Here is a 57,671-nt window from a genome sequence, read left to right as displayed (position 1 = left end):
CAGGGGCTGGTAGACAGAGGCGGGAAAACGCTTGAGACGTATCTCATTTAATTGCTGCAATGCCGTAGCGAGGTCATTATTCCTCGCCGCCGCTTCGGCAATAATCAGTTTCATTTCCTGCACACTGGTACCGTAGTTGGTATTTGTAAAAAAAGGGAAACTGATAAAAGCTGCAAACAACGTGTTGCCCCTGGCCTTATAGCCGTCGGTGGTCCTGAACCATTTAAACCGCTGGTCCTGGCGATCATAAGTGTTGAGGAACTCGAGTGTCGGCATAGGGATGGCCACTGCGCTTCTACCGTAAATGACATCTGCCTTAACGGTAATTGCCGTATTTTTTGGCTCGTTTGCAGGGAGGGCGTTATAATCCAGCATCGTAGCACCGGTACGCTGCAAAGCAAGCTCAGCATTTAGCTTTGCATTTGCATAGTCCCGCTTGTACAGGTATACCCGCGCCAGTACGCTATAGGCAGCAGCAACGTCAGGGCGGAACCGGTTCTGTGTATTTTGCGCCGGCAGTGACGGCAAAGCGGCATTGATATCTGTGATGATACGCTCATAGACTTGTTCAACTGTACCCCGTGAGGGCACCGTTTGGGTAACCTGATGGGAGGCCACAAATGGTACTCCCGGATCCTGAGCAGCAGTCGCCGCGTCATAAGGCTGTCCATATTCGTTTATGAGGTAAAGGTATTCAAAAGCCCGTCCCAAAAGCGCTTCCGCTTTAAGGCTGCTTTTCTGCTGCTCAGTCCCGCCAGTCGCCTGATCAACTCCCTCGAGCACGGTATTGTATTTATTGATATTACTGTAGTGGGCTCCCCAGAAGACTGGCGACAAGTTCAGGTCGGACGAGAACTGCTCTCCCCATGTATAGATCAGTTCAGTTACGGTTGACGCAGGCGTTGGTATGGCGGGAATATCTGCATTGTCTCCCAGAATATCCAGCTGCGTAGGTATATTAATGGCTATAGCAGGATCATTGAGCCACTGATCATAATCTGCAACCGTTTGCAGCAGCGTGTAGCCTTTCGGGGTAACATCCAGGTATTTATCACAGGAGGCAAAGGTGATGCCTATTAAGACCAGGATCACAGCCAGGGTGGTATATCGGTGGTATCGCATGTTCATCAGATTAAAAGTTTGTAAAAAGACCAAAGGTATAAGTTGGGGTAAGGTAACTTTTTGCGTAGCTGCCAGTTGCCATACTATAGTTATATTTATTCAGCCCAACTGTCCAGAGGTTAGAGCCTTGAGCCTTCAGCTCCAGGTGGGAAAGTCCTACCCGTTTTAATAAGTTCGTATTTCGTACACTATAAGAAACTGTCAGGTCAGCGAGGGTAAAATAATCGCCATTTACCACATGGCTGTCGGCATAGTTATATGCCCAGCCCGGGCCGGTACCGGAAAATCCTGAAAGTAACATGACCTCTGTATTCTGCTCGTCTCCCGCCTGCTTCCAGTAGGTAGAAGATCCTTCAAGCGGGCGTATCGCCGTCGGATTTTCTCTTGGCTTGAACACTTTAAATCCACCGTAGTAACTCAGCATGCAATAAACATAGAAATTACCGATATCGACACGATTGCTTAGCCCGGCGTTGACCGTAGGAACCGAGCTGCCGACATAGCGGACCGTGCCAGCAGATTCGAGCGTAACATATCCTAAACCAGTTGTAGTATTGGTTACTGCGTAGATGTTCCCATTTCCATCTTTCACTTGCGGGTACCCGGCCGGGTCCAGACCGGCTGAACGGTATGCAAACAATGCACCCACCGGATAGCCTTTTCTGTATCCGAACTTATTGACCACATCAGGATAATAGGCCTGTGTTTGATAAACGTCGAGCACCTTACTGGTGTTATGAGAAAGGACCAACCCCGTATTCCAGTTGAAGCGTGGCTTTGCGATCCAGTCGCCGCGCAGATTTATCTCCAGTCCCTGGTTGCGTATCGATCCGCTGTTGATCAGCGTAGGACTGGTACCTATCGTCGGATCGATGAAGGCACTGGCTAAAAGATCTGTACTCTTCTTTCTGTAATAATCGAAACTTCCGCTGATTCCGCTGAATATCTGGTAATCCAGACCCAGATTTGTGCTGTGTGTCTGTTCCCATCGTAAACTGCTGTTGGCATAAGAGGCTACCTGCAGAGCAACGGAATTAGGCTGAGTGTAGGTGTTGGTCGCCGCTTTAGCAATAACCTGCGGCAGCGACATCTTGGCGATGTTACCGTTAAAGCCATCGGCAACCCGTAATTTAAGCTGTTTGAGCCAGGTCAGGCTTTCCATAAAACCCTCCTTATGGAGGTTCCAGGCGGCACCGACCGACCAGAGAGGCTTGTATTTATACCGGGGGTCTGTCCCAAATAAGTTAGACTGGTCGATCCGGATACTGCCGGAGAGGGAATAGGTATCTTTGAAGGAATAAACAATATTGGAATATGCCGACAGGTAGCGGTTGTCGACATACTTCTGGTTAAACAGGCTGTTATAATCGAGCGTGCGGTGTCGTGTGACGTTTTTTTGTACGGTATTGTTCGTGATATTGGACCAGTTGACCGACTGCTGGATCAGCGACTCGTCATTATAACCGAAATAGGCAGCAGAACCGCCCTGATCGGTGATCTTACGGAGTTCTCCGCCCACAATTCCATTCAGCGAATGATCTGAACCAAGGCGTTTATTGTAGTTCAACTGAGCCCGGGCGGTATAGCCGGTGGTACTGGCGGTTTGCTGCTGAAGAAAGCCTCCCTTTGGAATGGTATAGGTAATGCCAGTACCTGTCTGCGTTGCATAGGAATTGATAAACTGGCGTGCTTCCGAAGAAAGCCCGGTAGCAAAATGCCGTATTCCGGTTCGGGATGTCTCATAAATTCCGCCAAAGGCCATATTGAATCCTTTGCCTAGCTTATAGTTAAAGTTGGCGGTAGTGCGGTTGTTGGCGGTATGGCGCTGATCAGTAACCTCATTGCGGTCGACCAGCGGATAATACAGGTGATCTTCCAATCCCAGGTTCATAACAGTGCGGCTGTAATACGGGTTCATACCGGAATTCAAAAAGATTGCCGCCGGATTGCCGTTTTCGTCCTGAAAACGTTCGTAGGGATTAATACTGTTGATATTTGGCGTTACACCTGCGCGGCTGCGATCCTCCTGGTATTCGGTATTTAGCTCCAGGGAAAAGCGCTTTGAAAAGTTCAGCATGGTACGGCCGGCCAGCATAAACCTGTTGTTTCCGCTGCGTTGCTGCTGCAATGCGTTGTCGATGTAGTTGGCTGTAATGTAATAGGTAGCCCGCTCCGAACCGCCAGACATGTTTACATTGTAGGTCTGCGTGGCAGCAGTGCGCAGAAACAAGCGACTGTAATCTTCTGCGTTGTTATAGCTCTTCATCTCTGCAAATTTGGCCTCAGCATCTGCGGCCGTTATTACCCCTGCCGCCTGCTGCGCAAGCACGTAATAAGTGGGATCGAAGGCCTGGCTGCCTGCGAAAGTAGGCAGGTTATTCCAGGTCGTGGCACTAACACCTGAACCATACCGGAAGCGCTGATAATCTACACTGATGGAAGAAGCATCTTCAGCCCAGCGGTACCGGCTGTAATCCTCTTTAGGCGTTATTCCGGCCGTAGCCCGGAAAGTAATCTGCGGCTTCCCGGGATCGGCCTGTTTCCTTTCGATGACAATGACCCCGTTCGAGGCGCGTACGCCATAGATGGTAGCTGCTGCAGCATCTTTAAGCACGGTGACCGATTTGATCTCGTTTGGATCAATTATATTCAGAGACAACTCAGTAGGATACCCATCTACCACAATCAACGGATTTGGGTTTCCTGTCATGGTCGAAATACCACGTATATTGAAGAGGGCCCGGCTTGAGGAAGTATTGTTTATCGTGCTGGTGAAACTTACATCATTATTGATCATCAGTCCAGGAAGCCTGTTGACCAGCCCATCCAGAAAATTGGAACTAACGCGCGATTCATAATCCCGGGTGGTGATCACTGCAGCTGCTCCGGTGCTTTGTTCGGGTGCGATACTTTGATAGCCGGTATTGACGCTCACCCCTACCTCCTGCAGTTTCCCTGTGACCATATCAAGTCTTATTTCCAGCGGCATCACAGCATCCTTAACCAGAACTTCCTTTGATGCGTACCCGATATAGCTGATAACCAGGACAACATTATCGTCGACACCCGAAAAGGAAAATTCACCCTTATCGTCAGACTTGGTCGTTTTGCCGGTCCCTTTGATCAAAATCGTGGCGCCCGGTAGCGGAGTACCATTTTCATCCAGTATTTTGCCTCTAACTTCGATAAACCGAAATTCGGGGGAACTGCTAAAAAGCGCAGTCCGCTCATTTCTGGTGATCAAGATAGTCCTGTCCCTGATTTCATATTTCAAGGGCAGGTCGGCGAGGATATTCGCCATGGCCTGGTCGATGGTGGCGTTGGAAACTTGAACGCTACTTTTAATTCCGGGCGTTACCACTTTTCCATCATAAAAGAAATTATAACCGCTCTGCTTTCTGATCTCTTTAAACAAAGACTTTAGCGGAACATTTTTCTGGTCCAAAGTTATTTTCTGGCCCAGCGTAGCGGCGCTGACCTGAAGAAGGGATGCTATCAGTAATACGGTGGTTAATCGCATAATTAGCCATAGCTTTTGGTATAACGCAGGCGCTACACCTAATTTTTTTGTAGAATTTTGATACATTTACGTTGGTTTGGTTCTTAACAGTATGCCTCTTGCCTTCGAAAACCAGTGGCATCCTGCGGTAAAACAGTTGATATTTATTGTCTCCAAACACAAACCAGAGGTGCTTCACTTCTGGTTTGCTTTTATTCTTGTCTTTTAAAATTTTCTCATTCCTGGGTTTTATTGTATTGGACCTTTTGTTAAATAGATAATAGGATTGATATTTATGTATTATTTTGAGACATAGAGCTTCCTTCCCTCCAGCCTGAACCGGGCGAGACCTGATCGCTCGATCACTTCAAGAATCGTAGATAATTTGGTGTTTCTGGAAATCCAGCCGCCCGAAATGATATTATCGGAAACGCCTTGATCATAGATGACCTCGATGTCATACCAGCGCGCAATTTTCCGCATTGCTGATTTAAAATCGAGCCCGTCGAGATTGAAATCCCCATTCTTCCAATCCGTGATCATCTCCAGGTTAGCCTGTGCAACCTCGATGTGATCGCCGCGTGCAATGGATTGAAGGCCAGGTTTTAGCAAACGATGACTGCTCCCTGAACTAACTTTCACAGCGCCTTCCACAAGCGTTGTAGTAATTGCCGGCTCATCATTGTAAGCGTTAACGTTAAAATGCGTACCCAAAACTTCTACCCGCTGGGCCTTACTATCCACGATAAAAGGATGCTGCTTGTCTTTCGCAATTTCAAAATACGCCTCTCCTGAAAGCGTAACCTTACGTACGCCGCCAGATAGCAGGTCGGCCCGGTAGGTCAGACTCGATGCCGAATTTAACCATACCCTGGATTGGTCGGGCAAGACCACCATATAGGTTTGGCCTTTGGCGGTAGACAGTGTATTGATCTTATCGGAACCAGACTTGCCAGACTTGACTGTATATATGAGTTGCCCGTCACCGCTCTTAGAGATGACGATCCCCGCTTCCTGGGCGATTTCGCCATCACCCGCACCGCCTAAATCTATTCGTTTCCCACTGGCTAAAGTAAGTGTTGCTCCAACTTTTCCCGGTGCGATGTCATGCGCTGACATACTAGCTTTTTCCAACTTAGCATTTCCACTGAAATTGTAGAAATAGACACCAAATACCACGAGCGCTATAGCGGCAGCCAGACCAGCAAGGCGGGGCCAAAGTAATGGGGTCCGCGCAGGCTTTGCTGATGCCCTGCGCTGTATTTCCGGAAACAGCCTGTGCTCTACCTTATCGGAAATCTGCTGGTAAAGCTGATCACTTTCGGTGGATTGTGTTTCCAGATGCTGAGCAATCACCTTACGTGCCACCAGCTCGTTAGCATCTGATCCGAGTTTGTTCAAAAGCTCGTCCAGTTCTTCCTCAGTACAGGTGTTCTCCAGATATTTTCTATACAGTTTTGCTATTGATTCAAATTGCTCCAAAACGTTTTTATAGCTAATACGGTTGCGGTACAAAAAATACCTATTGATCAGAAAAAAAATTTTTTGAAGTACTCAGGTGCCCTGCAGGAGCAGCATAGCAGCAATGAGAATAACTGTCGTATCCGCGTTGAGCGTTTGCTTAAGAAATTTATTTGCCAGCAGGAGCTGGTTGTTCACTGTAGAGGTTGATATACCTAAAATCTCGCTTACCTCTTTATACGACTTTCCCTCTATCTTACATAAGATAAAAATCTCCCGCCGCTGAGGAGGCAATAGAGCGATGGCCTGCGACAGTCTCGTGTTGTCCTCCTTCAAAAGCATGCCTTCTTCAACATGCGTATAAAATTCCCGATAGTTTGCTTTTAGCTGCTCCCGAAATTTACTGTCTCTCGAAGCTTTCCGAAAAAAATCGTACACCATGTTTTCCGATACGCGAAACAAGTAAGACCTGAAAGACTGATCGGGATCGATCTTTGCGCGGTTATCCCAAATCTTCAGGAAAAATTCCTGCATCATTTCTTCCACAAGTTCCTCAGATTTGAGCAGCTTATACAGCTGCCCTGCGATCCGCAATTTATACGCGTGATAAAGGGTCTCGAAAGCCTGAGCGCTTCCCGCCTTTAACTGGAGGACTAGTTGTTTTTCATCACTATTTGAATTGCCGCGCATTGAGATCACTTCCTGTTTACAACTGCCTGATCAAAATACAAGCCCCGCCGCCCGGCGCCAGCCTGACCTTAATCGAATCTTTAGCGCTAACTTCTGTCTTCGAGCTCTTATAACTTTCATTATCGGTACGATAATCAGCATCATCGCCATCCTGAATAATCAGTGCTTTGTAGCGGCCTTTTTTCAGGAAAGAAAGCGGAATATCCAGTTCTCTTGAATTTTCATTTGTTGCTGCTCCGACAAGCCAGGTTTTGTCGCTGGCCTGCCTTGCCATAACGATGTATTGACCTATGTCGCCTTTGATGGTTTTACTTTCCATCCAGGGCATGTTTTGTGATGAAATAAATTCCAGAATCTCAGGATGCTTTTGGTAACTCTCAGGTATATCGGGTATAACTGTCACCCCCGAAAAGGTAATTAATGTACGTGCTGCCTCGCCTACCACTGTGGAGTTGGTAGCATAAGCTGGCGCATGAACCCTGCCAGCCTGTTTCAAATCAGCTATGCCATTGTTCATATCGAGCGGACCTGCAAGCATGTTCACGAATACCGAGGTGACAAATGTTTTTGGCTCCAGGGCGGTGCTGCCATCAAGCTGTGCCTGACAGTATTCGCGTGTGACTGCATTTGGAAACGTACGCATTTGTCCGTACGGGTGTACAGGACCGTCATGAAAATCGCATAGCAGACGATTTTTTGCACATAGCTCCGTGATCATTCGGGTACGTTCATTCTTTTCTGCGGGAGTGCCCGACATAAAACCGTATTTAATGCCCGCAGCACCCCAGTCGCCATACTGCTTCAAAGTTTGCTCTATGGGAAACATACGGCCGCCAACGTCATTAAGGTAGAGCCAGATGCCCACATTTTTCATTTTCCCGTATTTGATGATCTCGTGGACCTGGGCGACCTTCCCACCTTTTAGCGGGTCTGAATCTTTGCCAAACTCGGGGCCATACCAGTCGGCATCAAGTGCCAGGTAACGGATGTTATTTTCAGAAGCAAAGTCCACCATTTTTTTCCAGGAAGGAAGAGACATCTCATATTTGAAACCGTCGACCTGCGCGCCTGCTATCCGCCAGTCCCAAACAGCAACGCCTGGCTTCACCCATGAGAAATCTGCGTCGCCCGGCGGCGGAGGATTTAACAATTCTATGAGGTGCGAATCAACCAATTCACCAGGAGTATTTCCGTACATAACCACTTTCCATGCATTATTTGGCTTAGACGCTACGGTAAACAGGGTCTGGCCTTTTTTTGACGCCAACATCAGCGGGTCGCCCCATGATAAATTTGCTTCGTGCACAGCCAGATAATTGTGATCGTCTACCTGAACTGTCATTACAGGTAAGCGTTTATCGTTACAGGCCGATAACTTCTCCGGGCCAATATTGGCGTGCTCACCATTATAATACCAGGCCGTATAGTCGCCACTAAAGTTAAACTCCGTCAAATCGCTTATCGCCATCTCCCTTGGGAAGTCGTACCGGAAAGCTATTCCATCATTATATGCCCTGACGATGATCTTGTAGGTTTTTACATCCAGCGTAAGCTCATTGTATTCATCAGGCACGACTGCTCTTTTTCCCCAGATGGGCTTCCAGACTGATTTGCTGGAAGCACGGGAGAAATTTGCCGGCACTGCTCCATCAATACCACTTAGTCCCATCTTCGAAGCTGAGATAATGGTTTTCGAGTTGGCCGTAATTGTAAAGATGATCTCCCTGTTTTGATTATAGCTGAACTCGAATTTTAATTTCTTGTTGGGCGACTTTATTGCTAATGGAAATATATTTCGAGTGGAATTTGTTGCAGGTATTGCATATCCGCTTATAGCCTGAAGAAACTGTGCTAGAAGTAAGCAAGTGATGGTTGGTACTTTAGTTCTCATACGCAATGATAAGACTTTAATTTCATCGATCGGAAGGATCATTCCTATAATGTCATACATTGCAGTAAATTAAGTGCGATGAAAAGAAAAATCTGCTTTAGCGTCCTCGGCATTCTATTGGCTGCTTGTTCCAGCAATCCTGATGAAAAAGCGAAAATCCTGATTAAAAGTTATTTAGACACCACGCTGATCAATTCCGAAAGCTATGAACCGCTTAAGTATGGGTCAATAGATACTGTTTTCAGCAAGCAGGGTGGAGTTAAATATTTTAACCTGTCACATAGCTTCAAGGCTAAGAACGATTCCGGCGTTAGTGCCACATACATCAGTTCGTTCAAAATTGATAGTACGTTTAGCGAGGTACTCAGCTATGTCTCCTTCCAACAACGTGTATTTAACTAATAACCATCCACCCGGAAATCAGAATCAAATGACCCACACGATAACGCTCAAAGAAGGCGACTTCATTACATTTCAATTATATGGGGCCTCTACAAATACCGAAAAAATAAAAACTCGTAAAAGAAATTACCTTTCATTAATCGCCCTGGGGATATTTTTTATAATTATTGGCTATTATGAGCGTGATACCTTTCTATTCTACTACGCTACATGTTGTGTAATCGTGGTCGCACTTTTTTATTATAAATATTTGAAATGGAGATTAAAAAAACATTATACCAAGTTCGTAAAGGACACATACAAAGGTGCGTTTAATGAATCGGTTCAACTCGAAATCGAAGATGAACTACTGAGATTTGAAGACAAAACTGGAGAGAGTTGTATTAAAATATCTGAAATTATCGGTGTAACTGAAATTGCAAGTCACTTTTTTATCAAGATAAGTACAGGACCAAGTTTAATACTTACTAAAGGCTCGCCTTCGCTGAATCAGGAAATAGCATCTTGATAGCGCAAAAAAATATTCCCCATGTGAACCACCTTAGCTGGAAGTGGTAGCTCGTCTGCAACCTTAGCTTAACACTAACATAACGCAAGACTGAACTTATGCTAACATTGGGGGTCTATTTTCGCCTCAAAAAACAATTGTATGCATAAAAGATTACTTCTCGCTTTGATGATTTCGGCGGCACTGGGCTGTAAAAAAAATGACAATAAAGGTCCTCTACCCGAGCCTGACTTTTTTGTGAACGAAGATGCGAAGACATTTGCGGAGATCGGTACTATTGATATCGGTGAGACAGGTGCTGCTGAAATATCAGCTTATGATCCGGACACAAAAAAACTATTTGTCGTAAAAAATGAAGGTGAGGGTACTGCTGCTGCAGTTAACCGCATCGAGGTGATTGATTTTAAAGACCCATCAAAAATGACCATTATCGGCAACATCAGCGTGCAGCCGTTTGGTGGTGTGGTAAACAGTCTCTCTGTACATTCCGGCAAACTGGCCGCGGCGATACAAGCAACCGACAAAACATCAAATGGCAAGGTTGTCGTATTTAAAACTGGCGACCATAGCGTGATCAGTCAGATCAATGTTGGTGCTTTGCCAGATATGGTGACTTTTTCGCCCGACGGAAAATACATTATGACAGCCAATGAGGGTGAGCCCAATGCAAGCTATACCACTGATCCGGAAGGGACGGTTTCCATAATCTCGGTAGCTGAAAACTATGCGGTTACCACGCTAAACTTTTCGTCGATGGCCGGGCAGCAAAATGCACTGATGCAGAAGGGTTTTCGCGTTTTTGGCCCGAGCGCAACCTTTGTGAAAGACATCGAACCGGAATACGTGACCATTTCAGCCGATTCGAAAACCGCATGGGTAACTTTACAGGAAAACAACGGTATCGCTAAAATTGACATACCTTCAAAAACCATCGGCAATATTTTTCCGCTAGGCTTCAAAGACTACAATACCGACGGCAACGAAATAGACCCCACCGACGATGACAAAGCTTATGCCGCAGCTAAATGGCCGGTAAAAGGTGTTTATATGCCGGATGCGGTTGCGGTAATGGAAAGCAACGGTACTCCCTATCTCTTTACCGCCAATGAAGGCGATGCCCGTGAGTACGATACCTTTGCAGAAGTGAAGCGCGTAAAAGATAAGACTGTTATTCTGGATGCCACCAAATTTCCGAATGCAGCTGAGCTGAAAAAGGACGGTAAACTGGGCAGACTGAACATTACCACTACCCTCGGAGATACCGATGGCGACGGTGACCTGGATGAATTGTATTCTTTGGGTGCACGTTCATTTAGCGTATGGAACGGAAGCAATGGCACACTGGTTTTTGACAGCAAGAATGAGCTGGATAAAGAAGCCGTTGAGGCAGGAATTTATGACGATGGCCGCAGTGATGACAAAAGTGTAGAGCCGGAAGGTATCACTACAGGAACCGTTGGCCGTACAAAAGTCGCCTTTGTAGGCTTGGAGAGGGTAGACGCCGTAGCAGTTTATGACGTAACCAACCCGGTAAGCCCGGTATTTCTTCAAATGTTGAAATGCGGCGATGCTCCCGAGGGCGTGCTATTCATTCCGGCTAAAGACAGTCCGACCAAAAAAAGCCTGCTGGTGGTGAGCAGCGAAAATGATGGTGTAGTGAAAGTTTATACGCCAAACACGATATAAATAACTAAATTCAGCCATTTAATAAGGTTAGCTTATGGAACAGAACCAAAATTTTGTAGAAGCACAGATGCTGATCAGAAAACCAGCCGCCGAAGTGTTCAACGCATTTTGCGATCCGGACCAAACAAAGCATTTCTGGTTTACCAAAGGCAGCGGTAGACTGGAAAAAGGCGCAACCGTAACCTGGACCTGGGAGATGTATGATGTTTCGGCTGAGGTGGTTGTACGCGACATTGTTGCGGATAAGCTTATCCAGATCGAATGGGGCGACCCGGCAACTACCGTGGAGTTTAATTTCCAGAAGATGGGCGAGGACAAGACGTATGTAGTCATCAGGAACTATGGTTTTCCGCAGCAGGGCGATGACCTTTTGAGGGAGATTAAAGACTCGACCGGTGGGTTTACAACCGTGTTGGATGGGCTAAAAGCTTACCTGGAGCATGGAATCAATTTGAATCTGATAGCCGACAAGTACCCGGGTTAGTGACGTGATAGTACTGTCAGATAAAATCATAGCGTTTAACCGGAATTTGCAATATACAGGCAGCCTGCCTGATGGCTTTCAGGTGCTGAATCCTTATATGGATAATCCGGAAACGATTTCTGTGATGCAGCAGTTTTACGAGAAGTACTATAACGACACGGAAAAGCGCAGGTTTATCATAGGCATAAATCCAAGTCGGCATGGCGCAGGAGTAACGGGCGTACCCTTTACAGACACGAAGCGCCTTGAGGCGGTATGCGGCATAAAAATGCATTCTGCATACACGCATGAAATATCTTCTGTGTTTATGTATGAAATGATTGCGGCTTATGGCGGACCGGCGGCTTTTTACAGGGACTTCTATATCAATTCGCCCTTCCCGCTAGCCATCATCAGGCAAACACCCGGAGGCAAATGGCTGAACGCGAACTATTACGACGACCTGAGGCTATTTGAAATGGTCAGAGATTTTATGATCTCTGCATTGAGAGAACACATCAGTCTGGGCCTCGACACATCCCGTGTCTTTGTACTTGGAAAAAAGAATGCCGCGTTTTTAGACAGGTTAAACAGAACGGAGAAGCTTTTCGGGGAGCTCGTTGTGCTCGAGCATCCCCGTTTTATACAGCAATACAAATTGAAAGACCAGCAGTTGTATATCGATAAATACCTGCTTGAGTTTACAAAGGGAATGGCCGCCTTTTAATTCAGCACCTCCTTAAGGAAAAACAGCGTGTGCTGCCAGGCGCGTTTCGCCATTACCGGATTATAATCGGCCGACTCAGGATTGGTGAAAGTATGCTTGCTATCCGCGTAAGTGATGATCTGCCAGTCGTTTTTTCCTTCACGCATCTCCTTCATCAGCGCGGTTAAATCTTCAGGTTTTACACCAGCATCGTCGGCCGGGTGCTCCACGAGTATTCGTGTGTTCAATGGCACATTGGGGCGGTCGGCCGCCTTCGCCAGTCCGCCATGTATACAGACTACGCCTTGCAGCGGCAAACCAGCTCTTGCGGCCTCTAAAGCACCTGTACCGCCAAAGCAGTAACCTATTACCGCCAGCTTTTCAGGCATCGCTCCCTGCTTTTTCAGCTCATCAAGCGCTACGCTGATCCTGCGCTGGTAAGCTTTATAGTCCTGTTTGTACTGTCCTGCCAGTTTACCCGCAGCCGGATTGTCGGCCGGAACATTCCCCTCACCATAAATATCTGCTATGAGGGCAATATAGCCTTGCTTTTCCAGATCGAGCGCCGCCGTTTTAGCTTCCTGGTCGATGCCCTTCCAGGCCGGCAGGATAAGTACACCCGGCAGCTTCTTGCCAGCATTGGGGGTTACAAGACCCTTGAGTTTCTGTGAACCATCGCTATAATTTACAGTTTTAAGGTTCTGCGCAACTGCCGCCAGACCTGCACTCAGCATGATTGTCGTAAGGATGAGGTGTTTCATAAGGTATCTTTTTGGTGGTGTCAATTTAGCAATTATTTTATTCCGCCGAAAGCGGCGACGTAGCTGTTCTTATGTAGAGTCTCCACATGACGGAAGCCTACACTGCGCATAAGCTCAAGCTGATAGTTCAGTGAGCGCGGGGTGTCTTCATAATCAACATAGGCAATCACCTTATCGCGATACTCCGCGCCGCCTAAGGATTCAAGGTAGTTGGCAAATCTCTTTTCAAACAGATCTGCCAATGCTGGCGTATCGTGGGTAATAATATCGGAGATCCACAGGCTTCCACCTGGCTTTAGTGCGCGGTGTACCTTCTTGAAAACATTTTCCCAATCGGCATCATCGCGCAGGTGATGAAAGGTTGCCGAGGCAAGCACAATGTCGTAGTGATCATTGGGCATATCCAGATTCCGCATATCGTCCTGTATGCAGGTGACTTTTCCGGTGGTCTGCGCCGCCACCCTTTCGCGGGCCCGGTGGAGCATAGGCATACTCAGGTCGTTAAGCGTACAGTTCAAACCGGGGACTTTGCTGAGCATTTTCAGGGTGTAATTGCCGGCGCCACAACCGATATCCAGTAGTTCCCTGGCTTCGGGGTTTGTGCATAATGCTGCCTCTGTACATAAGTCCATAGTTAAGGCGGCATCGAGCATCGTGGCCTGACCGCCCTCTAGATCTGAAAACCGCTCCACATCAGCGTCGAACCTTGCCCTGATCTCGTCGGTGGTAGACTTCTTTGAATAATCTTTCTGCATTTTCTTTTTTTTGCTAAAACTAGCGTCATTATTGATATTTGGAAAATATCATTTTTATCAACTATCGATACTTTTAAGGTATGGAACTTAGACACCTCCGCTATTTTAAAACGCTGGCCGACCTGCTTCATTTTGGAAATGCAGCCAAAAAGCTCTTTATCTCGCAACCGCCCTTAAGCAGACAGATCAGAGAGCTTGAAGAAGAACTGGGCGCCACGCTGTTCACCAGAAGCAATAAACGCGTAGCGTTAACTGACGCGGGAGCGTATCTGAAAACGGAGGTCGACAATCTTTTCAGCAGGTTGGAGGAGGTAAAAAATTCGGTGCGACAAATCCATTTGAACGAGAGCGGCACACTTAAAATCGGCTACATCAGTTCGGTGTATCAAACACAACTCGCTGAGGCGCTAAAAGAGATGGGTGCAGCCTTTCCTTACGTTAAAACCAGTTTGTACGAAATACCCACCCTATCGCAGATCAAGGCACTTGAAGAAGGCGAACTTGACGTTGGTATACTGCGTGCTCCCGTTCACTCCAAAGCGCTTAAGGTGCAAACGATGTTTTTTGATCCCTTTGTTATTGTTTTACCCGGCGGGAAGACCGCAACCGCGTCTTCGGAAGAACTTATATCGCTTCTTCGGGCAAGTCCGTTTATTTTCTTTAACAAGGATTTCGCGCCGCATTACAGCGATAAATTAACCGAAATATGCGAGCGCATGGGCTTTAAACCGGAGATTATGCACGAAGCTAATAATGTGCATTCTATCCTTCAGTTGGTAGAAGCAGGACTGGGAGTATCGATACTACCATCATCGCTAAGAGATCAGTATGCACATTTGGATGTTTCCTTTGTTGGTCTGCCGGATATCCCTGTGAACACGGAGGTGGTGCTGGCTTTTAAGGCCACAAACCAAAGTGCGGCATTAAAGTGGTTTGTTGGTTACTACGCAACGGCAGTGGCAGAGAGTTTTAGTGTTTAACAGGTATTTGTCGTCTCCTGAAAAAATTAAGGTAAACGGATAGTACTGCTGCAGCGGCAAAGCACAGGGCGGTTAGCCAGTCGACCAAAACAGCCGGGATGTCGCGGCCGCTTACTTTATCGGCAAAGTACTTGATGAACGAGGCGGGAAGATCAGTCTCGCCCATACGTTCTTTCAAGGTCCACTGCCAGTCGGTAAGCGGACAATAACCTATGCCATACCAGATTCCGAGCAGCAACCAGCATGCGGCGGTTGCACATACGACGATGAAGTGTGCCTTTCTGGTTGCCGGCCAGATCCAGCCCAAAAGGTTGAAACCGATAACAAGCAGGTGGCTCAGGGTAAGCAGCGTGTCGAGTATCATGATATAAAAGTAGGCTTTTTTTGGTATCTTAGAGTCTCTGATTCGTCCAATGAAATATATCTCTACCTTACTGATCCCGGCAGTCCTGCTCTGCACCATAAGCGTTGCGGCCCGCCAGACACAAAAACCGGTTATCCACGGAAAAAACTGGATGGCTATAACCGGAAAGCCGTTGGCTGCCACTGCCGGGGCAATGATATTTCAACAGGGCGGGAATGCTGTTGATGCGTCCTGCGCCATGCTTGCTGCCACCTGTACCATGTGGGATACGCTGAGCTGGGGCGGTGAAAGCCAGATTCTTATTTATAACCCGAAGACGGGTAAGGTTATTGCCATTAACGCGATGGGTGTGGCGCCAACTGGCGCTACGGCAGACTTTTTTAAGCGCAAGGGCTTTGATTTTCCGCCAGAGTACGGTCCGCTGGCAGCCACGACTCCTGGAACGCCGGGGGGATTGATCTTCATGCTGGCCAATTATGGTACCATGAGTTTGAAGCAGGTACTTAAACCAGCTATGGAAATGGCGGCGGGCTATCCGATAGAGGCTCAGGCGGCCAATATCATGGAAAGATATAAATCTCAGATCAAACAATGGCCTTACAGCAAGAAGGTTTTGCTTCCTCATGCGGGAGCGAAGCGTGAGGCACCTGAAGCTGGAGAAATTTTTGTGCAACAGGACTTGCTGAACACACTGAGCAAGCTTGTGGAGGCTGAGGACGAAGCCTTAAAGAAAGGTAAGAACAGGAAAGATGCGCTGATGGCGGCGTACGACCGGTTCTATAAGGGCGATATTGCCCGTGAATTTGTTCGCGGCTGCCAGGAACAGGGTGGTTTGATCACGATGGAGGATCTTGCCAGATGGAAACCTCTGGAAGAGGAACCCTTGAAAACAAATTACAAAGGCATTGAGGTGTATAAGCTGCAATCCTGGACGCAGGGGCCGGTGATGCTGCAGGCTTTAAACATATTGGAGAATTTTGACCTGAAAAAAATGGGTTATAATAGCCCTGAGTACATTCATACGTTATACCAGGCGATGAACCTGGCGTTTGCCGACCGGGATTTCTATTATGGTGATCCGTATAAGTCGCCCGCCGAACCTATTATCGGACTGCTAAGCAAGGAATATGCCCGGCAACGCGCAGGCCTGATACGAAGCGAAAGGAATGACCCTAAGATTGGTCCGGGCGATCCCTACCCTTTTGAAGGAAAGAAGAATCCTTATCTCAATTTGCTTCGGTCGCGCGGCTATGAAATGGATACTACAAAAAGGAATTTTGCGCCTAAACATGATATGGGAAACAATACGGATCGGGAAACCTATGAGGATAGGCTGTGGCGGGGCACGACCTCCGTTGAAGCGGCCGACAAAGACGGTTGGGTAGTATCTATAACACCCAGCGGCGGCTGGCTGCCGGCCTGCATTTCGGGCAATACGGGTATCGGTATGAGTCAGCGTATGCAGAGCTTTGTGCTGGATGCTTCGCTTAACCCTTTTAATGTTGTTGAGCCGGGCAAACGTCCGCGTGTAACTCTATCGCCCATGCTGGCCATGAAAGACGGCAAGCCTTTTTTGTCGGCCGCCGTGCAGGGGGGCGATACGCAGGATCAGAACCTTTTGCAGTGCTTTTTAAATATCGCTGAGTTTGGCATGAACGTGCAACAGGCTGCTGAGGCGCCCAATATCAACACCAACCAGTTGTGGCTATCGCTGGGCGGCACCCGGACGTCTGACAGGGCACCAAAGCCTGGTCAGTTGCTGCTGCATGACGCTACGCCGGAGAAGATCAGGGAGGAACTGAAAAAGATGGGATACGTATTGAGCTTTGACGACCGGACAAGCGGGCCGATAAACGCGATTTATTTTGACTGGAAGCATGGCAGTTTGTGGGGCGGTTCCAGCAATCATGGGGAAGACTATGGGATAGGCTGGTAATTGCCCGGGTTTTAATTATATTCGCAAGCAGTTGATAATATCATGAAACAATATTTAGATTTGATGCAGCATGTGCTGGAGAACGGCACACAGAAGCATGATAGAACAGGAACGGGAACGATCAGTGTTTTCGGCTACCAGATGCGGTTTAACCTGCAAGAGGGTTTCCCGATGGTGACTACTAAAAAGCTTCACCTGAAATCGATCATTCATGAGTTGATCTGGTTTTTAAGTGGTGATACCAATATTAAATACCTGAAAGATAACGGTGTAAGGATTTGGGATGAATGGGCGGATGCGGACGGCAATCTGGGCCCGGTTTATGGTTCACAATGGCGTTCCTGGCCTAAACCCGATGGCGGACATATAGATCAGATCTCCCAGATCATACAAACGATTAAAAATAATCCGGACTCGCGTCGCATTATTGTGTCGGCCTGGAACGTGGCTGAGGTAGAAAACATGGCGCTTCCGCCTTGTCACGCCTTTTTCCAGTTCTACGTAGCAGAGGGCCGGTTGAGCTGCCAGTTGTATCAGCGCAGTGCGGATATTTTCCTGGGTGTACCATTTAACATTGCTTCCTATGCCCTGCTGACCATGATGGTTGCACAGGTATGCGGCCTGCAGTATGGTGATTTTATCCACACGCTTGGCGACGCGCACTTATACAATAATCATATTGAACAGGCCAAACTGCAGCTAAGCCGCACGCCGCACAAACTACCTGTGATGGAGATTAATCCGGAGGTGAAGGATATTTTCGCCTTTAAGTATGAGGACTTCACGTTGAAAAACTATGAAGCTCATCCGCATATTAAGGGGGTAGTTGCTGTATGATCGTTTCTGCCGTTGTTGCCATTTCCGAAAACCGGGCTATAGGTAAAGATAATCAGTTGCTGTGGCACCTGCCTAAGGACCTGAAACACTTTAAAAAGATTACCAGCGGACATACGGTTATTATGGGCCGTAAGACCTATGATTCGGTAGGTAAGCCCCTGCCCAACCGCCGTAATATTGTGATTACGCGTAGAACGGATCTGGAAATAGAAGGTGCTGAGGTGGTAAGCAGTCTGGACGCCGCCCTTGAACTTTGCAGACATGAAACTGAGGTATTTATTATCGGGGGGGCGGAGATCTATAAGCTCGCGCTTCAGCGTACCGACCGGATTTATCTGACCACTGTGCATGAGACTTATGATGCTGATGCCTTCTTCCCCGAGCTAAACGAGACGCTCTGGAAAGAAACAGAATCACAGCGTCATGAGGCAGATGACAGGCACAGTGTGGCCTTCACATTTTCCACTTTGGAAAGGCGCTAACGCGCCATAATAAAAATTCTAATAGCTAGCCTATTATTTAAAAAAATAATTAGATTTGCCGACTTGTAAAAAAAGACAAGCAGCATACAGATAACTAACAACAAAAAATGCAGGGTAAAGGTTTTATTAAATTAATGGCAATACTTCTAGGTATTGTCTGTGTGTATTCTCTCTCGTTCAGCTTTGTAACTTCTAAAGTTGAAAAAGATGCCAAAGCTTATGCTAAAGGGGATGTGAACAAGGAAAGAGCGTATCTGGATTCCATGGCTACTGTTCCTGTTTATCCGATTCTTGGATTCGATTATCAATTCTGCAAGGAAAAAGAAATTAATCTTGGTCTTGACCTTAAAGGCGGCATGAACGTAACCATGGAAATCTCCGTGGCTAACCTGATCAAGTCGCTTGCCAACAATACTGACGACGCAAATTTTAACCAGGCTATTGAAAATGCGCAACGTCAGACCGGCGCCAGCGGAAAAGATTTTATTGCTGCTTTTGTTAACGAGTTTGAGAAAATCAGCCCGAACGGCAAACTGGCCGATTATTTTGCGAATGAAAGCAATGCTGCTACCGTAAAGGCTAACGCTACCAACGCTGAAATTAAAAACTTCCTGACTAAGGAAGCAGATAATGCTATCGACCGTTCATTTATTATCCTGAGAAGCCGTATTGACGGATTCGGTGTTGTGAGTCCGAACATGCAGAAGCAGGAAGGTACCAACCGTATCCTTATCGAACTTCCGGGAGTTGACGAAAGTGCGAAGCAACGAGTGCGCAAGCTTTTATCAGGATCTGCTGAGCTGCAGTTCTGGCATGTATATAATAACGAAGAGGTGTTCCCCATCATGGAGAACATTAACAATACTCTGGCTGCAAGCTTAAAGAACGCAAAAGATACTTCAGGTACAGCAACTGCGGATACAGCTTCTAAAGGTGGAAGTAAACTGGCTGGTTTGGCTAAAGGGGCAAAACAAAGTGATTCTACCGCCCTGCAGGCACAGGAGATGGCCAAAACTAACCCCCTGTTTTCTGTATTGAACATTCCAACTTACCAAGCGGAAAATGGTCAGCAGCAACTGGCCCCGGGCGCTGTAGTTGGCCGGGTTCTTCAGAAGGATACAGCGAAGGTTAATGAGTTTTTTGCAAGACCGGAGATTGCGGCAATAATTCCTCAGACTTATAAATTCCTTTGGAGTGTAAAGCCAATAAACGACACCAAGATATTTGAACTTTATGCTATAAAGGTTACTTCATCTGATGGCAGGCCTGATTTGGGCGGTGATGCTGTAAGTAATGCACGGGATGACTACGACCCACAGAGTGGTAAGCCTGTTGTAACCATGTACATGACTGGTGTAGGTGCCTCAACATGGAAAAAAATGACTGGAGAGGCTGCCGCTAACGGCAAAAAGTCAATTGCTATTGTTCTTGATGACCAGGTATACTCAGCCCCTTCTGTAAACGAAGAAATTCCGAACGGGGTATCGTCAATTTCCGGAAGCTTTACAGTGGAAGAAACAAAAGATTTAGCCAACGTACTGAAAGCTGGTAAACTACCTGTTCCTGCGCATATTGTAGGTGAATATGTTGTTGGTCCTACTTTGGGCCAGGAGTCAATTGACGCCGGTTTAATCTCGTCTATCCTTGGTCTGGTGCTGGTACTTGGCTTTATGGCTATCTATTACAGCAAGGCCGGATGGGTTGCCAACATCGCTTTGGTGACTAACCTGTTCTTCCTGATTGGTGCAATGACTTCATTGGGTGCGGTATGGACGCTTCCTGGAATCGCCGGTCTGGTACTTACCATTGGTATGGCCGTGGATGCCAACGTACTTATTTACGAACGTATCAAAGAAGAACTTGCCGCCGGAAAGGCAGTGAGACAAGCTATAGCTGACGGTTACAAAAACGCTTATTCTGCGATCATCGATTCAAACATCGTAACCCTGATCACAGGTATCATCCTGTTCTACCTGGGTACCGGTCCGATCAAAGGTTTCGCTACTACCCTCGTTTTAGGTATCGTAACCTCGCTGTTCACGTCGATCTTTATCACCCGCCTTGTATTCGAAGCGCTTCTGAAGAAAGAAGGGAAGATCTCTTTCTCTATTCCTTTAACTGCAAACCTCTTCAAAGATTCAAACTTCAACTTTGTAAGCGGAAGACGTAAGTTCTATATCTTCTCCTCTGTGATTATCCTTGCGGGTATTGTATCCATTTTCACCAAAGGGTTCAGCCTTGGTGTAGATTTTCAAGGCGGACGTGCTTACGTTGTAGAGTTTAAAAAAGATGTTAATACGATAGATGTAAGGGATGCTTTAGACGAGCAATTCGGACAAGCGCCGGAAGTGAAAACTTACGGTATCGGCAATCAGGTTCGTATTACAACGAGCTACCTGATCGATGAAACTGGCGAAAATGTAGAAAGCCAGGTGGAGCAGAAATTGAATACCGGACTGAAGAGCCTTAACAACCCTTACCTGATTAAGGATGCGCAGAAAATCGGTCCCACTATGGCGAGCGACATCAAGACCTCAGCGGTATATGCAGTTTTGTTAGCCATACTGGCGGTATTTATATACATCGTTATCAGGTTTAAAAACCTGCAGTTTGGTATCGCAGCTGTTATCGCATTGTCGCACGACGTATTGGTATTACTTGCGATCTTCTCGATCTTCAACGGAATACTTCCTTTCTCACTGGATATCGACCAACAGTTTATTGCTGCCATCCTTACAGTAATGGGCTATTCGATGAACGATACAGTTGTAGTATTTGACCGTGTGCGGGAATATCTGGGCCAAAGCCGTCATAAGAACGAAAGCATGCCGACTATCGTGAATAACGCATTGAACAGCACCTTGAACCGTACGGTGGTTACTGGTCTTTGCGTAATGCTTGCCTTGCTGGTATTGTTCTTCTTCGGAGGTGATATCTTGAGAGGATTCTCTTTCGCGATGCTGATCGGTGTTATCTTCGGTACTTATTCATCCCTGTTCGTGGCTACGCCATTTGTGGTTGAGTTTACCCGTAAAAAGGAAGACAACACGACCGTATAATCCGGGAATACAAAAAACTATAAATAAAGGCATCCTTTTTGGATGCCTTTTTGTTGTTATATCATACTTATCAAAATTGATCACTATGGAGCAACATTTCCCGAAAGGATCCAAAACAAGAATTGTTATCGTGGGCGGCGGATTCGGCGGTATTGAATTAGCTAAAAAGCTTCGGAACAAAGATGTCGATGTTCTGATGGTCGACCGCCACAATTATCATACATTTCAGCCATTGCTGTACCAGGTTGCCACTGGTGGACTAGAAGCAGAGTCGATCGCTTTCCCGCTAAGAAAAGTATTCAAGGGGCAAAAGAATTTTACGTTCCGAGTTACGGACGCTACGCATGTGATCCCGGAGGAAAATATTCTGGCAACCACCGTAGGCACAATTGAATACGATTACCTGGTTATCGCGACAGGTTCTACGAGTAACTTCTTCGGGCAGACGGAAATTGAGCGGAATGCCATGCCCATGAAGTCAATTCCGGAGGCTTTAAATTTACGCAGTTTGATGCTGCAGAATCTGGAAGCTGCGCAGATCACGGCCGATCCAGTATTAAAGTCGGAGATGCTGAACTTCATTGTGGTGGGCGGCGGCCCTACGGGTGTAGAAACAGCAGGCGCGATCGCTGAACTGAAGAAGCATGTACTGAAGAACGACTATCCGGATCTGGACCTTGACCAGGTCAACATCTATTTGATTGAAGGATCGCCCGAGTTGTTGGGCGCCATGTCTCCCCAGGCGCAGAAGAAATCGAGGGACTTCCTTGTTGAATTGGGGGTTACGGTGCTGACCGATGCCCGGGTACTATCGTACAACGGTAAAGTGCTTAGCTTGGAAGGTGGACAAAGAATCTCCTCCTCTACCGTAATCTGGTCGGCCGGCGTAAAAGGTGCCGTTCTTGACGGCCTGAACCCGGCCAGTATAGTACGCGGAAACCGCTTAAGGGTCAATGAAGTAAACCTGGTTGAGGGCCATGCCAATATTTTTGCTATCGGTGATGTGGCTGCGATGATCACAGATAAATTTCCGAACGGTCACCCTGGCGTGGCGCCCGCAGCGATGCAGCAAGGGAAATTGCTGGCAAAGAATTTGATGCGGATTATTGAAGGCAAGCCTACCGAACCTTTCGACTATTTCGATAAGGGAACCATGGCTACTGTGGGCCGAAACCGGGCGGTGGTTGATCTGCACAAGATCAGATTTCAGGGGGTATTTGCCTGGTTTACCTGGATGTTTGTACATTTGATGACGCTGGTTGGATTCAGGAACAAGCTGGTCGTATTCGTGAACTGGGTTTGGAGTTATTTCAGTTACGACAGGGGCACACGACTGATTATCCGCCCGTTTTTCAGAGATACCAACAATGAAGCAAAAATCGATAAAACTGGTTGAGTGCCCCAGGGATGCCATGCAGGGCATCCATGATTTTATTCCTACCGAACTAAAAGCGCAGTACATCAACTTACTTCTCGAGGTAGGATTTGACACGATTGATTTTGGAAGTTTCGTCTCTGCTAAAGCCATTCCTCAACTTAAAGATACCCGCGAGGTGTTAAGCAAGCTGGATCTGACGGGCACGAAGTCAAAGCTGCTTGCTATAGTCGCGAACCTTCGCGGCGCAGAGGAAGCAGCAGCGTTCGACGAGATAAGCTATTTGGGATTCCCCTTCTCCATTTCCGAGACATTCCAGCGGAGGAATACGAATTCGGGCATACTGGAATCGGTTGACACACTAAAGGCTTTGCTTGAGATATGCGATAAGCAACAAAAGACGGCCGTAATCTATCTTTCTATGGGTTTCGGTAACCCCTATGGCGACCCCTGGAATACGGAAATTGTTGAGGAATGGACAGACAGACTGGTGGGAAATGGCGTAACGATACTGGCACTTTCGGACACCATCGGGGTGTCATCCCCGGAAAAAATACGAGAAATCGTGCCCACTCTCCTGGCCAGCTTCAGCAATATCGAGATTGGTCTGCATCTCCATAGTACGCCAGCTACCAGACTTGAAAAAATGGAAGCTGCATATGACGCGGGATGTGCGAGATTTGATAGTGCACTGCGCGGATATGGCGGTTGCCCTATGGCTGCAGATGACCTTACGGGGAACATGGCAACAGAAGATCTTATCGATTTCTTCACAGCCAAGAACATACATCTTAACCTGGATATGGAAAAATGGACGGAAGCGGTGCGGTTCTCGTCGCGTATATTCCATTAAAAAAGCGTTGAGGATTGCTCCGCAACGCTTCTGCCTTTTGGAAGGCCTATTGTTGTTATAACTTATCGCTTGCGTTACGGCAATTCAGATCTTCGAAGGCCTGAGTTAGACGCTTTACGAAGTTCTCTTCACCTTTGCGCAACCATACGCGTGGATCATAGTACTTTTTATTTGGTTTGTCCTCGCCATCCGGGTTACCGATCTGTGCCTGAAGATAAGCTTCATTTGCTTTGTAATAATCGTGGATGCCTTCCCAGAACGCCCATTGCATATCGGTATCGATATTCATCTTGATAGCGCCGTAGGAGATTGCTTCCCGGATCTCTTCCTGAGAGGAACCTGATCCGCCATGGAACACGAAGTTAATCGGCTTCTCGGCGGTAAGATTGAATTTCTCTTTAATGAAGTCCTGAGAATTCTTGAGAATAACTGGCTGTAGCTTAACATTACCTGGCTTATAAACACCGTGTACGTTACCGAAAGCCGCAGCTACGGTAAATTTATCGCTAACCTTGCTGAGTTCTTCATACGCATAAGCTACCTCAGAAGGCTGTGTATATAGTTTAGAGCTGTCGACATCACTGTTATCTACACCGTCTTCTTCACCACCTGTTACGCCCAGTTCGATTTCGATAGTCATGCCCATTTTAGACATACGCTCCAGGTATTTCGCTGAGATCTCCATATTCTCTTCGATAGACTCCTCTGAAAGATCGAGCATGTGAGACGAGAATAGAGGTTTGCCATGAGTGGCGAAAAATTCCTCACCGTGATCAAGCAGGCCGTCAATCCAAGGCAAAAGCTTTTTTGCGGCATGATCGGTATGTAATATTACTGCAACACCATAGTGTTCTGCCAACAAATGCACATGTTTAGCAGCTGATACAGCGCCAAGAATGCAAGCATTCAAGTTATCGTTGTTTAGTGTTTTACCTGCATAAAACTGGGCTCCGCCGTTAGATAACTGAATAATAACCGGTGAATTCACGGCTTTTGCAGTTTCCATCACAGCGTTAATAGTGTTTGTTCCAGTAACGTTCACTGCTGGTAGTGCAAATTGATGTTTCTTTGCCTGTTCAAATAATTCCTGAACGGCATCTCCGTAAATTACTCCCTTGTAACCTTTTAAACTCATCTTTAATATTTTAATGTACGCCGAAGTTAGGAAAATTATGCCTTAAGCCCAAGGTTGCGGCGCAATATTTTGAGCTGTGGAACGGAAATCTAATGCGAAAACAAGGTTGAACTCTTCTGATTTTTTTTCGTTTCTTTGTGGTCGCATTTTTCAAGAAATAACATGGCTTGGTTTAAGAGAGATAAAAAAGGCATAAGTACACTTACTGAAGAGAAAAAAGAAGCTCCCGACGGATTGTGGAACAAATGCCCTAATTGTAAAAAAGCGTTGCATACTGGAGAACTGCTGGAAAGCAAATATGTGTGTCTGTATTGCGATTACCATTTAAGAATTGGTTCTAAAGAGTACTTTCAGGTACTGTTCGACCAGAACGAGTTCACCGAACTTTTCGGGAATCTGAAATCGGGCGACCCGCTTAATTTCACGGACAGTAAACCTTATACCGCCAGATTGACAGAGACTATAGCTAAGACGGGTTTGAAAGACGCCATCAGGGCTGCTCACGGAAAGATTGAAGGTGAAGACTTGGTGATTGCCTGTATGGACTTTAATTTTATTGGCGGTTCTATGGGTTCTGTTGTTGGAGAAAAGATCGCCCGCTGTATTGATTATTCTATTGCGAATAAGATACCCTTTCTGATGATCTCTAAATCGGGAGGTGCCAGAATGATGGAGGCTGCATTTTCGCTCATGCAGATGGCAAAAACTTCGGCAAAGCTTGCCTTGCTAAGTCAGGCGAAGATTCCTTATATTTCCCTGCTTACGGATCCAACCACAGGCGGTGTTACGGCTTCGTACGCGATGCTTGGAGATATTAACATCGCTGAACCGGGTGCTTTGATCGGATTTGCAGGTCCGAGGGTTATTAAGGAAACCATTAAGAAGGATTTACCTAAAGGTTTCCAAACAGCGGAGTTTGTATTGGAACATGGCTTCCTGGATTTTATTGTCGACAGACGTGCTATGAAATCTAAACTTGCATCATTTATTAAGATGATGAAGCACTAACAATACAAAAAACACTTTTTATACGATAACAACAAAGCCCATTCAATGAATGGGCTTTGTTGTTGTATGGCAAAAAGACTGATGTTTGTGAGTGCGTTGCGTTCCTTTGCTAAGCTTAGAGAAATGCAGCACGAACGAACATCAGTCTTTAAAAGAAGTTTATTTTTCCGTCGACATAGAGTAAGGGAAATCAGATTCCTTGGTTCCTCTTGATTTGTTCGGTGAAGCGATCATATTAAAATCAAGCTTAGCACCCTTAATCAAATCAGAGTGACTCAGCCAGCTTTGCGTTCTTATTTTACCGTTGTATTTCAAAATGTCTACATAGCGGTTAGTATCGCTGTTTTCAGGTGCGTTGATGACGATTTGTTTACCGTTCTCCAGGTTCAAGGTTACTTTTTTGAACAAAGGAGCACCTAAAACATACTGATCTACCGCAGGTGTAACAGGATAGAACCCAAGGGCAGAGAAAACATACCAGGCCGAAGTCTGTCCGTTGTCTTCATCACCACAGTATCCGTCTGGCGTTGGCTTGTACATTCTGTTCATTGTTTCACGCACCCAGTATTGTGTTTTCCATGGCGCACCGCCGTAGTTATACAGGTAAATCATATGCTGTATAGGCTGGTTACCGTGTGCATACTGTCCCATGTTAGCAATCTGCATCTCGCGGATTTCGTGTATCACTCCACCATAATAGCTATCGTCAAAGATTGGCGGCAAGGTAAATACAGAGTCGAGTTTCTCTACAAACTTTTCTTTTCCACCCATCAGTTTAGCCAAACCGTCTACATCCTGAAATACCGACCATGAATAATGCCAGCTGTTACCCTCCGTGAAGGCATCTCCCCATTTGAATGGGTTGAAAGGCGACTGGAATTTACCGTCTTTGTTTTTACCACGCATCAAACCGCTAGCAGGATCAAACAGGTTTTTATAGTTCATTGCACGCTGCTTATAGATATCGATCTCTGAAGCTGGCTTTCCAAGCGCCCTGCCCAATTGATAAATCGCGAAGTCATCGTAAGCATATTCCAGCGTTCTTGCTGCGTTCTCGTTAATTTTCACGTCATAAGGCACATAACCCAGCTCATTGTAATACTTAACACCTACACGGCCAACTGCTGTCATCGGACCTTCGTTATTCGCGCCATGTTTTACAGCGTCCCATAGGGTGTTGATGTCGTAACCCCTTACACCTTTTATATAGGCATCCGCCACTACAGAAGCGGAGTTGTTTCCAACCATGATGTTTGCAAAACCAGGGCTAGACCATTCGGGGAGGAACCCGCCCTCCTTGAAGTCATTAACAAGTCCTTCCTGCATTTCCTTATTAATAGAAGGATACATCAGGTTAAGGAATGGATAAAGTGCCCTGAAGGTATCCCAGAACCCAGTACCGGCAAACATATAACCAGGAAGGATCTTGCCGTTATAAGGGCTCCAGTGAATGATCTGGTTGTTCGCATCGATTTCATAAAGCTTGTTCGGGAAGAAAAGGGTGCGATACAGGCAGGAATAGAATGTTCTGACCTGATCAATTGTTCCTCCCTCGACACTGATACGGCTCAGGGTTTTATTCCAGATAGCTTTTGCTTTATCTCTGGTATCATTGAAGCTATCAGCGGCAAGTTCTCTTTTTAAAGATATTTCTGCCTGCTCAATGCTGATAAATGACGAGGCAACTTTCATGTTAACCTGCTCGCCTTTGTTGGTTTTGAAGCCAATGATCGCTCCTGCATGGTTGTCTGTAATCTCCAGCACACCGTTTGCCAGTTCCGAACCTTTCCATCCGTCTGCAGAAGCGAATGGTTTATCGAAATACATCACAAAGTAGTTCTTAAAGTTTTCGGGCGATTTATGCGAGTGTCTGGTACTGTAACCCACGATCTTCCGCTCTGAAGGAATGATTTTAATGTAAGATCCACGATCGAAGGCGTCTACTACGATATAAGACTCGTCCGACTTAGGAAAGGTGAAACGGAATTGTGCAGCACGTTCCGTAGGGGTAATTTCTGTAGTAACATCTGCATCAGCAAGATAAACACTGTAATAGTATGGCTTTACAACTTCTGCTTTGTGTGAAAACCAGCTCGCACGCTCATCCTGGGTAAACCGCTTCTTACCGGTGACCGGCATCACAGAAAACTGACCGTAATCGTTCATCCAGGGTGACGGCTGATGCGTTTGCTTAAACCCTCTGATCTTATCGGCATCGTAGGTATAAGCCCAGCCATCCCCCATCTTGCCGGTTTGTGGCGTCCAGAAGTTCATACCCCATGGAACTGCTATCGTAGGATAGGTATTTCCGTTTGACAGGCTTGGTTTACTAAATGTCCCCATGAGCGGGTTGATCCACTCGACCGGATCGGTTACTTTTTCAACTGTCTGGGCAAACGCACCAAACGAAGCCACCACAAGTGAGGCGGTTAAAAGTTTCTTAATCATTATGTGTGGTTTATAAATTAAACGTCTCAGCAACAAAGGAAGTCGCCAAAACTGGTTACATGCCACCAAGATAAAGAATTTCCAAATATAAAAAACAAAAAAGTCACGGTCTGCGGCCGTGACTTAAATAAGATAGAGGTTAGAATCAGAATTCTGAACCGGGGGTTACGCCGGGTTCATGGCTTGAACCCAGAGGCTTATTACTGCGACCGGTCTTTTTGGTAAATCCTGAGCGGTCAAACTCTGTAGCAGAAGATGTTTCACCGCTGGTTTCATTTTCCGCGTTATAATTTTCCTCCCTCAGAACGGTCTTCTTTTTGTCGCTTTCATCGCTGTCGTGATGCTTATCGGTATGTATCATAACTTTAACAATTTTAGGTTATATATAATGTTGCTTATTATACAACATCCCGATAATCAAATTGTTTTGGCTTAGACCGCGACGTTCTGGCTGACGATCTGCTTGACTTTATCTACCAGAATATCCAGTTCTTCTTTGGTGTTGAACTTACTGAAAGAGAATCTGACCGAAGGCCTGTTCGGATCGGCGGATATACCTGCAAGAACGTGCGATCCTATGTTTGACCCAGATGAGCAGGCGCTGCCGCCAGATGCTGAAATTCCATTAATATCCAGATTGAAAAGCAGCATATCTCCCATGTCCATTGCCGGGAAGGATACGTTCAGCACGGTATAAAGACTTCTCTCGGGTGCTATCTCGCCGTTAAAACAGAGATCTGGAATCTCCTGAGTAAGCCGGCCGATCAGATACGATTTTAATTCCTGGATATAATGCTGATGCTCCTTCATTTCCGCATAAGCAATTTCCATTGCCTTCGCCAAGCCTACAATGCCATATACATTCTCGGTACCCCCGCGCATGTTACGTTCCTGTGCCCCGCCAAAAATCATCGGGCTGATCTTTACCTGGTGGTTTACATATAAAAATCCAACGCCTTTTGGGCCGTGTAGTTTATGCGCTGCGCAAACAACGAAATGTGCCTTGATCTTCCTCAGGTCATGTACGTAGTGCCCCATGGTCTGTACGGTATCACAATGAAAGATTGCGTTGTGTTCCTCGCATATTTCGCCCACGCGTTCAATATCCGTTAGTGTACCCAGCTCATTGTTGGCATGCATGAGAGATACGAACGAACGTTCATTGTCTTGCAGCAACTGCCTTAAATGATGCAGGTTTACGTTGCCCTTACTATCAACATCCACAAAGCTGAGTTTATCAATTACGCCTTGTTTCAGCAGCGTATTCAACGTGTGCTCTACGGCGTGATGTTCAATTTTAGACGTAATGGCATGCTTTATACCATAAGCGGCGATGCCACACCTTATGGCCGTGTTATCTGCCTCCGTTCCGCCTGAAGTGAAAAATATCTCGGCAGGCGTCACATTAAGCAGGCCGGCAACGGTCTTCCTTGCCTTTTCAATGATGGTGCGAACTTCCCGCCCCTGTGCGTGGATAGATGACGGATTGCCGTAATACTGAGTCATAACCTGAACCATCTCATCAATGACCACAGGATCTAATGGCGTTGTAGCGGCGTTATCCAAATAAATTCTTTGCATGGATCTAATTTAATATTGCTTTGATATCCGAAATGACATTCATGGCCAGTGCGTCCGCACGCTCGGCCGATGATGCTTCACTGTATATACGAATGATCGGTTCGGTGTTTGACTTTCTAAGATGCACCCATTCTTTGCCGAATTCTATTTTGAGTCCGTCTATTGTACTGTTGGGCTGATCGCTATACTTGTCCTGAATTTTAAGTAAAAGCGCATCGATATCCATCCCTGGCGTTAATGTGATCTTGTTCTTTGAGATGCTGTATTGAGGATAACCGCCCCTGAGCTGGGTCATTGAAACACCAGATTTGGCCAGGTGTGTTAAAAATAAGGCTATTCCAACCAAAGCATCACGGCCGTAATGCAATTCAGGATAAATAATACCCCCATTTCCTTCCCCTCCTATAATCGCCTCGCTCTCTTTCATTTTGTTGACCACATTAACCTCTCCAACAGCCGCAGCGTAGTAATTACCTCCCGCTGCTTCGGTAACGTCCCGTAAGGCCCTCGTTGACGACAGGTTGGAGACTGCATTACCCGGGCTATTTTTCAGGATATAGTCGGCCACGGCCACGAGGGTGTACTCCTCGCCAAACATGCTTCCGTCTTCATTCACGAAGCACAACCTGTCGACATCAGGGTCGACGACGATACCAAGATCGGCACCCTTCTCTTTAACCATACCAGCTATGGCTGTAAGGTTTTCGGGTAATGGTTCCGGATTATGAGGAAAGTGGCCATTTGGCTCGCAATAAAGTTCATGAATATTGGTTACGCCTAAAGCCTTAAGTAAAGCTGGCACAAAGATTCCGCCCGTCGAATTCACGCAGTCGATCGCCACAGTAAAATCAGCGGCTTTAATGGCTGCAACGTCTACAAGCGGAAGACTTAAAATTGCATCGATATGCTTTTGCAGGTAGGTGTCATCTGTAGATACCTGACCGAGTTCTTCTACTTCAGCAAAATCAAAGGTGCCGCTCTCGGCAATATCCAGCACCTCCTTACCCTCAGCGTCGCTGATGAACTCGCCCTTACCGTTTAACAGCTTCAGTGCATTCCACTGCGCTGGGTTGTGGCTTGCAGTCAGGATAATTCCGCCCCCGGCCTGTTCAAGCGGAACAGCTATTTCCACTGTAGGAGTAGTAGACAGTCCGAGGTCGATGACATTTATGCCAAGGCCTTGAAGGGTGCCGGTAACTATACGATTAACCATCGCGCCTGAGGTCCGCGCATCGCGACCCAAAACGATTTTCTTGTTCCCTGTGGTACGAATAACCCAGGCTCCGTAGGCGGCGGTAAATTTTACGATATCCATAGGCGTAAGCCCTTCACCAGGCGCACCACCTATCGTTCCCCTGATACCAGAGATAGATTTTATAAGTGTCAATGTTCAGTTTTTTTTCAAAAGTAACAAATTTCCTTTTAACCAAAGATTACAAGGCTTATGCTCGTTAAAATATTATCTTTGTGGCTCAAAAAAGAAAAAAAACAAGCTTCATGCAGCGAAAATGGTTTCAATACTGGTTCAACTCCCCGTTTTATCATATCCTGTACAGTCAGCGCAATGATGCTGAAGCTGAATTACTTATAGATAATCTTTCGGCATACCTAAAGCCGGCTGCCAACGCTAAGATTCTTGATATTGCTTGTGGAAGAGGGCGACACGCGGTATATCTGCATAAGAAGGGCTACGATGTGACTGGTATTGACTTGTCGGAACAAAGCATTAAATATGCCCAGCAGTTTGAACAGAAAAACCTGCATTTTTATGTACATGACATGCGAAAGTTGTGCTACATCAACTATTTTGATATTGCGGTAAACCTGTTCACCAGCTTTGGATATTTCGAAACGGAAAAGGATCACGTCAACGCGCTGAAGTCATTCCGTAAAAGCCTGAAGGCTGACGGGACACTTGTACTGGATTATTTTAATACCGAAAAGATCATCAAGAACCTTACACATCAGGAAATTAAGGTGGTTGAAGGTATTGAGTTCCATCTGCACAAATTCGTATCTGAAGGCAAGATTATCAAACACATCAACTTTGAACATAAAAGCAAGACGTATGCCTTCGAAGAAAGGGTGCAAGCTTTCACTTTAAGCGATTTCGAGCGTATGTTTTCAAAAAGCGGGCTGCAGATCAAAGAGAAATTCGGCAGCTATGAACTGGAACCGTACGACGAAATGCGTTCTGATCGTGTGATATTTATCTGTAAACGGGCATGATCGAAGCGCTGCTGCAATTTGATCATGATTTGTTCCTTGACATTCACCGGGGGATGTCAAATCCTTTTTTCGATTGGCTGCTGCCTCTGATGCGGAATAAATATTTCTGGGCGCCGCTCTACTTGTTCATCATTGTGTATTGTGTGCGCGAGTACAAAAAAAAGGGATGGCTTATTGTTGGGATGTTGTTGTTCACCTTTGCACTGGGCGATTTGTCAGCATCGCGTGTGATAAAGCCTACTGTTGGTCGCCTAAGGCCCTGCAATGAACCGGCACTGTCTGGTCAAATCATCGCCAGGGTACCTTGCGGGGCGGGTTATAGTTTTCCCTCTGCGCATGCCACCAATCACTTTGCGCTTTCCGTTTTCTGTATACTGGTTTTCTACAGGCGATGGAAACCGATTCTACCTATTGCCTTGTTCTGGGCGGCGATCATTACCTTTTCGCAGATTTATGTAGGCGTGCATTACCCGGTCGACACCTTGATAGGCGCCATGCTTGGGACAACGATTGGTATACTGACTTCAAAACTTTATAAAACGCTAGAGCAACGACTGTAATGGAATTCTGGAAGCTATTGGTTTTATTCCTCAGCGCCTTTTTCGGTGGTGCTTCAATTTTCCTGGTAAAAAGCGACAAATCACAGTTGCTGAAGCTCATTCTGTCTTTCAGCGGTGCTTATCTTTTTGCAATAACGGTGTTGCATCTGATCCCGGAAGCCTATCACGACCATCATCATGATATTGGCATCTTCATATTGATTGGATTTTTGCTGCAGGTATTTCTCGAACAGTTTTCGGAGGGTGTGGAACATGGCCATATACACAAACACAACGAAGCACAGGTGTTCCCTTATGGCATCATGATCAGCTTATGCTTGCATGCTTTCCTTGAAGGAATGCCGCTGGCCAAGGACCATCATAATGCGCTGATTTTTGGGATTTCCCTGCACCATATTCCGGCTGCTTTTGCGCTGGCCAGCATTTTGCTCCAGAATAAGTTTACGGCACCAAGAATATTGATATTTATTTCAGTATTTGCCATTATGGCGCCATTAGGTTTTTATGTGAGCTACGGAATGAGCACTGGCTCCATCGGAAACGTCGAGGAATATTTCAGCAGGATCATGGGAATTGTGATCGGCATATTTCTGCATATTTCCACAACAATTCTTTTCGAATCGAGTGTAGACCACAAAGTGAACAAGCGGAAAATGGTAGCGGTATTGTGCGGAATCTCTATTGCACTCATCGGATATTTCCTATCCGGGTCTGGTACCGGACACACGCATTGACAACTTATTTGCGCATTTTGTCCAGCAGTAAGTTCAATTGCCTGGCCTCCTCCTCTGTCAGGTTATCTGATATAATAGCCGACACATTAACTTCCTTATCCATTTTTTTCAGGAGCTTAAGTCCCTTCTCACTAATTAATATATCAACCGCGCGCTTGTCCAGTGCACTAACCTGCTTCACAACCAGACCTTTCTGAACCAGCCGGTCAACAATTCTGGAGGCATCGCTCATTTTATCAAGCATTCTCGTTCTAAGCAGATTAATTGTAGAAGCATTAGGATACTGACCGCGTAGTATCCTCAAAATATTAAATTGCTGGGTGGTAATCTCATAAGGCGCGGTTACTTGCTTCAGCTGATCTATACACCAGCTATAAGTATAAAGCACGTTAACGATTGCCTTTTGATGTTCATTTTCAAATCGTGATGTAAACGTATCTTTCAGCAGTTGCATCGGTATTGTATTTAGCGTTTCTCAGGTGTTTGCTTTTTTATTTTCTCTCTGCCAAATCCCCAGGGACAATGCTTACATTTATTCTTGCAACAGAATCCTCGTTTCAGGTGATAGGCTTTGGTAAAAACCATAAGACCTTGTTCATTGAAGTAGTAATCTGGCTCCCCTGTCATTAATTAAGCAATTTAACTACCAAAGATTTTTGATAATAATCCTTTAAAAGCATTCCATTGCCATGGTTTGTCCATATTTGCTTAGGCTGTACATACGCTACGGTATTGATGATTCCGTTCCAGTCTACATGGTCGGATATGTACAGATCCATGTCGTTTGTGCGTTGCAAATGCTTCCATCCGCTAGCAAATACCCGTTTTACACCAACAGCGCGGATGTAACTGTTGAAGGCCATGGGCGGCACAAGATATATCAGATTCGTTTTCTCCGCCTTCATGACCTTGCGGTCATATATTTCATACCTGCCCAGGTTTACACCCATTTGGCGGTAAATATTTATGTATGGCATGATGCTGTGATGCACCAATATCCTTTTTTCTGTACAATACCGATTGATTAAACTGATCAGACGCTGACTTTTTCCTAAGGCGTAAGCACCCAACATAATGTTATGCACGGTACTGCTTAGTTTCAGAATTTCCAGTTCGGCCTCCGGATGCACAACTTCCGGGTTCGCGAAGGTAGTTTCGGTAATTAACACATCCGCTTTGACATACTCAATAGGTTCGCAGGTTTCGTCAGACTGAAGCTTATAATCACCTGTGTAAAGATAACGCACCCCCTTGTATTCCATCAGGATCATTGCCGAACCGAGCATATGCCCTGCCGGAATAAATGTTACGTTTACATCATTTAACACAAACTGTTGGTGATATTCTTTGATGTGGAACGTACCAGCGGAGAAATTTTTATACCGGTGTTTCATGAACAGAGATGTAGCCTCAGTGCAATAAACCACAGCATTTCCGCCTACCGCATGGTCGCCATGCGCGTGTGAAACGATTGCCTGCTTAACCGCCTGCTTAGGATCTATATAAAAATCCCCATATCTGCAATACAGTCCCGTGTTATCGAGACAAATAAAATCTTCGAGAATCATACTAATCCAGGTATCTTTGGTGCAGGCGTACCACCTGGGCAATCAGCGATTCGTTTTCATCATTTACAATGACGTGGTCGGCCAGCTCGGCTTTCTTGTCATCGGGCAGTTGTTTACTCATTCTTGCCATAATCTCTTCCGTGTTCGTGTTATCCCGCTTCATCACCCGTTCAAGCTTCAGTTGCACGGGAGATACCACAACGATATTCTCATCACACATTGACGCCGAACCGCTTTCAAACAGCAATGCGGCTTCTTTAAGTACGTAGGGAAAGCCGACCGGCAAATCTGCGCACCATTGATCGAAAGCTCTGAAAACGGCTGGATGCACGAGCGCATTTAGCTTGGCTAATCTATCTGCATCATGAAATACAATCCCGGCTATATGAGCCCGGTTCAATGATCCGTCATTGAAGTAGCTCTCCGATCCGAATTCCTGCTTTAAACCACACATCAGTTCCTGATCTTTGATCATTACGCTCCTGGCCGCTTCGTCAGCATAAAAAACTGGAATTCCAAGAGTTTGAAAAACCCTGCAAACCGTCGTCTTTCCACTCCCGATCCCCCCGGTTATACCAATTTTCTTCATTTACTTCTCTATAATGAAATCGACCTTTTCCGGCTCCAGCTTTACCAGCCTGCAGTATTCCGGAAAGCGCCGCATTTTGATTCTTAACTGACTATGTCCAAGCATCCTCCAGTCATCGATATCTACCGCAGCATCCATAAATTCTTCGTCGATCTGCTGATAATCAGACAAAGACACTAAAAATGTGACCTTAACTTTCTTGGGAAACAGCCGAACGTTTAAATATTGTTTGTTGTTGATCACCCGGATAGGTAATTCCAAAGTCTTCTCCGTAAATTCATCGACGGGAATACGTACTTCCGCACTTGTCGGAAATATACTTACGTTTTTCATGCGGTTCCGCATAACCGGTACACGGGCCACAAAAGTTCGCTGTATCTGGTCGGCCGAAAGCGTGTCTGTATACCACTCTGATATTTGCTTAAGATCCTGCTCAGGGCCCGACAGGGTAATGTATTCCGGCGTGAGTTCCGTTTCACCGGAAACACCGTACTGCTTAGCGAAACCAAGCTTGGACAACAGCTTTAACGGCACTCGTTTTACTTTGCGCTCCGAGAAATCAAAATAAAGCGTATCCGGCTTCACCGAAATGACTTTCTGAGCCGTTTCCAACTGATTGTTGACGCTAAGCAGTTGCTCCGAAAATAAAATGTAGTTACGGCTGTTCAGCTTTTCCAAATTGATCGATATGGACTGTGGCTTTATACGCAGCCGGGCAAACAACAGTTGCCAGCCGGTTCCCTCTACCTGCAGATCTACAGTGTCCGACTGTAAGGCATGAAAAGCCCGCTTTGAGGGAAAGTTCTTGTAAACTAAAACTGTCTTGGCCGTATATATATATTTATTGTTCAGAGCAAGGAATAACCACGCACCGATAGCGATCAGCAAACAAGTGATAAATGCCAAAAAACGCTTACGCTCTATTTTCGTGAGTTTAATTACGGGCATGCTGTAAAATAAACAAAAATATCATAATACCCCTATTCATGCAAAAAGCCGCTCCATAGGAAGCGGCTCTAATTTCTGTATATGCAAACTAGCTCGCAGCGGTTTCGATCTTTGGAGTATCCTTTTTATCAGATTTTGGCACAACGGTTTTCGTAGCGTCCAGAGATACTGCAGTCTTATCAAACCGTATCTTTGCTCCGCTCTCCACTTCAATCAGGAAGGTAGTTTCGTTCATATCGATAATGCGACCGTGTATTCCTGCGGTTGTGACAATCTTATCACCCTTCTTTAGTTCCTGAATCAGCTTTTTGTGCTCTTTCGCTTTTTTAAGCTGTGGCCTGATCATGAAGAAATACATGACCACAAAAATCAGCACTAAAGGCAGTAAACTCATAAAACCACCGCCACCAGCTGCCGCCTGTAAAATTATCGTAGATATCATATTCAATTTTTATTGGTTTGCTATTCTGTTATTTCTCCCACTATATGCAACTGCACTGAACTGTTTAAAGCATTGGACATCACGGTTACCACGCGGTCAGTCATACCCACCGGTTTACCCGCGCTGTTAAACACCACGTTCAATTTTCCTTCGTCACCCGGCTTAACCGGTTCTTTGGGAACCTCAGGCACTGTACATCCGCATGTAGTAACAGCGTCCGTTATAATCAGCGGAACTTGCCCCATATTCTTAAACGTGAAGCTGTAAGACACTGACTCACCCTTCTTTATCTTACCGAAATTATAAGTCTCCGTAGTAAATTTCATCACAGGACCGTCCTGCTTCAATGAGGAAGTATCGACCGGTGAGGAAGCACTTTCGTTTGTTTGTTCCGTTTTAGACTGGCATGATGTGAGCGCGGCTGCAACAAACAGCGCAAATAAAATTTTCTTCATAGTTGTTAATCTTCTATTAAACCGCGACCAGTTTTCTTGAGCACATTGTTACGCTTTAGGTCGCCCATAATTTTGTCCAATATACCGTTTATAAACGAATTGCTTTTCGGAGTACTGTAATCTTTTGACAAATCGAGGTATTCGTTAATGGTTACCTTAACGGGTATGGACGGGAAATTGAGCAGTTCGCAAATAGCCATCTTCATCAGAATGGTGTCCATCAGCGCAATACGTTCCGATTCCCAGTTCTTGGTACGATCCGCAATCATTGCCTGGTACTCTTTGTCATTTCTGAGCGTAAACACAAACAGGTCTTCCACAAACTTGCCGTCTTCATCCCAGTCCTGGCTAATGGGCGTGAGTTTATTTGCAAAAGGGTCTTCGGAAGTAAAGTTTTTAATGGTCTTAGCTACCATACCCTGCATGACCTCTTTGTCTACCGACCAATTGATAAATTTATCTTCAAACGCCTGAATAACGGCATGACTTTTCAGTACAATCTTTCTGAAAATATATTTGATGATGGTTTTGGATTCCTCGAGCTCATTGTTTGGATCTGCGAGATAAGCCTGGTATTCCGGGGTGACTTTAAGTGCATTAAAAATAGCCTTTACCAATTCCGGATCGGACATCCAATTGATTTTGTACTTTTTAACAAGGGCAACGTATTCAGGGTTTTCCTTAAGCACGTTGATGAACTTGTTTTCAAGCAGCTTGAGGTTTGGATTGAGATCCTCCTCCGTAGGCAGATGTTTATTTGCGCGCTCAGTTGCGTCTATGCCGGTGTATTCGGTGATTTCAACGAGGAGCGACAGCATCCACATATACATTTCGTATACATTATCTATACTCTGCATCAACGCCTTTCTTGATGACGTCAGATCTTTTTTATCTGCCATGTGCCAAGCAAAAACATTTTGCAAAGCTTTAATTCTTAAGTGCCTTCTGTTTAACATGAATGTAAGAACGAGTGGTAATTACCTGATTTTAAAATGATGATTTTATTTTCTTTATATCTCTTATTCTTTGCTCTGCGATTTGGTTTGCAGCCCAAACCGTGGGGATATTATCACGTTTAGACATCCTGATCACATCTCTGGTTGCGTTATAAATATTTTCTGTCAGCTGCGTAGTACGTTTTCTGCCAAAGCCTGTAAGCTCGGAGTAGCAACTGATCAGTCCGCCTGCATTGATCAGATAATCCGGCGCAAACAAAATACCCTTTTCCAGTAACCGCTTCCCGTGCACCTGTTCATCTGCAAGCTGGTTATTGGCCGAGCCGGCTATAATGGCAAATTTCATCTTCTCTATGGTATTGTTGTTTACGGTTGCACCAAGGGCACACGGCGCGTAAATGTCGGCATTCAAACCAAAGATTTTATCTGCCGCTACAGGTTTAGCTTTGTATTTCCTTGCAACATGCTGCAAACGTTCTTCGTTGATGTCACTGATGTACACTTCCACATTCTCCGAACGCAGCAACTCAACCAAATGTTCACCCACGTTGCCAATACCCTGAACCACAACGGAACGCCCGGCCAGCATATCTGTACCAAAGACCTCTTTAACACAGGCTTTTATCCCCAGATAAACACCCTTGGCAGTCGTCGGTGAGGGATCTCCGGCTCCGCCAAGCGATTCAGGCACACCGGTAACATGCGTTGTTTCCATACGGATATACTCCATATCCTTCGTATTGGTCCCTACGTCCTCTGCTGTAATGAATTCACCATTTAGATTCTTAATAAAGCGCCCGTAGCTCCGCATCATCGCCTCAGACTTGGACTTTCTCGAATCGCCGATGATCACGGCATTACCCCCACCCAAATTCAAGCCAGTAATTGCCGATTTATAGGTCATTGCCCTCGACAGTCTTAGCACATCCTCCAATGCCTCAGATTCGGTAGCATAATTCCACATGCGCGTACCCCCTATCGCGGGCCCTAGCGTTGTGTCATGAATAGCAATAATCGCTCTTAGTCCGGTATCAGGATCATTGCAAAAAACAACTTTTCTATGGCCCGAAGTGCCAATTTGATCTAAAACGGAATTTACAGGAGAACTATTACCAGACATACGACTCTTATCAGATATGCCGCAAAACTAGCATAAAAAAAGATATTTACATTGTTTTAACCAAAGTCTTTAGAAAATAATACTGCTTTGGCTAACTTTACAAACCATGAAGCATCTCCGCCATTTAAACAAGTACTTTTACAAATATAAATGGTGGATCATACCAGGTATTTTCTTTGTCATTGTATCTAATATCTTTGGGGTTGTACCTGCCCAGGTCATAGGTCATGCTTTTAACCTGATTACGGAAAATATACAGATATACAGACTTTTTAACGGCTTCGAACGCAGGGAAATCATCTACGACATCTTTAGTTATAGTCTTCTTTATTTTGGTTCCATCGTCCTTATCCTGTATCTATTGAGAGGCCTTTTTCTCTTTTTTATGCGACAAACCCTGATTCTCATGTCGAGGCATATTGAGTTCGACATGAAGAACGAAATCTATGCCCACTACCAAAAACTGAATCTTGGTTTTTACCGGCGCAATAATACAGGCGACCTGATGAGCCGTGCCACCGAAGATGTAAACAGGGTGCGGATGTATGTCGGCCCGGCCATCATGTATGCGATTAATACCGCTGTGCTTTTTTCGCTAGTCATTTACGCGATGTTCGACGTAAATGCTGAACTGGCCCTGTTTTCGTTGTTACCATTACCTGTACTTGTTATTGTTATCTATTTTGTAAACACACTTATCAACCGCAAAAGCGAACATATACAGCAGCAGTTGTCGAGGTTGTCAAGTTATGTCCAGGAACAGTTTTCTGGCATTCGGGTTATAAAATCTTATGTAAGGGAAGAACACACGCGCAAGGTATTCGCCGGTGAGAGTTATACATACAAAGATCTGGCTATGAATCTGGTAAAGGTTCAAGCGTTGTTTTATCCGGCAATGATCCTGCTTGTTGGTTTGAGTACTATCTTAACCATTTATATCGGGGGGAAACAGGTTATTGGCGGTTATATAACACCAGGCAATATCGCCGAATTTATTGTGTACGTGAACCAGCTGACCTTTCCGGTTTCTATGCTCGGTTGGGTAACCACTTTGATCCAGCGGGCATCGGCATCGCAAAAACGGATTAATGAGTTCCTGCATACCGAGCCGGATATCGTGTCTGGAGATCACCCCGAAGTGACTGTTTTGGGTGACATCAGTTTTAAAAACGTTACGTTTACTTACCCCGACACCGGTATTAAGGCGATAAGCGACATCAGCTTCGACATCAAAAAAGGACAATTCGTTGCTATTATGGGCCGAACGGGATCGGGAAAATCTACGCTGGCCAATCTTCTCATGAGGATGTATGATGCAGACAGTGGCAGCATAACGGTAGATGGTCTCCCTTTGAAAAAGCTAAGTCTTCAGCATTACCGGAATCAGATTGGCTATGTACCACAAGAGGTGTTTTTGTTTTCGGACACGATAAGGAACAATATTGCATTCGGTCTTGAAGAAGTGAACCAGTCGCAGGTAGAAACCGCCGCAAAACAGGCGGCTGTATATAACAATATCATCGGCTTCGAGAAACGGTTTGACACTATGCTGGGTGAACGCGGCATAACTTTGTCGGGCGGCCAAAAACAACGGGTTTCCATTGCCCGGGCGCTTATTAAGTCTCCTTCGATACTTATATTAGACGACTGCCTTTCGGCTGTAGATACAAAGACGGAAGAAGAAATTTTGAATAATCTGGGGGCACTCATGCATCAGAAAACCATTATTTTGATTGCACATCGTATATCGACCCTCAAAAATGCCGATAAGATTCTGGTTTTAGACGATGGCCGTCTTATAGAGCAAGGTACACACGAGGAGCTCGTTCATCAAAATGGTGCTTACGCAGAGATGTACCAAAATCAGCTGCTGGAAGAGGAAAATCAAACTGCATAATTTGATTTTGAACTTTAAAAATTATTACTTTATATTTACCCGAACCAAAACCAAGAGCTAAAGCAACATGGGAGAATTTGAAAACAAAGAGAGAGAAGAGGTTTTTTCTAAGAAGGTAAGGGCAGGCAAAAGAACTTACTTTTTTGACGTAAAAGCAACCAGATCAGGAGATTACTATCTGACACTGACTGAAAGTAAAAAAAGACTGGAAGATGGCGTTTTTGTGAAGCACAAGATCTTTTTATATAAAGAGGACTTCGAAAAGTTTGCTGAAGGCCTTAATGAAACGGTAGAGTATATTAAAAATCACCAGGAAGTCGTAGAGAAAAGATATGAGTACGCCGACAACCACGAGAGCATTCCTGCCCGTGCACAAGGCGATGACTTTTCATTCTAAGTTAGCTTCTAGCCAAAATATAAAAGAGAAAGCCCGATACGATGTATCGGGCTTTCTCTTTTATACATTAGCGTCTAATATATCGCAATCCTGTGGGTATGTAGCTTGTATGGACTCGCATCGGATTTGCCTGCCTCCTGAAAACTGATCACCCTCGACTTCTGCAAAGGCATATGGCAATCAATACAGTTCGTCTTAACCATCGCATTGGAAAGCGTTTTCGCACTATGCTCGACCGAGGGATGACAGGACATGCATTTCCTTGAATAAGCCGTCAACCCCGCCTTCTTTGATTCATGTGGACTATGACACGTGTTGCAGTCGAGTTTATCGCTAGCGGTAAAACATTTACTCTGCGCCAGCATCTGAACTTGGTTGCCGTGGACATCGGGAGACGCCTGCCCTTGCTGATTGGCAGCAATCGCATAATAGGATTCTAAGGTATCGCCCGGTTTAAAATTAAAAGTTGTCTTCAATGACTGCATGTCGACACCAGAATGGCAAATTCCGCAGGCGTCAAGCCGTTGCTTTCGGGTCAATGAACTATAAAGGGTGATATAGTGCGGCTTCTTTTCTTCGCGATCATTCCTGTGGAACTCGACGTGCCTTCCAGCAGGACCGTGGCATCTTTCGCAATTAATGCCGTAAACGATGGATCCCGGTTGAAATCGTTCTACTGTTGCAATCCCTTGATGCGTCGCAGGGGCCTGCTCCACGAAACTACTATGACATTCGAGGCAACGCTGATCGATAGGACGGCTAAAGTGCACCCGGTCCTTAGGAAAGCCAGGGCTGTTCGCCCAGGCATTTATAGCCCGGAAATAAGACAACGGTAACTGTGTAAGCAGTTTCCCCTGCCAGGATCCGTAGGTATAGGCATTTTTCCCTGATCCGATGACGACATCGAATCGTCTGGCCATGGCCTCCTCCCCGTCAAAATATGCTACCTGATACATTCCGCCGGACCGCTTTTCCACCTGTATTTTCAGATCCTTGTGAAACCTGTATATCGAATCCGGCAGCGGTCCCTCTACCAGGTCTGTGTCTCTTACAGGCCTTGAAGTCCGGGCATGAAAGTCATGCTGATAATCATTGTATATCTTTTGATGACACTGCTTACAACTCTCAGAGCCGGCAAGCGTATTTTCTGTTGCCTTCAGCTCCTTGGGAGCATCTACACACTGGGAAAAAAATATAACAAACGCTGCAATCACCGCAAAGATCATGAGCAAGCGCCCTTTACCCTTCATAAATATCCTATTAGAACTATGAAGATATTAAAAATCAGATAAAGTGCGCTAGGAGGTTTTAAAAAAAGCTGCCGTCTCCCCTTCGCCGGATCTCTCTTCCGCCCCTACCCTGAGCTCCGCTCCACTTCTGCAACCGCATACTTAACCTCAGCATAAAGAAGCGGCTCACCGGGTTAGATCGGATATCGGTGTAGCCGAAGTCAGTGTTGCTTCGACTGACTACGTTATTCTGATTCAAAATATCGTAAGCCTGGAACGTAATTCTGCCTCGACGATTGAATACTTCCTTCTCGAGATATGCATTAACAACGAAAGGATCGTTGTTAATGTTTGATGAAAGTCCACTAATAAAGCGCTTGCTTCCATTGTAACCCAACAACCAGGTTTCGCTAAAATAAACCCTTCCGTCAAGGTTTAGACCGAGCGTCTTTGTCTTATTATCAATGAAACTTTCAAGCGTGTTCCTTGAACTGGTGTAAGTATATGAGATATGTGGATTAATTTCGAACCACTCAGTCGGATTAATTCTTGGGCCAAACCGTTGATCTATGGTGAATTGCCTGTTTATATTTTCACGACTGTTGGAAATCCCCACTCCGCGGTTATAATTAACAGAACCGTTCAACTGAAGGTTATACTTCCTGTTCGACAGCTGCTTGCTTATGTTATAGTTTCCTCCCATTCGATAGACGCCATTCATATTGGTAAAGCGTGTTTCAGTCACCTGAACAGGTTTTTCAGGGATCGTAGTATCGATAGTGTCTACCCGGTTCTGGATCACAGCATTGTCTGTAAATGAAAGATTCGCGTTTACTGAATAGTTCAATTTTGAGTTGGCAATGTAGTTATTGTATCCTGCACGAATACCGTGTACAAAAGTTGCTTTGAGGTTCGGATTACCAATGACCGGATTTTGCGGATTGGAAACGTCACGCACAGGCTGAATTTGGTCGAAAGTAGGCTCTGTGGCATTTCCCGAGTAGTCGATATTAATTCTGTGTTGTCTCGACCATAGATATTCCATGCGGGCAATAGGCACAATATTAAAACTGGTCCGGTTGGTAGAGGTCCCCAAGCTTGCCTTTGTGCCCGACAATTGGGCAGGCACACCAGTTAAGCCCAGTGAAAACCGGACTTTGGAAGTACTCTGCATTCCATACCGAAAATTTACAGACAGACGTCCCTGTGTAAAAGAATACTTATAGATGTTACTCAGATCATCCCTGACCTCAGGCACGCCAGCGCTATTCAGCTCGCTAGTGATTGCATCGTTATCATAACCGTTTCGGTTAACCTGTGCATTAAATTCTAGTTGTGTATTTCCACTAAGTGGTTCAGCATAAGTCATGCTGCCTCGATAATTGTTTCTTAGGTTTTTTCTGGCCACTATCCGGTCTATCAGAAGCTGCTGCTCATCCACAGGCAAATAATATAAGGAATCTAATCTGTCCTGGGTCTGCTTTATCTCATTATTATTTCGGCTAACCTCGGCCTGAATAGAAAAATTTCTCCTTGGCTTGGAAAATAAATGCTGGTAAAACACCGTCAGACCTAATGAAGGCGTGGTATTATTACGTCCATTACTTCCAGTTTCCAGTCTGCTCTGGTCTGCTCCATTTAACGTGCCGGTAACTGACCGCCTGAACTCACTTAACGCAGAAGTCGACGAATAAGATAGCCGCGGATTGATGCGCAAAAAATCATTCGAATCAAGATTGATTTCCGTCTCAAGCCTCAGTTCATGCGTTTTGTCATCATCGTCTCCATCGGAATTACTTATGGTAAATAAGCTCGTATTTCCTGCGCCAGGGAGCGATCCTGCCCTGTTTACCAAAGACTCCGAAGCATTAATCGAATTCGCGGAAGTCCTTGTGAAATCGTAATTCAAGTTGTACTCGATCTTTGAGCCGACTTTGTCGCGTATACTGAAAGATGTGCTGCCCATCTTGGTATTACCGCCTATACCGCCAGATGCACTTGGGTTATTACCTCTTCGTCCTCTGAAGCCTCCCCCACCGAAACCACCCATATCACCGGCGTTCACATTCACGCCATTCACGGTATTCGTGTAGTTGGCATTCAAACCAATCTGCTGATTTTGGTTAATCCTCGTACCGAAGATTCCAGCCTCATACCTATCATTGTTTCCGGCAGCCATATTAACATTGGCCATATTTCCCACCGACTTATCCGTACGTGTTGTAATATTCAATATCTTCTGCGCATCGCCATCTTTAATACCTGTGCGCGCAGCCTGATCTCCGTAGTCGTCCACAATCTGTATCTTATCTACAATTTCTGCCGGCAGATTTTTTATGGCATTAGCGACGTCGCCACCCAAAAACTCCTTACCATTTACTTTTGCTCGGGTAACACTCTCACCTTGGTGAACCAACGTCCCGTCATTGCCCACTTCCATACCTTCCATCTTCTTGAGCAACTCATCCACACTGGCATTTTTGCGCACCACGTAATCGCTTGCTTTATATTCTACAGTATCCGTCTTATAGGTTATAGACGGCGTACCACTAATGACAACCTCCTTCAGTGTGTTCTTTTCCTCGCTAAGAACGATGGGATCCATCACAATACGTGGCGCAAGGTCATTCTGCTTAAAGCGCATGGGTGGGGTAGCGCGAAAACCTATGCTCTGTACAACAAGCGTGTAGGTGGCCGACTTAACATTTTTAAAAATGAAAATACCGTCGCTGTTGGTGCTTGTTTTCAAAGTGTCTTTCTCCGAAGTCAGGCTCACCGTGGCACCGATAACGCCAAGATCTGTACTGTCTTTTACAATACCGCTGATCTCCCGGAAAGGCAAGGGCGGAGGTGGGTCCGAAGGCTTTCCAGCAGGGACCTGAGCAAATAGACTGGATGAACTAAGCCCTATAAGAAGCAGTGCCATCACCGTTCTCACAGCCTGAAAAAAATGATTCATTTGTGTGTATGATTAAATATTATTTGGTGTGCGCGTATACAGAGTTATTTCTGAAGCAAAGTATATTTTCCCCAAAAATCTGTTGGACTTGTAAACTCTTGAAAATCAAAGCCGCCCCCTCTCGCACCACCAAAACCACCCCCACCTCTCGGGCTTCCCATCACTACCACATTACCGCGTCCACCGCCGCCGCCGGGACCATCAAATCCCGCCAGTTGTAAACCGTTTACTTTAATATTATAGACGAACTCCTTTGTGTTTCCGGCAGACATTCCGAGCTCTTCCAAAGGAATTGCGGCTTCATAGAAAAACACATTCTCCTTATCAATAGAAGCAAAAGCCTTTATTCCCTCTGCGTTATAAATAGACACCAACGTGTCTGTCGTTTTTTTAAATCCATTTAATTTAATCTCTTTCGCCTGAGCCAATTGCGTACGCTGCATGGCGGCCATCATAGAATCCCGTTCTTTCTGCGACGGGATTGCGCCGCCACCCATGCCCATAGCCGCGCCCATTCTTCTCATGCCGGCTCCTCCCGGTCCTCTCATATTACTACGGTTAATCAGGGGATATGTCAGGCTGATGCTTTCCTTCTCTTTTTTCTTACCGTCGGGATTCACTGAAAAAGTAATGCCACCCGCAAGAATTTTGTTATTATTCATGGCGTCGGTCGACTTGACAATAAGATACAGATTTTTGTCATCATTACTGATGATATAGGAAAGCGTAGTGCGCTTATTAACGGTAAAATCCGCGTCCTTCCATTCGAAATTTTTACCGTCTATTTTCATAGCCGGAGGAGCTACGATACCCACTTCCTGTAATTCCGTAACTTTCTGAGCTGTGGCCATAGGCGCGCTGAATGCTATTAATACAATGGCCGCTAGTGTGCCGAAAAATCCGTTTTTCATACTGAGAAATATCTATTCTGTGTTTTTTCGGAAGTATGACTAGGCTCGTAAAGCTTGGTTTAATTGCGTGTTGTCACGATTTTGTTAAAATCGCTGAAGAAGATAATAACCAGTCATTTAAGATTCACCTTGCGCTTTAGCCTTCACCTGAAAGATGTAAATAAGATATGCCAAGGCAGGCAAAATGAATACACTCCCAGCAAGCAGGGCATAAGCCAGAGACGATATTGTCTTCGCCTGGCCCTGATGTGCCAGCAATGATAAATTCGGACCATTTTTAATCAGCACAATATCAGGAAAGTGCGTATAAGTAGCTGCAAAAAGGATCATCGTGACTTGAAAGCCGGCGAGCAACCTAAGCAATACGGGCCGGTTGCGGCCAAGAAAATAAAACATTACCACAAGCGAAATACTTGCTGATACAATTGCCGCCACACCCGGGAAATCACCGAAAATCCAGGTGAGCAGTGGAATACCTTCGTAATAAGCAGCAGCAAACACAAACAAGCCACTGAACATGACCATAAAGATCGTTTGCTTTGCTTTCCTGACAAAGTAGTTCCGGTCTTCGTCCCGAACAGTCTGCCCGATGATGAAAATCGCTGCCAGGAAACCGCAGATGCAAACTGTAAACATCCCCACGGAAACAGAAAACCAGTTGAGCCAACTGAAGACATACGCTGATAAAAAATCGTCCGCCTGCGCATCGATCTGCCCCGATACTGCGCTCCCCGCAATAATACCAAGGAAGAAGGGTGTAACTAAACTGGAATATACAAAGATCGGGGTATATATTTTCTGCATATCATCGCGGACGGCGTCATAATTCCGATATACAAAGGCTGTTCCCCGAGCTACAATACCAAGCAGCATGCACACAAGCGGAATATGCAGGTATACCGACACAGTGGTATAAATTCGAGGGAAACCTACGAAAAGGATCACTATAGCAATGATCAGCCACATATGGTTAGCTTCCCAAATGGGGCCAATGGCTTTATACATCGTCTTACGCGTTCGCTCCTTGTTTTTGGCTGATGTAAACAGTTCAATAATACCCGCCCCAAAATCTGCTCCGCCTAACAGAATGTATAACAAGATAGACAGCCACAAGAAAACAATTACAATGTATAACATCAGTCGTTCGCTTTTAAAGATGAATCATACAATTTACCAACCATTGATATCTGCCGGTACAGCAACATAGCCACTACCACCGAGAGCGACACATAAATGGCCGTAAACAGATAAAAGGAGTAAGCAATGCCAGGCATTGGCGTCACCGCATCAGCCGTCCGCATTATGCCTTGAATAATCCAGGGCTGTCTGCCCACTTCCGTTACTGTCCAGCCCGCTTCCACAGCGATGAATCCAAGCGGTGTAGCCGCCACAAACAGTTTTAGCAGCCATCGGCTTTCGAGCCAAAGCTTTTTCTTCCACAGCGCCGCAAAGAATAGCATTGAAATCAACACGAGTAACATTCCGAGGCCAACCATTACCTGGAATGCGTAATGCGTTACTGCCACAGGAGGCTGGTCCTCCACCGGAATCTGATCAAGTCCTTTCACCTCGCCATTGAAATCACCAGTAGTCATAAAGCTGAGTAAGTTTGGTATCTTTACGGCATATTTTACGGTTTTGGTTGCCGTGTCGGGTATGCCGCCAATAATTAGCCCTGCACCCTTTTCTGTATGAAAGTGTGCCTCCATCGCCGCCAGCTTTGCAGGTTGCCGCTCTGCCACGTCCTTTGCTGAAATATCTCCGCTTAAAGGCTGCAGACAAGCCGCCACAGCGCCAAAAACCGCGGCAATCTTAAAGGCCTTTGCATGGAACTCCACGTTCCGGCGGCGCAGAATCATCAGCGCATGCACACCAGCCACGGCAAAGCCGGTAGCCACGAACGCCGCTATACACATATGCAGGGCCTGAGAAAACCAGGCATCGTTGAACATTGCCGCGATAGGGTCTATATTCAGGTATTGTCCGTCAATAAAATCAAATCCGGCCGGACTGTTCATCCAGGAGTTAGCTGCCACAACCAGAATACCTGAAGCCAAACCGCTGATACCGACAATGACCCCTGTAAACCAATGGAACCAGGGATGCAGCTTTCCCCAACCGTACAGATAGAAGCCAAGTGCAATTGCTTCGATAAAAAAGGCCGTGCCTTCCAGTGAGAAGGGCATCCCAAAAATAGGGCCTGCATGTTCCATAAAAGTGGGCCAGAGCAAACCAAGTTCAAAAGAAAGCACCGTACCCGACACAGCACCTGTAGCAAAAAAAATAGCAACACCCTTACTCCATGCCTTCGTTACATCTCTGAATACCAACTTTTTCGTCTTGAGCCAATAAAAATGGGCTACCGACATAAAGAACGGCATAACCATTCCTATACAAGCAAAAACAATGTGGAAGCCCAGCGAAAAGGCCATCTGGAGACGTGCGGCAAGAAGATCATCCATGCGGGAAAAGATTGATTTCCAAAACTCGTTAAAAAGCTATGCAAATCAAAATATTGGGCCTGAAGGATCAGTCCTTTCTCAGTAATTTTTCCGCTTTAAAAACATGATCTGCCGCTTGAAGGATCTTGGCCTTCAACTTCGGATTGTAATCAGGGTTTTCGTCAAGAAAACTGCGCACCGTGTCTGCGGCTTCGGCATGCTGATAATAAGAAAATGTTGCCTGCAGCCAGTTCTGCGGAAAGAATATGTCGCCCGTCGTCTGAATCTCCACCAGCATCTCCAGGCTTTTTCTCAGATATTTCGCAGAGGTTTGCTGCCTTAGCGGATGATGCAAATAGTAAAGTGCAGCCACCACATTAGCTTCCTTACCACGGTTGGCGCGCTGCTGCAGACTCTCGAAAAACGCGTCACGCTCGGCCACCGATGCCGATACGGCCGGCATTATAAATTCGAAGCGTGTACGGCGGTCCGGATTGCTGATGCGGGCCAATTGCTTTTTCACAAGATCCTTGTCGGCATCGCCTCTTAGCGCAAGCGAAAACGCAAGGGTTGTATAGTCGTCTTCAGTAAGCTTTAAGCCATCGGGCGGCGCTTGGGTATGCCATATCCGGTACAAGCGATCCCTGGCCTCCGCGGAGGCGAAAATATCCTGATAGCTCTTGAATAGCAGCTTTTTATGATTAGCCTGTCCGTGTTCGCTTAACGCAAGCCACAGCGTACGTTCCAAAGAAGCGGATGCTGCAGCTCTGTCGGCCGCACTTAAAAATTCCCAATATATAGTGCCAATATAGCCCGTGATGAGCTTTAAATTCAGTTCTTCAGTTTCCTTTTGCAAACCCTTCATGAGCAAGTTCAGCAGCGTTACCGGTGAAATGGACCTCCCAGTCAGCATGTTCTCATACAGGGTTATGTAAGCAGAGGCCCGGTTTAGCGGCTTTTCAATAGCATATATGCGGTCAAACATTTCCTTATCAACCGGCCACAAACCGTAGCCCTGTCCGGACGAGTTGAAGAGTACAAATAAGGGTTTATTCAGCCCTTTTGCCTGTGGAAGTTGAACCGTTTCTGCGTTTAGGTTTACGCTAAATTCTTCCGTCCTGCCCGGATAGAAAAACTTGACCTCCACCCACTGCGGCCATAAACGATGATTACCATACTCCGGATGCTGCGTGATGGTGAATGCAGATATTTTACCACGCTCCTCTTCTACTTTATAGTCGACCACCGGCCGCCCCACATCGTTCACCCAGACCTTGTTCCATGCTTGCAGGTCCTCATCAGTATACTTATCCAGGATACTAATCAGCTCGGGCCAGGAAGCGTTGCCATTCGCAAATTTCTTCAGGTATTCCTGTACACCCCGCTGGAACTTCTCCTCCCCCATCAATCTTTCCAGTTGCCGCATCATCACAGGTGCTTTGTGATAGATGATATTGCCGTAAAGTGTTCCTGCATCCTTCAGATTATCCAGGTCCTGCCTGATCGGGTTAGAACCTGAGGTGCGGTCCACCCCGTATGCTGCCGGAAAATGATCAAGCAAAAACTTAAGATCAAACAAATCCTTACCGGTCTCGGCTTCCATGCTCTTGTCGGCAATAAAATTGGCAAACACCTCCTTCATCCATACGTCGGTAAACCAGTTCATTGTTACCAGGTCGCCGAACCACATGTGCGCAGTTTCATGTGCTATTACGTGACTTCTTGCGTTCAACTGATCTTTTGTAGCTCCCGAATCCAGGAAAAAAGCAGAAGCCTTGTATTGTATCGCACCTGGGTGCTCCATTCCGCCAAACTGAAAATCAGGAATAGCCACAAACCCGAACTTTTGGAAGGGATACGGTATGCCTGTCCACTCCTCCATATAGCGAAGCGAAGCTGCATGAAGATCAAATACAGACCTGATGCTGGTTTTCAGTTTAGCCGTGTCAGTTTCCCGGTACAGGAAGTCGGAAACATACTTGGGGTTGTTACCCTCTGCCAGTCGCTCCGAGGCGCGAAAAAACTTACCTGCCGCAAAAGCAAAAAGGTATGTGCTCAATGTATCAGAGGTCGCATAGCGGTAAGTCTTGCGATCGCCGGTCTGCACAGAATCCTGAAGGGCAGCATTGGCAATTGCGGTCCAGTCGTACGGCAACATCAGCGTGAGTGTATAGGTAGCTTTCAGATCCGGCTGGTCGAAACAAGGAAAAACGGTTCTGGCCCGGTCCGGCACAAATAAAGTATATAAATAGTCGGCGTTCCTGTTCAGCGCACCATTACCAGCCTCAAAACTTATCTCTATCCTGTTCGAACCCTTGGTTAAATGCTCAGGGGCAATAATGATGTGTTCATCACGATGATCTATAGCTGTTGTCTTGCCATTTACGGCAAGCGACTTAAGCTTGGCCGGGTCCTCCTTGAAATCGATCTGCAAAGGATGTGTGACATCAGACATTTGAAAGGTGATGACTTCCCTGGCTGCTATACCAGCCTGCCTATCTCCAGGAATATCCAGTTCGAGATTGTAATTGGTGCCTTTTATGATTGCTTTTCTGTACTCGGCCAGCCTTCTTGATACGCCCGGCTCCAAATTTGGTGCGGCAGTATACTTGAATGCAGAACAAGACAAACAGAAGAGACAGACAGAGGCAAGCCAAATGCGATAATTAACCATGCGGGCTAAATTAATCAAAATATAATGACCATATAATCCGCTTTAGCATTAATTTAGCACAACAAAATTTAACAGTAATAAAATATGAAAACGACGTTGAAAACCATGCTGGTCATTGCTCTTGCCGCTGGATTGCAATTTGAAGGTAATGCTCAGGGACTTAAAATGCCTCAGGCGAGTACCTCTCAAACGGTTACCCAGGCATTCGGACTTGGCACTATTACCCTTAACTATGCCCGCCCTAACGTTAAAGGACGTAAGATATTTGGCGGACTCGAACCTTATGGAACCGTATGGCGTACTGGTGCCAACTCGGCGACGACCATCAAGTTTAGCGAGGATGTTAAAATTGAAGGCCAGAACCTTCCTGCAGGCGAGTATGCGTTGTTCACCATACCTGAGCAGAACGACTGGACAATCGTGTTTAACAAAGAAGCCAAACAATGGGGTTCGTACACTTACAAAGAAGCCAACGACGTACTGCGCGTAAAAGTAAAACCAGTTAAGCTTAAAGACAAAGTGGAAACTTTCACTATTCAATTCTCTGACGTCTATCCGACAACAGCTAAATTGCAATTGATGTGGGAGAACACCGGTGTAACGGTAAACCTGAGCACCGACGTAGACAGCAAAGTAATGGCCAGTATCGACGAAGCCATGAAGGGCGAAAAGAAACCGTACTTTCAGGCTGCGCAGTACTACTTTGAGAACGGAAAAGACATCAATAAAGCCTTGGAGTGGATGAATGCGGCAGACGCTAACAACACCACCCAGCCTTGGGTTAAATTATGGAAAGGCCGCGTTCAGCTCAAGATGGGCGACAAAGCCGGAGCCGCCAAAACAGCGGAAGAAGGATTAAAGATTGCTACCGAAATCAAGAACCAGGAATATATCCGATTGAACGGAGCCCTGTTAGCTGAAGCCAGGAAATAAATTATTTTGCTATGCTATGAGACCGCCCCTCCACTGGAATGGGCGGTCTTTTCTTTTCCGCCGGTGAAGTATTGGATGAAGATCGAAAAGCCGACCACCATGGCGCAACTGATCACATTGAGCCAAAGATAAGCGACGGCCTCCTGCCAGCCCAGGACTATGGTAATGACTTCGGAGAGCAGTGCCGCGGCAAAAACAGCACGTCCCTGTACATGTTTTACGTAAAAGGCAACGAGAAAAATCCCCAGTATTGTGCCATATATGTAGGAGCCCAGAATATTAACCGCCTCCAGGAGGTTACCGATTTTCCCGGCATAAAGCGCCATAACGATACAAACAACACCCCAAAACAACGTAGCCAGTCGCGAGGCTTGCAAATATTCATCGTCTGATGCATCCTTCCTTACAAGGCGTTTATAGATGTCGATGACGCTGGTCGACGCCAGGGAATTGAGTGCGCTGGCGGTTGAACCCATCGATGCCAGAAAGATAATGGCTATAAGCAGTCCCACAAGTCCACGCGGAAGATACTGAGTCACGAAACTGAGGAATACATAGTTCACATCATCTGTATTGGCGTCCTTATTGTTCGCCTTCATTAATAGAGTGACCTTCTCACGTAAATCTTTTTGCTTTTGATCGGCTTGCTGAAGCAGCAGGCGCTGCTCATTCACCGCAGCTTCGTTGTTCTGATCCAAAGCATTGTTCATTTGCTGAACCACCACCTGCTTTTGCTGAAAGGCCTCATCATATTCGGCACTGAGCTTTCTAAGCTGCGGAGCGTAAGCGCTCTTCTCTAAGCGATTCAACTCAAAACTGTTGAAGAATATAGGCGGGCGGTTATACTGATAGAAGGTGAAGACCAGCACACCGATGAGCAGGATCAGGAACTGCATAGGTATTTTTACCAAACCATTCATAAGTAAACCCATGCGGCTTTGGCTTACGGAGGCGCCCGACAAATATCGACCAACCTGGCTCTGATCGGTGCCAAAATAAGAAAGTTGTAAAAAGAATCCACCGATAATACCGGTCCATACCGTGTACCGGTTATTGAGGTCGAAGGTAAAATCGATCGCTTCAGTACGGCCCATTTTGCCCGCAATATCCAGCGCTTTTACAAAGCCTACCTCGGCCGGCAGTAAGTGAACCACCATGGCCCCAGCAGCAAAGAGTCCGCAAAAGATAATGCTCATCTGGAGCATTTGCGTGTAAGACACAGCCCGGGTGCCTCCGTATACGGTGTAAAATACAACCAGGCTACCCATAAACAGGGTAGTGTATGTGGTATTGATGTTGAGTATGGTCGATAAAATAATAGACGGCGCGTATATGGTGATGCCGGTAGACAAGCCCCTTTGTACGAGAAAAAGAAAAGCGGTAAGCGCACGGGTGTTCAGGTCGAACCGCTGCTCCAGGTACTCGTAGGCGGTATAGACTTTCAGGCGATGAAAAATAGGTACAAAGGTTACGCAAAGCACAATCATCGCCAGCGGCAAACCAAAATAGAACTGTACAAAACCCATACCCGAGGAGTACGCCAGGCCAGGCGCTGAGAGAAAGGTAATAGCACTCGCCTGCGTAGCCATAACCGAAAGGCAAACATGGTACCAGGGCAGCGACTGGTTACCGAGAAGATAACCTTGTATATTTTGGGTATCGCGACTCTTATAGACCCCATAGACGACTATGAAAACCAGCGTTAATACTAATACCGCCCAGTCGATACTACTCATAGCGATCTAATCTTAGCAAGATCATTCAAAATACCGCGTAAATGCATAAAACAACACTATGAGCAGAACAAGCCAGCCAACCAACAGGATATAAAACCGCTTTTCGTTCTGCATGTCCTCTAGTTTCTCCTGGATATAAGATTAACAAACAGCCGATAGGCTCCGGGAACGCCCGCGGGTAGCTGACGGAAAAAGGAAATACCGGTGTAGATGTAACGCCCTTTCCCATAATCGGCTACGATAAGCGAACCGGTCCGGGCGGGCTCTCCTGCATCGTGCATGCTAAACAGCGGCGTATATCTCTGGTCAGTGTCGGTCACGAAATATAGTCCCCGCTCCTGCACCCAGCCGTTGAAATCGTCTTTTGTAATTTTATTGGGAACGTTAAGCACCGGATGCTGAGGCGCCAGGAAAGTAACCGCTGCATCTTCCTCGGTTACCCGGTCTCTCGACAACCGGAAAGGGTAAGGTCCCATATTGTCTATACGCAGCGGTGCATTCACGTTGTATTGTACCAACAGTGTGCCACCGTTCTCTACGTAATTCATGAGTTTAGGCTGCATCACCCTGGCCTGATCGCTTACATTATATAAACGCACCCCGGTTACAATAGCGTCAAACTTTGATAGATCCTGTGTGATCACCTGGTTTGCGTTAAGTAGTTCTACCTGGTAGCCAATCTGACGAAGTGATTCGGGAATCAGATCACCAGCTCCGGCGATATAGCCGATGCGTTTACCGCCGACAACCAGGCTAACACGGTTAACATTTGCTGCCGCCAGAGGAAACAGCGTTTGGGCTGGTATATGGTCGTAGTTGATCTCATGCAGTCCCTTGTCGTATGTTTTTCCATCGACAACAACTTTTAACGAAAGTGTACCCGAGGAGACGCTGCCAGCCGGTGTAACTGTAAATTCCACATTACGCTCCTCTCCTTTCCGACCTAAAGTAAACTGCAACTGTTCCGGACTTACTTTCCAGCCCGTTGGTACCACCGGCCGGATCATGCCTGACACGTTTTCTTTAAAGCCGCGCAGTGTGGCGACCACCTTCTTCTCTGCGTTACCGTTAAAAATAAAAGCCTTTTCAGAAAGCGTGGCTGTAACTGGAGGTGCAATGACCAGCGGCTGATAGATTTCGCCTTTCACCTGATCCGTATATTTATACACCACTGGCAAAGATTTCTCTATAACCTGGTTGCCCACCTTTATCGTAAATAAAGCTGCAACTGCCGGCTTGTTCTCCGCCATACCTATCTTATGGAGATCATCTACGTTGAATGTCCCGATGCCATGCTTCTGCTCGAGCCAGTACGGCTGCGTAATGGCAATATCCTTCGGCGCTATGCTTCGATCCTGCGAGGCCAGGACGTTCGGTTTCAGGTTAAACGATGCTCCCGACAAGACCTCTGTGACCTCTACCGGCAGTGAAAACCCCGATCCGGGGCGAACAATCGCCTGTACGCGCACATCGATTTCTTCGCCCAGGGCATAGGTCTGATTCAACGCGGCGCTCTCCAGCCAGATGCCTGCACAGGAAAGGATTAGATCATCTAAAGCCTGATGCTTGAACGGCAGATCGTTCACCATCACTTTTAGCTCAAGAAGTTTAGGGACCGACTTTGAAGGGTCGGCCACATCGTAATTCCTGGCTATCTCAGCTAACAGTTTCTGGACAGCTGCGCCCTTCGACAACCTGCCTAATGTAAGGTCTATATCGCTAAAAAGATCTCCCTTGGCTTCCGCGCCAGCTATATGGGAAAAATATTCGTAACCGCTGCCTCGCTGCATGGCCGAACCGAATCCCTGGCTCCGGTGGCTCGACCGGCTCTCTGCAGCCAATTCGCCATAACTCTTGCCAAACAGCGGGTTGTACAATCCTACATCAATCTTCAGCTGATCTTCCGACGTGGTATTATTGCCACCGAAATTAAAAGTGTTCCACACGATTCTTTTCGCCTGCCAGGGCTTCACAAAAGCAAGTTGCTCCGGAAACTGTTTAGGATCTCCCGCTGCAGTAAAGGCCTCACGGGCCAGTATTGCTGATCCTGAGTGATGTCCGTGTCCGGCCCGGGAATCTTCCGGAAAGCGGGTGATGATCACATCGGGCCGAAAGTTCCGGATCACCCAGACCACATCGCCCAGTATCTTCCCTTTTTCCCATATACGGAAACTTTCCTCCGGGTTTTTAGAAAACCCAAAATCGTTGGCACGTGTAAAAAATTGTTCGGCTCCATCGATACGTCGCGCCGCAAGCAGCTCCTGCGTACGGATCAAGCCCAGCAATTCCGCCTGCTCATTGCCTATCAGGTTCTGACCGCCGTCGCCACGCGTAAGGGAGAGATAGCCTGTTCTCAGCTTCTTTTCCCTTGCCAGGTACGTCAATAGCCGGGTATTTTCGTCATCCGGATGCGCAGCTATATAAAGCACGCTTCCGGTAACCTGCAATGCCTCCAGCCCTTGCCTGATTTCTGCAGCATTGAGCTGCTGCATACGTTGTGCTTGAGTACGTAGGCAAAGAAAAAACAGGGCCACAAAAAGCAGTCGAAACTTCATGGTTACATTCATAGTTGATTCGAAAATAACCAAAAATCTGTAATCGAAAATTTATCGACGAAAAATACAGGTAACAATGCTGCAATAATGAGACACCTCAACAGCAAAGCCATGATTATAGCAGAATTTTGCTGCTTATCTCTTTGTCAATGGTGATATAGCCAGGATATTTCACCAGGGTGCTGCCTACCTTGATGCTGGGTTTAATTTTGAGCGTCAGCATACCTTTCTTCTCCGTACCATTTGTGCGGGTCTTCAGAAATTCACTGATTTCCCCCATCACCTTGTCGTTGGATATAAAAGGATACGCGTTTACGGTCATATCTACCGGTACAA

At 46.1% G+C, this 57,671-nt stretch carries 50 protein-coding genes (2 of these 50 cut by a window edge); 19 read left to right on the top strand and 31 right to left on the bottom strand.

The genetic code is table 11. The annotated features are described in order from the left end of the window. From QEP07_RS00505 to QEP07_RS00485, 5 genes are all read right to left on the bottom strand, one after another. Nucleotides 1-1,128: the 5' portion of a RagB/SusD family nutrient uptake outer membrane protein gene (locus QEP07_RS00505; RefSeq protein WP_285008033.1), read on the bottom strand. 246 nt of this gene lie to the left of the window's left edge; the window shows 1,128 of its 1,374 coding nt (coding positions 1-1,128); the start codon lies at nucleotides 1,126-1,128; the stop codon falls past the left edge of the window. Nucleotides 1,129-1,132: 4 nt separating this feature from the next. Then, nucleotides 1,133-4,642, bottom strand: a complete 3,510-nt coding sequence (locus tag QEP07_RS00500; RefSeq protein WP_285008032.1) for a SusC/RagA family TonB-linked outer membrane protein — start codon at nucleotides 4,640-4,642, stop codon at nucleotides 1,133-1,135. A gap of 279 nt (nucleotides 4,643-4,921) precedes the next feature. Continuing rightward, nucleotides 4,922-6,103 (bottom strand): FecR domain-containing protein, encoded by a 1,182-nt coding sequence (locus QEP07_RS00495; RefSeq protein WP_285008031.1) that lies wholly within the window; start codon nucleotides 6,101-6,103, stop codon nucleotides 4,922-4,924. Between the two features lie 72 nt (nucleotides 6,104-6,175). Continuing rightward, complete coding sequence (locus QEP07_RS00490) at nucleotides 6,176-6,772, bottom strand: RNA polymerase sigma factor (protein WP_285008030.1); 597 nt, start codon at nucleotides 6,770-6,772, stop codon at nucleotides 6,176-6,178. 16 nt (nucleotides 6,773-6,788) lie between these two features. Then, a complete protein-coding gene (locus QEP07_RS00485) occupies nucleotides 6,789-8,663 on the bottom strand; it encodes a glycoside hydrolase family 97 protein (protein ID WP_285008029.1) in 1,875 nt (624 codons plus the stop codon). A 78-nt stretch (nucleotides 8,664-8,741) separates the two neighbouring features. Here QEP07_RS00485 and QEP07_RS00480 point away from each other — a divergent pair, with 78 nt between their 5' ends. From QEP07_RS00480 to QEP07_RS00460, 5 genes are all read left to right on the top strand, one after another. Then, on the top strand, nucleotides 8,742-9,065 hold the full coding sequence (locus QEP07_RS00480; RefSeq protein WP_285008028.1) for a hypothetical protein: 324 nt from the start codon (nucleotides 8,742-8,744) through the stop codon (nucleotides 9,063-9,065). A 28-nt stretch (nucleotides 9,066-9,093) separates the two neighbouring features. Next, on the top strand, nucleotides 9,094-9,573 hold the full coding sequence (locus tag QEP07_RS00475) for a hypothetical protein (protein WP_285008027.1): 480 nt from the start codon (nucleotides 9,094-9,096) through the stop codon (nucleotides 9,571-9,573). A gap of 141 nt (nucleotides 9,574-9,714) precedes the next feature. Further along, the gene (locus tag QEP07_RS00470; RefSeq protein ID WP_285008026.1) at nucleotides 9,715-11,259 is read left to right on the top strand and encodes a choice-of-anchor I family protein; all 1,545 of its coding nucleotides are present in this window, start codon (nucleotides 9,715-9,717) and stop codon (nucleotides 11,257-11,259) included. A 34-nt stretch (nucleotides 11,260-11,293) separates the two neighbouring features. Next, nucleotides 11,294-11,743: an SRPBCC family protein gene (locus QEP07_RS00465; RefSeq protein ID WP_285008025.1), complete on the top strand. Its 450-nt coding sequence runs from the start codon at nucleotides 11,294-11,296 to the stop codon at nucleotides 11,741-11,743. 46 nt (nucleotides 11,744-11,789) lie between these two features. Then, nucleotides 11,790-12,449 (top strand): SMUG2 DNA glycosylase family protein, encoded by a 660-nt coding sequence (locus QEP07_RS00460; RefSeq protein WP_350223358.1) that lies wholly within the window; start codon nucleotides 11,790-11,792, stop codon nucleotides 12,447-12,449. On the opposite strand, the gene QEP07_RS00455 is transcribed toward QEP07_RS00460, so the two are convergent. Both QEP07_RS00455 and QEP07_RS00450 read right to left on the bottom strand, forming a co-directional pair. After that, nucleotides 12,446-13,189 (bottom strand): dienelactone hydrolase family protein, encoded by a 744-nt coding sequence (locus QEP07_RS00455; RefSeq protein WP_285008023.1) that lies wholly within the window; start codon nucleotides 13,187-13,189, stop codon nucleotides 12,446-12,448. The genes QEP07_RS00460 and QEP07_RS00455 overlap by 4 nt on opposite strands. A gap of 32 nt (nucleotides 13,190-13,221) precedes the next feature. Then, entirely contained in the window at nucleotides 13,222-13,944 is a 723-nt protein-coding gene (locus QEP07_RS00450; RefSeq protein WP_285008022.1) for a class I SAM-dependent methyltransferase, read from the bottom strand. 80 nt (nucleotides 13,945-14,024) lie between these two features. On the opposite strand from QEP07_RS00450, the gene QEP07_RS00445 reads away from it, so the two are divergent. After that, complete coding sequence (locus QEP07_RS00445; RefSeq protein WP_285008021.1) at nucleotides 14,025-14,924, top strand: LysR family transcriptional regulator; 900 nt, start codon at nucleotides 14,025-14,027, stop codon at nucleotides 14,922-14,924. Here QEP07_RS00445 and QEP07_RS00440 read toward each other — a convergent pair. Then, nucleotides 14,914-15,288, bottom strand: a complete 375-nt coding sequence (locus tag QEP07_RS00440) for a DUF2784 domain-containing protein (protein WP_285008020.1) — start codon at nucleotides 15,286-15,288, stop codon at nucleotides 14,914-14,916. The two genes, QEP07_RS00445 and QEP07_RS00440, sit on opposite strands and share 11 nt — an antisense overlap. 49 nt (nucleotides 15,289-15,337) lie before the next feature. Between QEP07_RS00440 and QEP07_RS00435 the strand changes: the two genes are divergently transcribed. The 6 genes from QEP07_RS00435 to QEP07_RS00410 all read left to right on the top strand — a co-directional run bounded on the left by QEP07_RS00435 (nucleotide 15,338) and on the right by QEP07_RS00410 (nucleotide 23,830). Beyond that, entirely contained in the window at nucleotides 15,338-17,224 is a 1,887-nt protein-coding gene (locus tag QEP07_RS00435) for a gamma-glutamyltransferase family protein (RefSeq protein ID WP_285008019.1), read from the top strand. 42 nt (nucleotides 17,225-17,266) lie between these two features. Continuing rightward, entirely contained in the window at nucleotides 17,267-18,061 is a 795-nt protein-coding gene (locus QEP07_RS00430) for a thymidylate synthase (protein WP_285008018.1), read from the top strand. Continuing rightward, nucleotides 18,058-18,543, top strand: a complete 486-nt coding sequence (locus tag QEP07_RS00425; RefSeq protein ID WP_256006934.1) for a dihydrofolate reductase — start codon at nucleotides 18,058-18,060, stop codon at nucleotides 18,541-18,543. The genes QEP07_RS00430 and QEP07_RS00425 overlap by 4 nt, the downstream gene beginning before the upstream one ends. 107 nt (nucleotides 18,544-18,650) lie before the next feature. Further along, entirely contained in the window at nucleotides 18,651-21,602 is a 2,952-nt protein-coding gene (gene secDF / locus QEP07_RS00420; protein WP_285008017.1) for a protein translocase subunit SecDF, read from the top strand. 85 nt (nucleotides 21,603-21,687) lie between these two features. Then, nucleotides 21,688-22,998 carry an NAD(P)/FAD-dependent oxidoreductase gene (locus QEP07_RS00415; RefSeq protein ID WP_285008016.1) on the top strand — a complete coding sequence of 437 codons (1,311 nt, stop codon included), beginning with the start codon at nucleotides 21,688-21,690 and terminating at the stop codon, nucleotides 22,996-22,998. Continuing rightward, complete coding sequence (locus tag QEP07_RS00410) at nucleotides 22,970-23,830, top strand: hydroxymethylglutaryl-CoA lyase (protein ID WP_285008015.1); 861 nt, start codon at nucleotides 22,970-22,972, stop codon at nucleotides 23,828-23,830. The genes QEP07_RS00415 and QEP07_RS00410 overlap by 29 nt, the downstream gene beginning before the upstream one ends. Nucleotides 23,831-23,885: 55 nt before the next feature. On the opposite strand, the gene fbaA is transcribed toward QEP07_RS00410, so the two are convergent. Beyond that, a complete protein-coding gene (gene fbaA, locus QEP07_RS00405) occupies nucleotides 23,886-24,965 on the bottom strand; it encodes a class II fructose-bisphosphate aldolase (protein ID WP_256006939.1) in 1,080 nt (359 codons plus the stop codon). A 162-nt stretch (nucleotides 24,966-25,127) separates the two neighbouring features. On the opposite strand from fbaA, the gene accD reads away from it, so the two are divergent. After that, nucleotides 25,128-25,973, top strand: a complete 846-nt coding sequence (accD, locus tag QEP07_RS00400) for an acetyl-CoA carboxylase, carboxyltransferase subunit beta (protein WP_256006940.1) — start codon at nucleotides 25,128-25,130, stop codon at nucleotides 25,971-25,973. A gap of 159 nt (nucleotides 25,974-26,132) precedes the next feature. Here the strand turns inward: accD and QEP07_RS00395 are convergent, their stop codons facing one another. The 4 genes from QEP07_RS00395 to glmM form a co-directional block, all read right to left on the bottom strand. Continuing rightward, nucleotides 26,133-28,421: a GH92 family glycosyl hydrolase gene (locus tag QEP07_RS00395; RefSeq protein WP_285008014.1), complete on the bottom strand. Its 2,289-nt coding sequence runs from the start codon at nucleotides 28,419-28,421 to the stop codon at nucleotides 26,133-26,135. Between the two features lie 145 nt (nucleotides 28,422-28,566). Further along, nucleotides 28,567-28,782: a hypothetical protein gene (locus tag QEP07_RS00390; RefSeq protein WP_256006943.1), complete on the bottom strand. Its 216-nt coding sequence runs from the start codon at nucleotides 28,780-28,782 to the stop codon at nucleotides 28,567-28,569. Between the two features lie 71 nt (nucleotides 28,783-28,853). Then, entirely contained in the window at nucleotides 28,854-30,002 is a 1,149-nt protein-coding gene (locus QEP07_RS00385; RefSeq protein WP_285008013.1) for a cysteine desulfurase family protein, read from the bottom strand. Between the two features lie 4 nt (nucleotides 30,003-30,006). After that, nucleotides 30,007-31,389, bottom strand: coding sequence for a phosphoglucosamine mutase (gene glmM, locus QEP07_RS00380; protein ID WP_285008012.1), 1,383 nt, complete (start codon nucleotides 31,387-31,389; stop codon nucleotides 30,007-30,009). Nucleotides 31,390-31,499: 110 nt separating this feature from the next. Here glmM and QEP07_RS00375 point away from each other — a divergent pair, with 110 nt between their 5' ends. The 3 genes from QEP07_RS00375 to QEP07_RS00365 are packed head-to-tail and all read left to right on the top strand — an operon-like array spanning nucleotide 31,500 to nucleotide 33,525. Then, nucleotides 31,500-32,231, top strand: coding sequence for a class I SAM-dependent methyltransferase (locus QEP07_RS00375; protein WP_256006947.1), 732 nt, complete (start codon nucleotides 31,500-31,502; stop codon nucleotides 32,229-32,231). Continuing rightward, the gene (locus QEP07_RS00370; RefSeq protein WP_256006948.1) at nucleotides 32,228-32,791 is read left to right on the top strand and encodes a phosphatase PAP2 family protein; all 564 of its coding nucleotides are present in this window, start codon (nucleotides 32,228-32,230) and stop codon (nucleotides 32,789-32,791) included. The genes QEP07_RS00375 and QEP07_RS00370 overlap by 4 nt, the downstream gene beginning before the upstream one ends. Further along, a complete protein-coding gene (locus QEP07_RS00365) occupies nucleotides 32,791-33,525 on the top strand; it encodes a ZIP family metal transporter (protein WP_285008011.1) in 735 nt (244 codons plus the stop codon). The genes QEP07_RS00370 and QEP07_RS00365 overlap by 1 nt, the downstream gene beginning before the upstream one ends. A 4-nt stretch (nucleotides 33,526-33,529) precedes the next feature. Here the strand turns inward: QEP07_RS00365 and QEP07_RS00360 are convergent, their stop codons facing one another. From QEP07_RS00360 to QEP07_RS00320, 9 genes are all read right to left on the bottom strand, one after another. Further along, nucleotides 33,530-33,979: a MarR family winged helix-turn-helix transcriptional regulator gene (locus QEP07_RS00360; protein ID WP_256006950.1), complete on the bottom strand. Its 450-nt coding sequence runs from the start codon at nucleotides 33,977-33,979 to the stop codon at nucleotides 33,530-33,532. An 11-nt stretch (nucleotides 33,980-33,990) separates the two neighbouring features. Further along, nucleotides 33,991-34,152, bottom strand: coding sequence for a C1orf53 family protein (locus QEP07_RS00355; protein WP_256006951.1), 162 nt, complete (start codon nucleotides 34,150-34,152; stop codon nucleotides 33,991-33,993). Continuing rightward, a complete protein-coding gene (locus QEP07_RS00350; protein WP_285008010.1) occupies nucleotides 34,152-35,093 on the bottom strand; it encodes an MBL fold metallo-hydrolase in 942 nt (313 codons plus the stop codon). The genes QEP07_RS00355 and QEP07_RS00350 overlap by 1 nt, the downstream gene beginning before the upstream one ends. A 1-nt stretch (nucleotide 35,094) precedes the next feature. After that, nucleotides 35,095-35,682 carry a dephospho-CoA kinase gene (coaE, locus tag QEP07_RS00345; RefSeq protein ID WP_285008009.1) on the bottom strand — a complete coding sequence of 196 codons (588 nt, stop codon included), beginning with the start codon at nucleotides 35,680-35,682 and terminating at the stop codon, nucleotides 35,095-35,097. Beyond that, nucleotides 35,683-36,630, bottom strand: coding sequence for a CdaR family protein (locus QEP07_RS00340; protein WP_285008008.1), 948 nt, complete (start codon nucleotides 36,628-36,630; stop codon nucleotides 35,683-35,685). It lies immediately after the preceding gene. An 88-nt stretch (nucleotides 36,631-36,718) separates the two neighbouring features. Continuing rightward, nucleotides 36,719-37,072 carry a preprotein translocase subunit YajC gene (gene yajC / locus QEP07_RS00335; RefSeq protein ID WP_256006956.1) on the bottom strand — a complete coding sequence of 118 codons (354 nt, stop codon included), beginning with the start codon at nucleotides 37,070-37,072 and terminating at the stop codon, nucleotides 36,719-36,721. Between the two features lie 20 nt (nucleotides 37,073-37,092). Next, nucleotides 37,093-37,527 (bottom strand): DUF1573 domain-containing protein, encoded by a 435-nt coding sequence (locus QEP07_RS00330; protein WP_285008007.1) that lies wholly within the window; start codon nucleotides 37,525-37,527, stop codon nucleotides 37,093-37,095. A 5-nt stretch (nucleotides 37,528-37,532) separates the two neighbouring features. Next, complete coding sequence (gene nusB, locus QEP07_RS00325; protein ID WP_285008006.1) at nucleotides 37,533-38,426, bottom strand: transcription antitermination factor NusB; 894 nt, start codon at nucleotides 38,424-38,426, stop codon at nucleotides 37,533-37,535. 88 nt (nucleotides 38,427-38,514) lie between these two features. After that, nucleotides 38,515-39,603 carry a Glu/Leu/Phe/Val family dehydrogenase gene (locus QEP07_RS00320; protein WP_256006960.1) on the bottom strand — a complete coding sequence of 363 codons (1,089 nt, stop codon included), beginning with the start codon at nucleotides 39,601-39,603 and terminating at the stop codon, nucleotides 38,515-38,517. Between the two features lie 106 nt (nucleotides 39,604-39,709). On the opposite strand from QEP07_RS00320, the gene QEP07_RS00315 reads away from it, so the two are divergent. Together QEP07_RS00315 and QEP07_RS00310 are read left to right on the top strand one after the other, a co-directional pair. Further along, complete coding sequence (locus QEP07_RS00315) at nucleotides 39,710-41,500, top strand: ABC transporter ATP-binding protein (RefSeq protein WP_285008005.1); 1,791 nt, start codon at nucleotides 39,710-39,712, stop codon at nucleotides 41,498-41,500. Nucleotides 41,501-41,567: 67 nt separating this feature from the next. After that, the gene (locus tag QEP07_RS00310; protein WP_256006962.1) at nucleotides 41,568-41,897 is read left to right on the top strand and encodes a DUF3276 family protein; all 330 of its coding nucleotides are present in this window, start codon (nucleotides 41,568-41,570) and stop codon (nucleotides 41,895-41,897) included. 74 nt (nucleotides 41,898-41,971) lie between these two features. Here QEP07_RS00310 and QEP07_RS00305 read toward each other — a convergent pair whose 3' ends face one another. The 6 genes from QEP07_RS00305 to QEP07_RS00280 all read right to left on the bottom strand — a co-directional run bounded on the left by QEP07_RS00305 (nucleotide 41,972) and on the right by QEP07_RS00280 (nucleotide 52,111). Further along, nucleotides 41,972-43,147: a cytochrome c3 family protein gene (locus QEP07_RS00305; RefSeq protein ID WP_285008004.1), complete on the bottom strand. Its 1,176-nt coding sequence runs from the start codon at nucleotides 43,145-43,147 to the stop codon at nucleotides 41,972-41,974. A gap of 58 nt (nucleotides 43,148-43,205) precedes the next feature. Next, nucleotides 43,206-46,085, bottom strand: a complete 2,880-nt coding sequence (locus tag QEP07_RS00300) for an outer membrane beta-barrel protein (RefSeq protein ID WP_285008003.1) — start codon at nucleotides 46,083-46,085, stop codon at nucleotides 43,206-43,208. Nucleotides 46,086-46,129: 44 nt separating this feature from the next. After that, entirely contained in the window at nucleotides 46,130-46,996 is an 867-nt protein-coding gene (locus QEP07_RS00295) for a hypothetical protein (protein WP_285008002.1), read from the bottom strand. Nucleotides 46,997-47,113: 117 nt separating this feature from the next. Beyond that, nucleotides 47,114-48,133 (bottom strand): cytochrome d ubiquinol oxidase subunit II, encoded by a 1,020-nt coding sequence (locus tag QEP07_RS00290; protein WP_285008001.1) that lies wholly within the window; start codon nucleotides 48,131-48,133, stop codon nucleotides 47,114-47,116. Then, complete coding sequence (locus QEP07_RS00285; RefSeq protein WP_256006969.1) at nucleotides 48,133-49,458, bottom strand: cytochrome ubiquinol oxidase subunit I; 1,326 nt, start codon at nucleotides 49,456-49,458, stop codon at nucleotides 48,133-48,135. Before QEP07_RS00285 ends, QEP07_RS00290 begins: the two co-directional genes overlap by 1 nt. A 67-nt stretch (nucleotides 49,459-49,525) precedes the next feature. Beyond that, nucleotides 49,526-52,111 carry a M1 family metallopeptidase gene (locus tag QEP07_RS00280; RefSeq protein WP_285008000.1) on the bottom strand — a complete coding sequence of 862 codons (2,586 nt, stop codon included), beginning with the start codon at nucleotides 52,109-52,111 and terminating at the stop codon, nucleotides 49,526-49,528. Nucleotides 52,112-52,195: 84 nt separating this feature from the next. Between QEP07_RS00280 and QEP07_RS00275 the strand changes: the two genes are divergently transcribed. Next, nucleotides 52,196-53,044, top strand: a complete 849-nt coding sequence (locus QEP07_RS00275) for a DUF2911 domain-containing protein (protein WP_285007999.1) — start codon at nucleotides 52,196-52,198, stop codon at nucleotides 53,042-53,044. 14 nt (nucleotides 53,045-53,058) lie between these two features. On the opposite strand, the gene QEP07_RS00270 is transcribed toward QEP07_RS00275, so the two are convergent. The 3 genes from QEP07_RS00270 to QEP07_RS00260 all read right to left on the bottom strand — a co-directional run. After that, nucleotides 53,059-54,780: a sodium:solute symporter family protein gene (locus QEP07_RS00270; RefSeq protein ID WP_285007998.1), complete on the bottom strand. Its 1,722-nt coding sequence runs from the start codon at nucleotides 54,778-54,780 to the stop codon at nucleotides 53,059-53,061. 119 nt (nucleotides 54,781-54,899) lie between these two features. Then, complete coding sequence (locus QEP07_RS00265; protein WP_285007997.1) at nucleotides 54,900-57,272, bottom strand: PIG-L family deacetylase; 2,373 nt, start codon at nucleotides 57,270-57,272, stop codon at nucleotides 54,900-54,902. Nucleotides 57,273-57,450: 178 nt separating this feature from the next. Beyond that, nucleotides 57,451-57,671, bottom strand: the 3' end of a protein-coding gene (locus tag QEP07_RS00260; protein ID WP_285007996.1) for an LEA/WHy family protein. The gene runs 379 nt beyond the window's last position; 221 of the gene's 600 nt are visible here — the last part of the coding sequence; the start codon falls outside the window, past its right edge; it ends in the stop codon at nucleotides 57,451-57,453.

Origin of the sequence: Pedobacter faecalis, assembly GCF_030182585.1 — a bacterium.
Classification (GTDB): Bacteria; Bacteroidota; Bacteroidia; order Sphingobacteriales; family Sphingobacteriaceae; genus Pedobacter; species Pedobacter faecalis.
This window is presented reverse-complemented; position numbering and strand designations above follow the sequence as displayed.

Coding starts and splice junctions, on each gene's coding strand:
- QEP07_RS00450 (WP_285008022.1), bottom strand. CDS start 13,944: ATGCAGAAAGATTATTCAAAGAAGTCTACCACCGACGAGATCAGGGCA.
- QEP07_RS00435 (WP_285008019.1), top strand. CDS start 15,338: ATGAAATATATCTCTACCTTACTGATCCCGGCAGTCCTGCTCTGCACC.
- QEP07_RS00470 (WP_285008026.1), top strand. CDS start 9,715: ATGCATAAAAGATTACTTCTCGCTTTGATGATTTCGGCGGCACTGGGC.
- QEP07_RS00330 (WP_285008007.1), bottom strand. CDS start 37,527: ATGAAGAAAATTTTATTTGCGCTGTTTGTTGCAGCCGCGCTCACATCA.
- QEP07_RS00340 (WP_285008008.1), bottom strand. CDS start 36,630: ATGCCCGTAATTAAACTCACGAAAATAGAGCGTAAGCGTTTTTTGGCA.
- QEP07_RS00365 (WP_285008011.1), top strand. CDS start 32,791: ATGGAATTCTGGAAGCTATTGGTTTTATTCCTCAGCGCCTTTTTCGGT.
- QEP07_RS00490 (WP_285008030.1), bottom strand. CDS start 6,772: ATGCGCGGCAATTCAAATAGTGATGAAAAACAACTAGTCCTCCAGTTA.
- QEP07_RS00320 (WP_256006960.1), bottom strand. CDS start 39,603: ATGTCTGGTAATAGTTCTCCTGTAAATTCCGTTTTAGATCAAATTGGC.
- QEP07_RS00480 (WP_285008028.1), top strand. CDS start 8,742: ATGAAAAGAAAAATCTGCTTTAGCGTCCTCGGCATTCTATTGGCTGCT.
- QEP07_RS00370 (WP_256006948.1), top strand. CDS start 32,228: ATGATCGAAGCGCTGCTGCAATTTGATCATGATTTGTTCCTTGACATT.
- QEP07_RS00425 (WP_256006934.1), top strand. CDS start 18,058: ATGATCGTTTCTGCCGTTGTTGCCATTTCCGAAAACCGGGCTATAGGT.
- QEP07_RS00265 (WP_285007997.1), bottom strand. CDS start 57,272: ATGCAGCAGCTCAATGCTGCAGAAATCAGGCAAGGGCTGGAGGCATTG.
- QEP07_RS00300 (WP_285008003.1), bottom strand. CDS start 46,085: ATGAATCATTTTTTTCAGGCTGTGAGAACGGTGATGGCACTGCTTCTT.
- QEP07_RS00295 (WP_285008002.1), bottom strand. CDS start 46,996: ATGAAAAACGGATTTTTCGGCACACTAGCGGCCATTGTATTAATAGCA.
- QEP07_RS00390 (WP_256006943.1), bottom strand. CDS start 28,782: ATGATACATACCGATAAGCATCACGACAGCGATGAAAGCGACAAAAAG.
- QEP07_RS00360 (WP_256006950.1), bottom strand. CDS start 33,979: ATGCAACTGCTGAAAGATACGTTTACATCACGATTTGAAAATGAACAT.
- QEP07_RS00285 (WP_256006969.1), bottom strand. CDS start 49,458: ATGGATGATCTTCTTGCCGCACGTCTCCAGATGGCCTTTTCGCTGGGC.
- accD (WP_256006940.1), top strand. CDS start 25,128: ATGGCTTGGTTTAAGAGAGATAAAAAAGGCATAAGTACACTTACTGAA.
- fbaA (WP_256006939.1), bottom strand. CDS start 24,965: ATGAGTTTAAAAGGTTACAAGGGAGTAATTTACGGAGATGCCGTTCAG.
- QEP07_RS00475 (WP_285008027.1), top strand. CDS start 9,094: ATGACCCACACGATAACGCTCAAAGAAGGCGACTTCATTACATTTCAA.
- QEP07_RS00440 (WP_285008020.1), bottom strand. CDS start 15,288: ATGATACTCGACACGCTGCTTACCCTGAGCCACCTGCTTGTTATCGGT.
- coaE (WP_285008009.1), bottom strand. CDS start 35,682: ATGAAGAAAATTGGTATAACCGGGGGGATCGGGAGTGGAAAGACGACG.
- QEP07_RS00315 (WP_285008005.1), top strand. CDS start 39,710: ATGAAGCATCTCCGCCATTTAAACAAGTACTTTTACAAATATAAATGG.
- yajC (WP_256006956.1), bottom strand. CDS start 37,072: ATGATATCTACGATAATTTTACAGGCGGCAGCTGGTGGCGGTGGTTTT.
- QEP07_RS00500 (WP_285008032.1), bottom strand. CDS start 4,642: ATGCGATTAACCACCGTATTACTGATAGCATCCCTTCTTCAGGTCAGC.
- QEP07_RS00415 (WP_285008016.1), top strand. CDS start 21,688: ATGGAGCAACATTTCCCGAAAGGATCCAAAACAAGAATTGTTATCGTG.
- QEP07_RS00270 (WP_285007998.1), bottom strand. CDS start 54,780: ATGAGTAGTATCGACTGGGCGGTATTAGTATTAACGCTGGTTTTCATA.
- QEP07_RS00465 (WP_285008025.1), top strand. CDS start 11,294: ATGGAACAGAACCAAAATTTTGTAGAAGCACAGATGCTGATCAGAAAA.
- QEP07_RS00275 (WP_285007999.1), top strand. CDS start 52,196: ATGAAAACGACGTTGAAAACCATGCTGGTCATTGCTCTTGCCGCTGGA.
- QEP07_RS00445 (WP_285008021.1), top strand. CDS start 14,025: ATGGAACTTAGACACCTCCGCTATTTTAAAACGCTGGCCGACCTGCTT.
- QEP07_RS00385 (WP_285008013.1), bottom strand. CDS start 30,002: ATGCAAAGAATTTATTTGGATAACGCCGCTACAACGCCATTAGATCCT.
- QEP07_RS00485 (WP_285008029.1), bottom strand. CDS start 8,663: ATGAGAACTAAAGTACCAACCATCACTTGCTTACTTCTAGCACAGTTT.
- nusB (WP_285008006.1), bottom strand. CDS start 38,426: ATGGCAGATAAAAAAGATCTGACGTCATCAAGAAAGGCGTTGATGCAG.
- QEP07_RS00310 (WP_256006962.1), top strand. CDS start 41,568: ATGGGAGAATTTGAAAACAAAGAGAGAGAAGAGGTTTTTTCTAAGAAG.
- QEP07_RS00455 (WP_285008023.1), bottom strand. CDS start 13,189: ATGAAACACCTCATCCTTACGACAATCATGCTGAGTGCAGGTCTGGCG.
- QEP07_RS00410 (WP_285008015.1), top strand. CDS start 22,970: ATGAAGCAAAAATCGATAAAACTGGTTGAGTGCCCCAGGGATGCCATG.
- QEP07_RS00375 (WP_256006947.1), top strand. CDS start 31,500: ATGCAGCGAAAATGGTTTCAATACTGGTTCAACTCCCCGTTTTATCAT.
- QEP07_RS00395 (WP_285008014.1), bottom strand. CDS start 28,421: ATGATTAAGAAACTTTTAACCGCCTCACTTGTGGTGGCTTCGTTTGGT.
- QEP07_RS00355 (WP_256006951.1), bottom strand. CDS start 34,152: ATGACAGGGGAGCCAGATTACTACTTCAATGAACAAGGTCTTATGGTT.
- QEP07_RS00350 (WP_285008010.1), bottom strand. CDS start 35,093: ATGATTCTCGAAGATTTTATTTGTCTCGATAACACGGGACTGTATTGC.
- QEP07_RS00280 (WP_285008000.1), bottom strand. CDS start 52,111: ATGGTTAATTATCGCATTTGGCTTGCCTCTGTCTGTCTCTTCTGTTTG.
- secDF (WP_285008017.1), top strand. CDS start 18,651: ATGCAGGGTAAAGGTTTTATTAAATTAATGGCAATACTTCTAGGTATT.
- QEP07_RS00290 (WP_285008001.1), bottom strand. CDS start 48,133: ATGTTATACATTGTAATTGTTTTCTTGTGGCTGTCTATCTTGTTATAC.
- QEP07_RS00430 (WP_285008018.1), top strand. CDS start 17,267: ATGAAACAATATTTAGATTTGATGCAGCATGTGCTGGAGAACGGCACA.
- QEP07_RS00305 (WP_285008004.1), bottom strand. CDS start 43,147: ATGAAGGGTAAAGGGCGCTTGCTCATGATCTTTGCGGTGATTGCAGCG.